This window comes from Paenibacillus endophyticus, from assembly GCF_014192395.1.
Lineage (GTDB): Bacteria > Bacillota > Bacilli > Paenibacillales > Paenibacillaceae > Pristimantibacillus > Pristimantibacillus endophyticus.
Genome location: NZ_JACHXW010000023.1, coordinates 57,672 through 115,342 on the forward strand (window position 1 = coordinate 57,672; position 57,671 = coordinate 115,342).

The following is a 57,671-nucleotide window of genomic DNA, read 5'->3' on the forward strand; positions in this document are numbered from 1 at the left end:
TATGCTAAGCTCCATTCACCGCCATCCGCTTCATAAACGCCAAGCTATCCGCCAGCTCCGTATCTCCCTCCTTCAACGTACATTCGGCTGAAATCATGCCGGTATAGTTCATCTCCCGCAGCAGCTGGGAAAATCGTTCGTAGGGATAGGAGCCCGTTCCCGGAGCCAACCTTCCCGTATCCGCAACATGAATGTGGGCAATCCATTCCTTGTGAGCAAGCAGCGTATCAAGCGGTTCATCCTCTTCATCCATATGGTAGAAATCGGCGAGTACACGTATATTCGCATGATTCAGCTGCCTAACAAGCTGTACGGCTTCCTCGACACGGTTAATTAGGTTCGATTCCTTTCGGTTCAGCGGTTCAAGTGCGAGTACGGCACCGTTGCCTGTCCATTCCTCCGAAATCCACTGAAGCAGCTCGAGCAGCTGCTCCTCCGCCTGCTGCTTCGACCAGCCTTCGGGAATCATCCGCTGCCGGCCGCTCCCAAGCACGACAATCTGGGCTCCGATTGCGCTTATCGTCTCACCGGCTTTGCTCACATATCGGCGGAGTCGTTCCCGGTCAACTTCGGGTCCAACCGCAAGCATGCTTTGCGGAAGAAACAGGTTCATGGCTCCCACCTGAAGCGGGGAGTCCAGAAACAGCGGCAGCCGCTTTGCCAAAGCGAGCTCATCCTCAAGGGGAAGCGAGGTTAAAGGGCATTCGATATAATCGAAGCCTTTGCTTGCCAGAAGAGCGGCTTGCTCAATGCCCATGCACCAGCCTATTCGGTTCATTTCTCAGCACTCCTATACGGGATATTTAAACATTGATTTCATTGTACAAAGGGGAGTAATCACATAAAATGGTTACAAGTACGGTTTGATGGCTGTGAGTATTTCAGGATAAGGAATGATGGCCGGTGCTGGATAGAAACAGGATGAACGCCTTAATCGAGGACGTCGAGCTGAGATTCAACAACAGCGGATATGCTGCACATGAGATCGGCTGGTCGGAGAAGAAGAAGCATCCGGACTACGACTTGTGGTATGTGACAAGCGGCGAGATCACGATTGAATGCCATGGAGGCAGAGCTATCGCCCGAGAAGGCGATATTGTGTTTTTTAATCCAGGCATGCCTTATTCCGCGGACTGCCATGCTGCGGCTTGTACCCATATGTTTATCCATTTCGATTTCCCCATAGGCAGGCGAATCAACTTTCTGGACGAGTTCGGGCTGATGGGATTAATTCCGCAGCGTTATTTTCATGAGGAAGGACCGCAGTTTCGAGCGAGCTTTGACGCTTACAAAAACAAGGAGCCGATGTCAGCGCTTGTGCTGAAGGGCTATTTCCTTGTCCTTCTTGCCAAGCTTCTTGCTGCGGCTGCGCGTAACCCCTTAGACAAGATGCCCTCTGCCCCTCAAAGAGGGAACTATGACAAGCTGAAGCCAGTGCTTCAATATATCGACGACCATATCGAAAAACAAATTTCAGCCGAACATTTAGCCGATATGATCAACATGTCCCCTAAATACTTTTATGCTTTTTTCAAAGCGAATATAGGGCTGACACCACAGCATTACATTACCAAAATGAAAATGAACCGCGCTCGGGAGCTGCTCATGGGCCGCAAGCTGACGGTCAAGCAGATCGCTTATCAGCTTGGCTTCTCCGATCCCTACACGTTTTCCAAAATATTTAAACGCTTTCATCAGCTGCCTCCTTCCCGATTCACCGATTATACGTAAAGTCCCTCATATACATCACAATTCGAGCAGGAAAGATCATGGCTAAGCCGGGGCAGCGTCATTAGACTGTTAGTAAAGATTAGAAACTGGATGCATACCTTTCCGTCAGGCTTGCTATTCTGCTCAAATTGGAGGCTCACATTCATGAACAAAATATTGGTTGTAGACGACGAGCCGCGTGTGAGCATGGGCATTAAAAATTTTTTGCTCAGCTCGGATTTGAATATTACCTATGTAGAGACGGCACTGAACGGCTTCGAAGCGATCGATTATTTGAGAATGGATACATTCGACTTGGTGCTTACCGATATCCAGATGGGCAGAATGAGCGGTATCGAGCTGATGGAGACGATTTATATGGAGCAGCCGAATCTGCCGATCATTGTTATTTCTGCGCATGAGAAATTCGATTTTGCTAAAAAGTCGATGCGTCTCGGAGCGCGCGATTACCTCGTTAAGCCGGTGGAGCAGGAGGACCTGCTGCGCGTCGTGCGCAAGGTATTGAATGAGAAGGAAGAGATAGGGAAGAAGTCGCTGGAACTATCGAAGTGGAAGCGGGAAAAGGAAAAAACGGAAGCGCTAAGCCGCAATGAGCTGCTGATGGAGCTCGTAACGGAGCGCAACCTGACGAAGCGAGACTATAAAGAGCTGATCGCCGAGCTTGGCGAGCAGATTAAAGGACATTATCTGGGGGTTGTATCCATTCGGCTGGGCTTGAATCACGGCGGCTTCAGCAACCGGGAAATTACGCTTCAGGACCGCAAGCTGCTTAAATACGCGTCCATTAATATAATGGAGGAAAGCCTGTCCGAATGGCATGGCCTAACCTTCAACGGGTTCGGCAATGAATTGATCGGCATCATTCAACTAAACGAGCAAGAGATGTCTGGCCAGCGCTTTCATGTCAAATCGCAGATGCATTTGATTGGACAGATGATCCATATGAACTTAAAGCAATATTTGAATGTGGAGACAACGATAGGGATGAGCACGCTTCATTCGGACATTTTCATGCTGCCGAAGCTTATGGAAGAAGCCAATACGGCGGCCGAGTGGAAAACCCTCCACCCAAGCAACCATGTATTTTATTATGAGGACGTTCTAGCGCAGGAAAACCTCAGTGTCGTGGAATGGATGGCAAAGGTTGACGAGTACGTGCAGGGACTGAAATCGGGCCTCGACAAACCGCTGCCAGTCGATACGGAAACGATGATTAAGCCGCTGAGGGAGCTTGGCCAATCGGCCGAGCTGTTTAACAGCTATTTCGGCATGCTGGTCTACCGCTTATATGGCTTGATGTTGGAATACGGGACGACGAATGGCATCTCGCTGCAGCGGTTCGACCCGGACGTTTATTTCAGGCAAATGGTTGGAGAGGCCAGAATTGAACGTCTGCGAGAATATATTCAGGAGACCGCCAAGCTGGTCCGGCTGCTCGTCAAGGAACGGGATCAATCCATACTCGCGAGAATAACGGGTTATATTCGTCTGAACTTCCGGAATCCCGCGCTCAAAATTCAGGATATTGCGAATGAGGTCCATTTCAGCACGGCGTATTTGAGCTATCTGTTTAAGCAGGAAATGAAAAAGAACCTTTGGGATTACGTAACCGAGCTGCGTATTGAAGAGGCTAAGCATTTGCTTGCTACAACGGACAAAAAACGATACGAGGTCGCTTATGAGGTGGGCTACGAGTCTCCAGAGCATTTCGGCCGCATGTTCAAGCGTTATGCGGGCGTCAGTCCCGCTGAATATAGAAAAGAAGGCCAGGGGGGATTAGGCTGAAGCTCAAATATAAGGTTACGCTTGCGTTTGCCTTGTTTATCGTGGGCCCATGCCTAGTCGTCGCCTGGTTTTCCGCTTATAAAGCCTCTGATTCGATGCGGGATGAGGTGGGCAGGACGACGCTGCAGCTGGTGAAACAGAACCATGTTACCATCGAGAAGACGCTGTCGGCGGTTAACGACCGAACGGTGACGCTGCTCGACAACTATTTTTTTAGCGACTCGAAGCAGTACGGCTTCTGGACGAACATCGAAACGTTGGGACAAATTAGGGAAGCGGACGCTATTCTGGAGCGATGGTCGTCGGACGGGACCGAATATACGCTGTATATGATGAACACGGCAGGGAAAAGCACGCCTTTCGATCTCTCTTACAAGACCAAAGGGTTCAAATACTTTAATAAAGAAATCGCGGAGCAGCCTGAATGGGCGGAGCGCTCGCTGCGGGAAGGCGGCGGCGGAACGCTGCATTTATTGCAAGCGGAAGGCGGAGCGGCTACGGTCAGCTTTATGCGGAGCATCTTGAATCCGGAGAAGTATGACGAATCGATTGGCTTTCTCGTTGTATCGAAGCTGGAGGTGCTGCTGAATCGGGATATCGTTTCTGTGCAGCTGCCGGACCGTGCGGGCATTTATTTGTTCAACGATCAGGATGAGCTGCTTATGAAGGCGGGACCGCAGAATCTGCAACTGGCTTCCATGCCTAAAGAGGCGCAAAGCCAGGTGGACGGCTATTATTTTGCCAGCGAGGGGGGCAAGAAATGGCTTTATGCGTATTCCAAGCGATCTGCGTTCAATACGCGCCTCATTTATAAAATACCGTTCGAATCCATTACCGGAAACCAAACGGTATTCCAGTGGATGATTATGGGCATATCGGCTATTTACTTGGCATTCGTCCTCGTATTTGTCCTCTATTTGCTGCGGATTATCGTGAAGCCGCTAGTACGGCTAGTGTCCATTACGAAAATTTACGAGCCGGGGAAAAAGCTGGATATGGATGGGAAGCTGCTGCGGTCGGACGAATTCGGCATTTTGTATGGCGCGTTTCTCAAAATGACCACCCGATTGGACAACTCGATTGATGAAAACTATGTCATGAAGATTAAGCAGAAGGAGAATGAGCTGGCAACGCTCCATTCTCAGATAACCCCGCATCTGCTGTACAATACGCTCGACTCGATTTACTGGTATGCGCTGGACAGCGGGAATACCGGCGTCGGGGACATGGTCAAGGACTTGTCGAAGCTGCTCCGAATCGGGCTTAGCAAAGGGAAATCAATCATTACGATCGCCGAGGAAATGGAGCATGTTCAGGCGTACAGCCGGCTTCAAATGAAGCGCTACCCGGATACATTCGAGGTCTATTGGGATATTGACGATTCTTTGAAGGCATACATGACGCCTAAGGTTATCTTGCAGCCATTGGTGGAGAATGCAATCTTCCATAGCGTCAGCAGCATGGACGGGGAAGGCGAAATTTGGATAAGGGTTCACCGCGCGGACAATGAAATTCGCATGACGGTCGAGGATAACGGCTTCCTGCCGGTTGATATGGACCGCTTGGAGCAGATTGTAAACGGCATTGCGACCGATAAGGGCTATGGCATCCGTAATGTCAACCAACGGATCCAGCTGCATTTCGGCGAAGCGTACAGCTTGCGGTACGAGCGGCGGGAAGGCGGAGGCATCAGGGCTATCATCAACCTTCCGCTTCAGGAACAAAGCGTGTAGCTAAGGAGCTCCGGCACATTGCCGGGGCTCTTTCTACTTGGATCGATGCGCGCTCTTTGCTCCGGATCAGCAAGCTAAGTTTACATCACATTCTAATAGGAATACATCATCGTCATTAGGGGGCGGCCATTCTATACTAAAGTCAACAGAAGGGAGGTTGACATATTGAGAGCGAAATCAGAAGTCCAGAGCGCGGGCTTGAAGAGCCATTCGAAGACGGGTATGGCCTTGTTTTTCCACTTGCTATGGAAGTACCGATATTTAACGATGATGATGCTGCCTACTCTCATCGTGCTTATTCTGAATAACTATCTGCCTATGTTCGGGGTGTTCATTGCATTCAAAAATATCAATTACATCGATGGCATATGGAAAAGCCCATGGGTAGGCTTCGATAATTTCACATTCTTGTTCTCGTCCGGATCATTATGGCGCATTGCGAGAAACACCGTGCTGTACAGCCTGGTATTCATGGTGATCAACCTAGGTTTGTCGGTAGCCATTGCCGTTGCCATTAACGAGCTTCGAGGCAAGCTGCTGGCGAAGGGCTATCAAACCTTCCTCATCATGCCTTACTTCCTATCGATGGTCGTCATTAGCTATTTGGCCTATGCATTCTTGAATCCGGATAAGGGCTTCTTAAATACCTCCATTCTTGAATGGTTCGGCAAAGACCCCGTATTCTGGTATTCGGAGCAAGCCTTCTGGCCGTATATTCTGACCTTGGTTAATGCTTGGAAGGGCGTTGGCATCGGAGCCGTTATCTACATTGCAGCCATTGCCGGAATCGATCCGGAATATTATGAAGCGGCGGTCATAGACGGAGCCTCGAAATGGCGTCAAATCTTTCATATTACGCTGCCGTCCATTCAGCCTATTATCATTATTATGACGATCTTGTCTATGGGGCATGTTTTCAACTCGGACTTCGGCTTGTTCTTCCAAGTGCCGATGGATTCGGGGGCGCTGTACCCGGTTACCGATACCGTCGACACGTATGTGTATCGTGTATTAATGGAGCTTAACGACATTGGGATGTCATCGGCTGCGGCGTTGGTGCAATCCGTTCTAGGATTCATTATGGTCATATTGACTAACTCAGCGGTACGCAAAATCAATAAAGATCAGGCCCTTTTCTAAGGCAGAAGCAGAGGTGATAACGATGAGCTCGCAAACAAGCCGCAGGGAAAATAAAATTTCGCCGCTGACCAATATCGTATTGAACATCGGCTTCATTCTCTTATCCTTGGCGTGCGTACTACCCGTCATACTGGTCATTATCGTATCCGTTACCCACAATGATTCCTTGCTGAATAGAGGCTACAGCTTCTTGCCGGAGAAATTATCATGGATCGCATACGAAAGCTTGTTTAAGGATTACTCCACGATTTTTGGCGCATATGGCGTCAGCATTGGCGTTACGGTGGTGGGGACGATTCTTAGCGTCATATTCATGGCTCTTTACGCTTATCCGATCTCCAGAGCGGACTATCCGTTTCGCGGGATATTCACCTTCTTTCTTTTCTTCACGATGCTGTTCAACGGGGGCATAGTAAGCAAATACATCGTATTCACGCAAACGATCGGACTGCTGGATTCCTATGCCGCCTTAATATTGCCGCTGCTCATTATTCCGTTCAACGTCATCATTATGCGGACTTTCTTCCAGACGACAATCCATCCTGCGTTGATCGAGTCGGCCAGAATTGACGGCGGCGGAGAACTTCTAATTTTTATACGCATCGTTCTTCCGCTCTCTCTTCCGGTTATGGCTACGATGGCTCTGCTCAGCACGATCGTGTATTGGAATGATTGGTTTAATGCTCTCTTGTTTATCCGGACGGAAGAGAAATACCCGCTGCAATATTTGATGATGCGCGTACTCAACGATGTCCAGTTTATGCGTTCCAACGTCCAGCTGGCAGCGCAAAATCCGCAGCTCATGAAGGATTTGCCCAATGAGTCGCTGCAGATGGCAATGGCTGTCGTCGGCATGGGCCCGATCCTGCTCGTTTATCCGTTCTTTCAGAAGTATTTCGTTAAAGGCTTGACAGTAGGCGCCGTTAAAGGCTAAAGCACTCGGTAGTAACGGCCTGAGGTTATCACGCCAAGGGCCAACTATTATAAATTAGTTCTGGGAGGGTTAAATGAAATGAAACAGAAAAAGACATTCATCATGCTGCTTGCCTTGGCAATGGTACTATCCGTGTTTTTGCAAGCGTGTTCAAGCGGAGGGAACAGTGAAAAACCGACCAACGCGGCTGCCGAAACAAACGGGGAGAAGTCGCCAGAGCCGGATAAAGCGACGAATGCGCCGGCAGAAGAGCCAAAGCTTGAGCCCTACGAGGTATCCATTGTGTACTTCGGAACGCCGCAAGAGGATGATGCTTTGATCGAGGAGAAGCTGAATGAATTTTTCAAAGAGAAAATCAATGCAACGGTATCTCTTCAGCCTATCGCTTCAAGCGATTTTAAAAACCGTACGGAGCTTATGATGAATACGGGCGAGAAGATGGACCTCGTGTTCTCAGCTTCATGGCTCAATTTCTTCGGCAACGCCTCCAAAGGCGCTTATCTAGAGCTTGATGAGCTGCTGGAGAAGCATGGCCAAGGCATCAAGGAACGGATTAATCCACTCTACTTGGAAGCGCCGCGCCTGAAAGGCAAGCTGTATGCGGTTCCAACGAATAAGGAGATTACGCAAGGAAAGGCATTTACGTACCGGAAGGATATCGTCGACAAATATAGCATTCCAATCGACTCTATCAATAGGGTAGAAGATTTAGAGCCTTGGTATGAAAAAATAAAAAAAGAAGAGCCGGAAATGATTAACCAGTATGTAGCTGGCGGGTCTGGCAATTTCGGCGGCGGCTTCATGATGTATGAAACGAATTCGAACCTTCGTCCAATCGGACCTACTCCGGCTAAGACACCGATGTTCTTGATCGATTACAAAGCACTGGATATGAAGGTGAAGTCCGTGCTTGACCCTGAAGTTGTAGAGCTTAACAAAAACGAAATCGAGATGTTCCGTTCCTTTTATGAAAAAGGCTATATCAACTCGGATGCGGGTACGAGCACAACGGATATTGGCGAATTGAGAAAGCAAGGAAAGATTTGGATGCAATCGGCGACTTGGAAGCCAGGCGCGGATATCGAAGCGCAGATCGCTGACAACAACCAGTACGAATATGTATCCCATGTCGTGGAGGAGCCGATCGTAACGACGGACCTGGCAGCGGGCTCCATGTTCGCGATCTCCAGAACGTCCAAGGATCCGGATCGTGCAATGATGGTATTGAACTATTTGCATACTGATCCTTACGTGGTCAACTTGTTCGTTAACGGCATCGAAGGCAAGCATTATAAAAAAGTCGGCGATAACCGCATCGAACCCATTGCGGATTCGGGTTATGGCAAGACGGCTCTATTCTGGGTAGTCGGCAACCAAATGATTAACTATTTGAAGCCAGGCCAGCCGGACGACCTTTATATCAATTGGGAGAAGTTCAACAATGAAGCGACTCGCTTCCCGCTTATGGGCTTCGTATTCGATGACGCGAAAGTGAAAAACGAGATTACGCAAATTACGGCTGTCGTAACGGAATACAAATCGATCTTCACGGGAGCGGTGAAAGATCCAACCAAGCTGCTGGAGGAGAGAAATAAAAAGCTGAAAACGGCCGGACTTGAGAAGGTTCAAGCCGAGCTGCAATCGCAAATCGACGTTTGGTGGGACGAGAACAAGAAATAGAACACATGCAATGAGATGGCCAAAGAGTCTCCGGTTGGGGGCTCTTTGCTATCCCCGCTTTACCAAAAATGATAAGCATACGATTAGGGGGACGCTTCCTTGAGACCGGAGAAGTTAATTTATACGTTTGTCAGCTACGCATCGCATTATGATACCCCATGGGGGCAAGGAACAGCTGTAGAGGGCGTTGACCGAACGGCTGAGCTTGCCCACAAATACGGGATACCCGTAACGTGGATTGTGAACGGGGGCTCGGTTCCCGTGCTGAAGGGCCGTATTCAGGAGTGGCATGACCAATACGGCGATGATGTCATTCTTCAATGCCCATTCTTCATCGAGGATACCGGAATGTCCAAGGAGAAGCTGAAGAGCAAGCTTGCAAGCGACTGGCGCATCGTGGAGGAAGCCTTCCCATGGGCAAAAACGAAGGTTGCTGCTCGCGGGAAAATTTACAACGAATTAATTGAAGTGCTGGAGGAGCTTGATTTCAAAGGGATGTGGGGCTACTGCTGGGAGCAGGTTTGGTGGGACGGCATTACGCACAAGGGCATTCCTTGGGGCTCCTGGTACGTGGACAGCAGCAGATATAAGGTTCCGCATTCCGGCAAAGGAAAAATTGTCGCATGCGAATGGACGGCGCGCGATTTGAATTTAACCTATCATTCGGGAAGCCCGTGCGTATACTCGACAGATCCGAATGACGTGCTTCGCGCGGGGCTTTGCACAGGCGAGGATATTACCTATTGGAAAAACCTGTTTGACGACTATTTGGACAATACGGATCATAACGAACGAGTATATTTCCTGCAGCAGCAGGAAGCGCATGAGATGGAGTTCACCGAGCGCTTTGCCGTATTCCCTGCCTCCCATGTGGAAGCATGCGAAGGCATGCTGGATCTCTTCTTCGCTTATATTACGCAATTCCCTATTACGCTGACGACATTGCCTAAAGCGATAGAGCTCTACCATGAGCAAAACGAAATTACGGCGCCGGTATCCATGCTGACCCGGGATACGTTAATTCGTCCTGAGGTTAATGAATATACAATCACGCTTGGCGGGACGGGAGCGGGGCCTTGGCCAACGACCTTTCTCTATTACGACCATGAATGCCAATTGGCGTTTGTACAAGGTGAATGCAGACCCCATCGGCTGCGGAATTACATCGGAAAAGGAAATATGAATGAAGAATTTAATGAGCCGATTCCCCAGGTATTCGTGAATGAATATGAGAAAACAACGGATCTCATCCATATGGCCTTCGATATTGGCTATTGGAATCCGATGCCATTCGGATTGGCCTACTGGGATGACTTGTGCGGCTATGAGCTTCAATCATGCTCGGATGGGGTTCAGGTGCAGCTAATTAAAGAAAGATTGGCCTTTCTTAGGTTTCAATTGCCGGGCAAGCCTGTAAGAATCGAGCTGACGCTCGCGAAGCGGACAGAGGGAGTGTAAGGCATGCAGACAAATGCGATGACGAATGACGGCGGTTATGGGCAAGCTGTCCAGTTTGCGCTGGAACGTATTCATCATAATCTTTCAACGTTTACTGGGCTTTTTCCAGCCCCGGCCAGCGAGAGCTTAGTGTATGCCGGCATCGTGAACGAAGACTGGACCGCAAGCTTCTGGACGGGTCAGCTATGGCTGGCCTATGAGCTGACGGGGGATGAAGAATATCGCGCCGTGGCGGAGCGTCAGTTGCCGAGCTATAAGAAACGGGTCGAAGAGCGTATTGCGGTTGATACGCATGATCTTGGCTTTCTCTACAGCTTATCCGCTGTTGCGGAATACCGGATTACCGGCAATCAGGAGGCAAGGGCGGCGGCGCTGAAGGCTGCCGATCTGCTGGCGGAGCGCTATTTTGCGAAAGCAGGCATTATTCAAGCTTGGGGCGATCTGAATGATCCGGAGCAATGCGGCAGAATGATTATTGATTGCCTAATGAACCTGCCGCTGCTGTACTGGGCTTCGGAAGAGACGGGGAACGGCCAATATGCGGCAATGGCACGCTCCCATGTGAAGCAGTCTGCGGCATATCTTGTGCGGCCGGATTTCACGACTTACCATACCTATTACATGGACGTGCAGACGGGGGAGCCGAAATACGGCAATACCCATCAGGGCTATGCCGATGATTCCTGCTGGGCGAGAGGGCAGGCATGGGGCATTTATGGTTTTATGCTGAGCTATGCCTATTCAAGGGATGAGACGCTGCTTGGGCTGTCGAAGTCGCTTGCCGATTACTTTCTAACCAGGCTGCCAGAGGATGGCATTGTATATTGGGATCTGGTCTTTACCGAAGGAATAGAGCAGGAAAAGGACAGCTCGGCTGCGGCCATCGCCGTATGCGGGCTGCTGGAGCTGGTGAAGTATTTGCCAAAGGCTGATCCGGATAGGCTCCGATATGAACAGGCGGCTTTAACCATGCTGAGCTCGCTTTCTGAAAACTACACGACACAAGACGATTCGGCATCCAATGGGATATTGAAGCATGCCGTTTACAACAAGCCAAGAGGAATGGGAGTGGATGAATGCACCATCTGGGGTGATTATTTTTACGTAGAAGCGCTGGCTAGAGTAATGACGGAGTGGCGGTTATATTGGTAACCGCGTCTCGCGGCGTAGAGCTGTGGCAATTAATGACTATTTTGCAGATTTGATATTGGCCGATTTAATTAAAGAGGGATTAACTTGTGATCAGATGCTAGTAAGATTTCGTGAAAAACAAAGCGAGCTGCATACTGCTGTTAAAAACTATCAACTCAATCTATTTTCCCTTAATGAATAAGCAGTCAGGAAGCCTGCTCCGTTATGGATAAAACGGGGCAGGTTTTTTGTATTTATAAACTCCCTATATTGTTTACGATTGCCTCATGGCAGCAAGGATGCGGTGCGGGTTATGCTGAAGAAAGCTTCATTTCATGCACATGATATATGGGAGGATAACCATTATGAATAGGAAAGACAAGCAAGCCGGCAAGCTATCTTCGCGCAACCCGATTATCAACACGATATATACGGCAGATCCGTCTGCGCATGTGTGGGAGGATGGCAAGGTTTACATCTACGCCTCCCATGATATGGACCCGGCAAGAGGCTGCGATCTCATGGACAGGTATCATGTATTCTCATCGGCTGACATGGTGAATTGGCAGGATGAGGGGGAAATTTTGCGCTCAGAGGACGTATCTTGGGGCCGGCCGGAGGGCGGGTTTATGTGGGCGCCGGACTGCGCGTACAAGAATGGAACCTATTATTTCTATTATCCGCATCCAAGCGGCTCGGCATGGAATGATACATGGAAAATTGGCGTTGCAACGAGCAAGAAACCGGCAAGCGGTTTTGTTGATCAAGGCTATGTTCCTGGACTCGGCGGATTCGCTCTGATTGATCCTTGTGTACTGGTAGACGAGGATAATCGTGCGTATATGTATTATGGCGGCGGCAGCAGATGCGAGGGCGGCGAGCTGAACGACGATATGCTGTCAATTAAGGGCAACATGCTGGAAATGGAAGGGCTGGAGGATTTTCACGAAGCGGCTTGGGTGTTCAAGCGGGAGGGTCTGTACTACCTCACTTACGCGGATAACCTAGAAGGTAACAACCGGATGAGATACGCGACTAGCGATAAGCCGCTTGGTCCTTGGACGTACCGAGGTATTTTCCTTGAGCCAACCGGCTGCTCGACTACCCATGGCTCCGTAGCCGAGTTTAATGGCCAATGGTATTTGTTCTACCATAATCAAGAGATTTCGGGCGAAGGAAACTTAAGAAGCGTGTGCATTGATTATTTATATTTTAACGAGGATGGTACGATTCAGACCGTTGTTCAGACTAAGGAGGGCGTATTGCCAGCAGGCGATGAGCCAAGCCAAACGTTGGATTTTCAAATCTATGAGGCAGCAGCTTGCAGCATGGGCGGAGGTGCGAGCCTTGAAGTGGATGAACAAGAAAATCGTTTCGTCAGCGGCTTGCAGAGTGCAGGCTCATATTGCGAGTTTGAACATATTGCCGGAGAAGAGGGTGGCCGAGCAGCGCTTCTTATCCAATATGCAACGGAGGATCGCTTAGCGAAGCTGCATTTGACGGTAAACGGAAGCGATTATTCCTTGCTTAATGCGCTCTCGACCAGCAGCTTGTCCGAGTTCTGCGGCGAAGCGAGGATCACAGTTCCATTGGAACCGGGGGATCGCAATACGATCAGGCTGTCAGGCGGGAATGGTGAGGTAAGGGTGGCCCGTATGTTGGTTGGATTGCTGGACAGTTGACCGGCTAGTAAAAAAGCAAAGTAAATGAAGCAGAAAAGCAAAGTAAATGAAGCAGAAAAAGGAAGGTAAATGAAGCATAAAAAGGAAAGTAATAGACGCAAGTCGTGAACATAATTGCCGCAAAATAAAGCTGATATTCGTAAAATAGGCCTTCCAAAAAGGGGAGCCTAGAGCTGGGCGTTTCCATGACAGGTACAGAAGGACCTTTAACGCCACTATGTAAGTGGAGCTGAAGGTTCTTTTGCCATTCTATGCTATGTGGCAGGCGGGGGGTTGAATATTCAAATATGGCTTTAAGAAAGCAGCCTTTTTGTTTGTGGACGTGACGATGTCTATGTACACTATTCGGTAGTTGAGTGCACACCGAGCTGGAGCCGAAAATGGACGGATTGCAACCAATGGCGTAAAGCTGCGTTAGTATGTGAAAGAAGAATGAAAATGAAAAACATTAAATTAATGGGAAAGGTACAAACATTCATTTCTTTAGGCCTAAAGCATTCGGAAGCGACTTTTTTATCTAGGAGGAGACCGCTCATAAACAATTATGTGAAGTTAATACGCTTTAAAATGCAAAGCTCGCAATATCAATATGAGCAGGCCTGTCAGGCGCTACAAAGCTTGAACGGTAATACGGTTCATGTGGCTATCAGTGAATTTTGTGCCATGATGGAAACGATAAGCAGCAGCATATACCTGGCACAATCTTGTGCGTATAAACAAAGCGCTGTAGAGTTCAACGCTTTTATAGCGACGCTTGATCACTTGATTATGGATGAGCTGAAATACGTGGATCAATTCGTTCGTGCGAACCGAGTAAACGATTTATTCACGATTCTGGATGACTTCAACATTGAAATTAAACCGATCATAATGAAAAACAAAATGGAATATTATGAGGCTAGAAGCTTATCTCCTTATATGGAGAAGGTGAAGCTGCTCTCCGAAGCCATCGTTAAGCAATTCCTGAGCATTTATGAGGAAAGCTCGGCGTTCTATGATCAGTCGTGGAGAACCGTTGATATGCATAGATCCTCCTTCTGCTGCAAATCATGCGGGGCGTTGATAACAACGATCTTAAGCCATATCGGGAATTTAAGCAGCATCTCTTTAATAGAAAATGAAAGCTACCTCCCTCGTTTAACATACGTGTATGGCTATGAAGTAATAAGAGCGGAACTTTTTCCGGGGTGCGGGGCAGATGAGCTTATTGAGGATGAGATTATCATTCCCGTCGAAGGCTTGTATATGAATATCAAGAAGCAACTTGCACATGATTCGACTGAGTTTACTATCTACTGTATAAATGGCCATCAGATAGGAAGAGAAGTAGCGGATGGTCATGCCCCTCATATGGTTCGTTTGCCAAAGGATCGAATCCATAGGAAGGAAATAGTGGATCACACGATGTAACGAAAACCTTGAATCGCCATATCGTTCAGCCAGTAGGCTGGGCTTTTTTATTGAATCAGGCGCCACTGCAGCTCTCCTGCGCACGAAAGCTGAATAGCGCTCATAAAGATTCAGATTTGATTCAAAATTGTCCATATTGCTATTAAGTGCGGTATTATCTTACTCATTCGTTTATTCGTGAATACTTTTGTTACTCAAGCATAATAAAGTATTTAGGTAGCTGTATTGGTCCTCTAGAGATATTTAAATTATAGCAATGCTAATATAAAGATTAGTCCAGTATCTGTAATAGAAACAGAGGTATTCATGGACGATTATAGTCCTGAGTTGCTGCTGTTAGCGTATTATTTTATATGTTTTTGCAGAAGTACTTTTGCAGCCTCGGTATGTTATTCGGAATTATAAACTATGTATTTTGGTTGGTTATATATCTATATATTTTGTGTTATAATATATGTAGATGTTCAAAGGGGTGTTATTGTGAAATTGTTACTTTTAACTGAGAGATTGAAAGAAATTCATTGGGGCCCAACTACCATGAATATGATGCAGCGTGTAGCTGAGTTTAAAGGCAAACAACAGTTGTTCTTTCAGCAATCACCTGAAATTTTAACAGCGATGAAAAATGTGGCCATGATTCAGAGTACGGAATCCTCCAATCGAATTGAAAAAATTATTGTAACCAGTAAACGCCTTACTGAAATTGTGAACGAAAGGGCAGAACCGATGGACCGCTCGGAATCAGAAATTGCGGGTTATCGCGATGTACTTAAAATTATTCATGAATCCTATGAACATATGCCAATAACAACGAATGTGATCCTGCAAATGCACAGTTACCTGTTAAGATATGCAACTGGAAATGGCGGGAAATATAAGATCAGTGACAACGATATTACGGAAGAACTTCCGACAGGCGAGACAATAATTCGCTTTAAACCTGTATCGGCGTTTGGAACCAAAGATGCAATGCAAGATTTGGTAAATGGGTTTCGAAAGAGGAAGGAGGAAGGAATATATCCGGAATTGCTCCTCATAGCTATCTTTATACTAGATTTTTTATCTATTCATCCGTTCTCCGATGGCAATGGGCGGATGGCACGACTTATAACCCTTCTTCTTCTTTATCAGGCTGGCTATGAGGTAGGCCGATATGTCAGCTTGGAGAAATGTGTTGAGGATACCAAAGATCAATACTATACGACACTACAGAAATCGTCTGTAGGCTGGCATGAAGAAATGAATGATGTCAGACCTTGGGTCGAGTACTTCTTAACCATGCTGATTGAGGCCCAGGAAAGGTTTGAGCAGCGTATGGGAGACCTGGATCGTGGGAGAGGCTGGAAGTCACGCCAAGTGGAGGCAGTTATTCAGCAATTGATGGGGCATTTCAGTGTATCCGACTTGGTCGATCGATGCCCAGGGATAACGGGTCCTACAATTCGACAAGTGCTTGCTCGCATGTCCAAAAAGGGGTCAATTGTTGCTGTTTCAATGGGGCGAAATGCTCGATGGAGGAAAGTGGATATTGAAGAGGAAGATCTGGAATAAAATCCGGGTTTTTTTTATTTGGGATTTCTTCCGATAGTACTGCATAAATTCATTCTTAGTTTTTGCAGCTATCGTCATCAATTGATCCGGTGCAGGTGAAAGAACAGCAATCATATAGCTAGGATTTTCCTTGTGTACGGAAAGAACAACGGGAATTAGCCGAGGGAAATCGTCATTTGGTTCTATTTTAGACTGATTTGTCCTTCTGCTAGTATTTCCTTTGGCAGATACCTTCAGGTGGACAACGGTAGATTTCATAGAAGAATCATTAGGAATATGCTGTCTCTTAGTCAGAAAACCTTCCGCAAATACTTGCAGCTTCTTCTTCCACGCATAAGCCGTATTGGTATGAATAAGGGAGGAGTATACCGTATTTTTATTGATTCTGACGAGAACGATGGCGAAGCCAGATAAAGCGCCTCTTGTTGCTCAGACTTGGATGGGGTTCAGTATTAGTCTCAGAATTTTTACTTAGAAACAGCAGGGATTAAAAATTAGCAGGTAGGACGGCCTTTACAACTCATTAAGTGCTTTATTCGAGAGGTCATTATGGTCCGTGTTCGAAACCACAACTTTAAAGTTGTGGTTTTTGGTGCTTGTTTAAAGCTGCTGATAAAATGGTATTGACAAATAGAGTAAATTACATTAAATTGATATTGTCATATTAATAATATCAAAACAATAAACACGATGAGCCTTTCTTAAGGGGATATAAGCAATTTCTAAAGCTCTAACCTGTTAATTATTACAATCGAAAACCAACTCCAAAGGAGAAAGGAGTAGAAAATGAAAAATCATTTAGAGCTTTTACAAAAGGAGTACCGCGCTGGAAAAAGCATAAGCTTCCTATTCTTCTGGGGACATACACCGCTAGCAGACGGAATAATAGATCATAGCTGCTTAAGCCAATGGTGGCTGTGCTCTTTTCAAATCGAAGGCATTCGTTATTCCAGTACCGAACAGTATATGATGGCGGAGAAAGCCCGTTTGTTCCAAGACGAGCATATGCTTGGGAAGATCATGCAAACCAATCAGCCGAAAGCGATTAAAGCGTATGGCCGGGCTGTTGAAAACTTTGATAGCCATCTCTGGGAGCAGCGGGGCTATGACATCGTTAAACGCGGCAACGCAGCCAAATTCGAGCAGAACCCGGAGCTGTGGGACGTTCTGCGGCAGACGGGAAACCGTATCCTGGTTGAAGCCAGTCCGTATGACCGCATTTGGGGAATCGGCATGGAGAAGAGCGATTCTCATGCGAACAACCCATTGCAATGGCGCGGCACTAACCTGCTGGGCTTTGCTCTAACCGAAGTGCGCAATGAACGGCTTGAGAAAGAGGAGAAGACAGATGGATCGTAAGAAGATAGCACAAGAATCGCTTCATATCATGCAGCAGGGTTTTTATGTGCGTGAAGGAAAGCGGATTGCATTCGCGGAGCAGCAAAAAGCTTCAGAGGATAGGAGCGTACTCATTACGCCTGAACAAGGGAAAATTCTAGGTAGGGAATTTTATTCCAGGCAGGATGCGCCGCAAGCGAAAAAGACGGTAGTGAACATAGCTACGGTGCAAGCCATTTTGCAGCTAAATGCTGGGAGAAAAGACAAGATAGGCGTGCTCAATTTTGCAAGCGCCAAAAACCCCGGCGGCGGATTCTTAAATGGAGCCATGGCACAGGAGGAGAGCCTCGCGGTATCCAGCGGATTGTACGCCACACAGCTATGCCATGAGGGCTATTACTTAGCAAACCGTGCTTTCAGCTCGATGATGTACACCGATTACGCAATTTACTCGCCTGATGTGGTCTTTTTCCGCGATGAACGTTTCAACCTGCTGGAGAAGCCGGTTACCGCTTCGGTGCTTACGCTGCCCGCTGTCAATTATGGACAGGTTATTTTAAAGGGGGAGAACAGCAAGCAAGCGCAAAAAGGGATGAAGGAGCGCATGCGTCTAGCATTGACTATCCTAGCAGCCAAAGGAGATCAAACAATCGTTCTCGGGGCATACGGCTGCGGCGTATTCCGCAATGACCCCGCTAACGTTGCCCGATGGTGGAAAGAGCTGCTTATGGATGAGGGTTTTGATACGTATTTTGATGAAATCATATTTGCTGTGCTGGATACTTCTAAGACAGAAAGCTGTATAAGGGCTTTCAAGGCTGTCAACTTCATATAAGCCATAAGATATCGACCTGAGCGGGTCGGTTTTTTTATTTGGCGTATATTGCACGGCGTGATACGCAAGAGCAGCGATCAGTTAGAAGAGCGCCTTTATCGGTCGCTCTTTTTGCTATTTTTGTGTAAATGGTCTCTTTACGAATATGAAACAAAAATAGTTATTCAAAATGAATAACTTTGTATATAATAATGCTTACCATGCACATTATCCAGCTCAGAGAAAGACGATAAATGCTTACTCATGCATACAATTAAAATCGAAATGGAGGATGAAGAAAGTGAATGTGCGAAACAAAATAGTTGTATCCGTTATCATTTCCAGTTTGTTCGCCGCGCTGATCGCGGGTTTGCCGCTGGGAAGCCGGAAACAGTCAGTACGTGGAGGCAGTTTGGGGATTGCGAGCGCCGCTGAAGCGCCGCCAAAAGCTAGCTTGGCCAAGTGGTCGGAGTTTCATGAGGCGCTTGCTGCAGGTGATCAGGTCGATGCCCAGCATGTGTCCAATCTGCATGACGAGCTTGATGGGCTGGATGACTTGAATGACCAGACGCTTATTGATCCGATATGGAACAAGATGAGCTTGAAGCTTCCTGCCCATGTCGATAAAGAAAAAGTGAAAGCCGACCTTTTTAGGTTTTTCAAAGCGGTCATCGTCAGCCAATTGGATCCGCAGGCCAGCGATTTGGAAAATATCCGCAGCAATGCCGATTACCGAGCGGCGCTTCAAGCAATATCTGCCGCAGCGGGGCAGCCAAGCCTGACACTCGAGGATTTTCTAATTTTCTTATATGGCGACGGCAACAGCCGCAAAGGGCTTGAAGGGACCGTCAGAGAAGAAATCCGTAATATGGACCCGTTTTCGCTAATGGCGCTGACGCAGGAAAGAGAGAAGGTAAATGATCTTCTTTTCTCCGAACTGAAGGAGGTGCTTGGGTTATCGTCCGACTATCAGGTCAGCAGGGTTTTCCGCAATCTAGGGGTAACCGCTCTGAACGTGCAGGAGATGCTGCAAAGCTTTGGAAATAGGCTGCAGCTCGATACGGATGCTTTTGTCGGAATAGCCGTCGCCTATATGCGCTCGAATGTGAAGACCACCTACCGTATAGCCCATTACGATGGCAATGTCACGGACGGCCGTATTTATCATTATGATTTAGGTTTATTCGGAGCCTATGTTTTGCCTGATCAACTGGATTGGTCCAAGCGTTCGGGAAGCTCCGATCTGAAGGTCTTTCCTCGCGGAGGCATGGAATTAGTTTACCCTGCGGCCAGCGCAGAAGCGCTTATTCAAGTCAACCTGCTTCATCCATACGGCGGTCCGGATAAGGTCATCCTCGAGAAAGAGATGAGGCATTCGCATTCATTTGCGGGCTTCCCGGAGGAGCCTTTCTTCGCGAGAATGGGCAAGCTGTACGGTAAGCTTGAAGAGGGGCCCCCCTCTGATTTGTCAAATGTACGGAGCTTGCAGGAGGAGTGGGCGGCTCTTGACGTGAATTCAAACTTGCAGCTGATTGATCCCATTTGGAATAAGCTGGCGATTCGATTCACGGCAGCTCAAGCGGAAGGGATGAGAATGGCCCTGTTTCAGCTGCTGAAAGAAACGGCAGGCTTGTATTTCGACCCGCAGGAAGCCCGGTTGGATGCCATACGTACTAACGCTGACTACAAGCTGCTGCTTAATAACATCATCCCGGTTTACTCCAACGGCGCTGATCAGCTTCTGATCCTGCTGTTCGGTGATGACGCCGCCCGAGGCGGGGTGCAAGGCGAATGGCTGGGACTACTTGCAGGACAATCTCCGCAGGACTTAATCGCCCTGCTTCATAATGAAGAGAAGCGCAAGCAGCTGCTTCGATCGGCAATCGATACGGTCTTTAGCGAATCGGATGACGGGCAGCAAACGACATATTTTTATGCTTTGGGCAGCGCGCTTAAGCAAAGAGGGGTAACAACGGAGGATCTCCTAAGCGTCTTGAGCAGCTTTGAAGATAAGCTTGCACATAGCGAATCAGCTGCCAGTGCCATGCTGAGCGCCTACTTTCGCTCCGAAACACAGGAAACGGCGATCATTAGCGATGATGGGCTGAAGCATGCCTATGCGTTGTCTGTGCTTGGGAAGTCCATCCCTGCCGAGCTTCTGACATGGTCCAAAGTATCAGGCAGCGATGCCGTGACGGTGATGCCTGATGGCGTCGTTACGATCCCGCCATATACGCCGGAGGTGTCTGCTGTCATCCAGGCGAAGGCGATCAGCTCGGATGGACAAGCGGAGAGCATTCTTTTCCAGAAAGAAGTAACATTGAAGGCTGCCGATACGGGAAGCGGGCCCGCTATTCCAGCGCTCCTGCTGGAGCGCATGAATAGGCTGCACGAGGCTATTGCAGCAGGAGGCTCCCAGTCGGTACAGAACATACATGCCGCTCAAGAAGAAATAGCCGGGCTTGACGATAACGAGATGCAGTTTCTCATAGATCCGATCTGGAATAAAATAAGCGAAAATCTGCCAGCCTCCGTTGATGCAGTACCGCTAAAGACCAGCCTATTCCGATTGATCAAGGCTGCCGGCGCCTTACAGTATGACCCTCAGGCGTCTCAGCTTATGGCCATGCTGGCGAATCCCGAATATCAGGCTGCGCTAGCTATGCTGACGGAAGCCGGCGGCGGCCCGGATGTGACTATCGAAAATATGGCTGCTTTTCTATACGGCGATGGGAGTCAGGCAAAGGGAATCGAGGGAACCGTCCGCGATATGCTGGCTGCCAAAAAACCGAAGGAAATAACAGCGCTATTTGCAAATAAGAAAGCGGCAAGCTCGCTGATCAATCAAGCTTTAACAGAAGTATTGCAGCAAAGTGACCGGTATGCCTTAAGTGAATGGTTCCATGGATTAGGTATTACGGCTGCTGACTGGCAAGCGGTTTCCCTAGGCTTTCAGCAAGCGCTGGAGAAGGAGAAGCCGGCCATGCATGCTTGGCTAATGGCATATATTCGTTCCGAGGTTCAAGAAACGGTGACTATTAGCGATAATGGCACAAAGCATCAATACAGGCTTAGCGTATTAGGGGCAGAGCTGCCGTCCGCGTTCGTGAAGTGGATTAAGCTGTCCGGAGACCAAGCGGTTAATGTGAAGCTGAACGGGACGGTTACCCTTTCGAACAAACAAACAAGCGGAAGAGCGGTCATTCAAGCCGTATGGCTGAATGCTTCTGGAGGAAATGCAAAGGTTATTTTTCAGAAGGAAGTAGAGCTCGTCAAGGAAACGGAATAAGGACAAGCGTTAAATAGGGCTACGTCATTGACCTATTCGATTAAGCGGCGCAATCTTCAAGGAGATTGCAGCTGCTTATTTCCATTAGGAGAGTCCTCATATTTACTTCCGGCTGCCTATGCTGGATAATAAAGAAAATTTATGGATGATCATCAGCGCGGTTCTTGCATACGATTGGAGGCACATTGAATGAATGTTTTTCTTCTCAATTCTGAATTACACGGTGCGCGGCATGTCCCTGCATTTTTGAGAGACCATTACGTCGGCTTTGAATGGCCGGGTATAGGGGATTTAGAGCAGTTAAGCAAGGAGGCTGGACAGGAGAAGGCTGTTCAGGCCTGCGATCAAAAGGGGGCGGCGCTGCTGGATCGGCTGCTCGAGATCGGCTCCTTCGTTTACGATATGCAGGATGGGGATTATCTCTTTCTGGCAGATGGCGACCATGTTCATATGGGCGATTTGGGCGACTATTACTATGTAGATAGACCGTCGGAGGAAGAAGCGGGCCTCTGCCATCGCCGAGGCGTGACTTGGCTGAAGAGCTTGCTGAGGTCGGAGCTGCATCCGGAGCTGAAGTCCTTTGTAGATAGGAAGGTGACCATCTCAAAGCTCGAACGGAAGGTAACGCCGGAGCAGATTGAGCATTGGCTGGATAAGCCTTTCGGACAGGCGAGGGACACGGAACGTACATGTGCAGTCGATCAGGAGACCATTAAGTTGGCGCTGGATATATTAAGAAAAGCGATGAGAAGCGGTGATGCGGACCGAAGAGAACGTGCAGCGATAGCCGTGCTTCAATTTGCTAAGCCGTAGCGTTCCATAGGCAAGCATGAAAAAGAGCACCGAAAGGGTGCTCTTTTTGAGTATATAAGCATTTATAAGTTTTCACCTATAATTGCGCTTATCTATCTCGGCGAAACGACTGCTTTTGCCACAAAGGACGGCGAAGCCGTTTCTGCTTCATGCCATAAGATGGCCGCGACAGCTATAACTCCAGAATACCCGGACTGTCCGTCAAATATTTCTCGGTCAGTATCGACAGCAGCTGGATGCCTACCTCGTTGTGTCCGCCTTCCGGGATGATGATATCCGCATATTTTTTGGAGGGCTCAATAAACGCTTCATGCATCGGTTTCACCGTATTCAAATATTGGTCATGCACGGACTTGATTGTCCTTCCACGCTCCTCGATGTCCCGCAATACCCGGCGCAATATGCGTACATCCGGATCGGTATCGACAAAAACCTTAATGTCGAGCACTTTGCGGATACTCTCCTCAGCCAGCACATGAAGCCCTTCCAGAATGACGATCTTGTTCGGTTTAAGCTCTATTGTCTCATCCACTGAGCGTCCGTGGATGGTGAAATCGTAAACGGGCGCAAAAACCATTTGACCTGCTCTCAGTGTCATGAGGTCGTTTGCGAGCAGCTCGATGTCGAACGCGAGCGGATGATCATAATTGATAAGCTCACGCTCAGCAAAGCTGAGATGCGTTGGATTTTTATAATAATTATCTTGAGATATGAATGTTACTTTGTCTGATCCAAGACGGTCAATGACTGAACGGGCAACCGTAGTTTTGCCGGATCCGGTGCCGCCGGCGATTCCAATAATAAGCATGGCGCGCAATAAACCTCCCTATGATGTATGCCTGTGCAATTGTAGTATTGTAGCATAGCATTCACATTTTTTCACCTCGGCAGTCCTTTTCAATCAACTTCTTCCATTTTACAACTGAGCAAAAGTCAGGTTCTCATATGAAGTAATCGATAGCGCTAGGTGGCCAATAAGGAAAACCTGGAATCGGAGTTGCTCCGATCTGGTACGAAAGTATACCATGCAGCCCCTCTTACGGAGACAATTAAATCACACTGATGGCTGACGTTTCGGATTTGCGCAGGCGATATAATGGCTTTAGCGAGAAACGAAAGGAGGCCTCACATTGAAACGTAGTCGATATAAACGGATTGCTGCTTCAGTGGGGATCTCCTCTCTCCTAGCCATCGGAAGCGTATACGCGCAATCCAATGAGAGCCTGCTTGTGCAGGATTGGTACAAGGATAGATCACATCAGCTAACCGCCCAAATCTTGAATTACGTTGTCGTTGAAGGATTATTGCAAGCTTCACAGAGCGTGAGCAGCGCATCAGGCAACTTGGCAGACAATGCCGATGCTTATCTGTCGAATGCGCTGAGTGTAAGCCTTGAAGAGTCGAAGCTGACCATACAATCGTCGAGCCAAGCTTATATCGGCCAAATCGGGGAAAAAGCCTCTGAGCTTGCCCGTATGACCAAGGAACAGACGTTTGAACCTTACATAAGAACAGTGACTAACGAGAATAACGAAGCGCTTGAACAGCTTGCTGAGGCCACAATCAAAGAACTGACGCAGCAATTAGACGGCGGCGAAGCTCGGGTAGACAGCAATTAGAATGAGATAGTCTAAACCAATAAACCAAAAAAGAGGAGATTGACGACAATGAAAATGATCAAAAGCAAAGTAGTAGCAGGAGTAGTAGTAGTAGGTATGGTAGCTTCCATGGGGACGGTATTCGCAGCAACAAATGCGGGAACTCAACTGCAAGGCTGGTACACAACGGCTACTAATGTTGTAAAAACAACCATTTCCGGAGATTTCGCAAACTATTATGCGACTAGTAAAACAGCTCATGCGGATGCTGTAGGCAACCTGAAAGGCCAAGCTCAAAGAGACATCAGAGATGCTGGAAATGCTGAAATTAAAAATGTTAACAAAGCGATCAATGATCAAGTGAGTGAATATACAACACAAATCAACACGGTTCAAGATGCAATTACAGGCAGTATGCCAGCTGAATATGATGCATTTGTTGGAACAACCAATGCTTCCGCAAATGCAGCAATTGATACAATCGGCGTTTCGAACAAGAAAGAGCTGAACGCAGCTATTAAAAACCACAAAAACACTTACTTGAATAGACAAGATGAAGAAGCAGCTAAAACTAAAAGCGCAGCCGTTGATGCTTTGAATGCTGAAATCGCTGCTACAAAATCAGATCTGAATGCATTGCTGGCTGGCGAGAGCACAACAGCAACTACTGAAATTCAAACGAACTTGAATAACAAAATTGCTGCTCTTCAAGCAGAGCTTGTTATTTTGACGGATGCAGGCGTGGCAGAAGCAGAAGCAGCAATTGCGGCTAAAGGTCTAACTCTTAAAACTGATGCTCTAAATGAACTGGACGCAATCGTTCAAGCAATCCAGTAGTCTTTCAACCATGTAGAACGAAACCGCAGGAAGCCCTTGAGATGGGCTTCCCGGTTATTTTTTTGAGCATGAAAGGAAGGAGTGGTTCATATGAAAAGCAGAACGAACAGACATAAAGCTATGTGGTCAAAGAAAAAGATCGCAGCTGGAATTGTTTCTTTAACAGTCGCGATCACGGCGACAACGGGTATTGCTTATGCAGATGTAGACCTTGGGGCTACAATCGAAACCTGGTTTAACAAGAAAACCGAGATCGTTATGGAGAGCTTGGAACATTCTATCCAGTCCGAAACCGATAAGCAAAAAGCCATGTTGAAGGAAGAATTGCAGCTTCGACTAGAGGCATCATCCAAGCAGCTGGATGCATATACGGAAGAGCAGAAGCTTGTGCATGCACAGGCAATTGAACAATATGCAGCAGCGATTTTAGAAAACGTGGTCATCAATAACGAGCAAGACCGTAAGCAAATGCTAGACAAGATCCAGGTCATTGTAGACAGTGCGAAGGAAGCTATACAATCACTTGCAGGAAGTTATGCGCCACCTCAATTGACATTCGTTCCCTCGGAATCCCAATCCGTCACAGACGCTGTATACGAATAATAATTTGAAGGCGGTGACATCGAAGAATGGCAGAAGAGCTGGAAGTGTTGGACAGTAAAGCCGGCATGCCTCAAAAGAAACAGGGGGTATGGAGCTGGGTTCGGCTTCTTTTAATTGTAGGCATCCTATTTGTTGTGCTCAACAACTTGACCGGGCTAATGAAAGTTTCAGGAAATTCCATGAATCCCACGCTGCAGAGCGGCAATGTCCTGTTTATCAATAAGCTGGCTTTGTTTCTTGGCGTTCCCAAGTACGGGGATATCGTCATTATCAATGAGGATCGTCTGGGTTATAGCCTTGTGAAAAGGGTCATAGCAGTTGAAGGCGATAAGGTTGCCATAGCAGAGGGCGTGACCTACGTAAACGGATTACCGCTGCTGGAGTCTTACACCTATGGCCAGTCTGAGGATATGGAAGAGGTTGTTATTGGAGTGGATGAGCTGTTTGTTGCGGGTGACAATCGTACGCTCGGAGAAAGCCTGGACAGCAGGGATCCTGAGCTGGGTCCGATTCATTTTCGTGACATTAAAGGCTATGCAGCCTTCTCGCTATGGCCGATGCACACACTTGCTAAGCCATTAAAGCTGTAAGCAGCAGAAGCTCCGCCTTATTATAGGCGGAGCTTCCTATTGTACCAAGCCCACCTATTTGGCGAGCTCAAACTGAACGAGTCCTTTCGACAAAGCATATAAGGCGGCTTGTGTCCGGTCAGCTAAGCTCAGCTTGGCTAATATTTGGCTGACATGCTTCTTGACCGTAAATTCCGTTATGTATAGCTCGCTTGCAACCTCTTTGTTCGAGCGGCCTTTGCCTAGCGATATAAGAACCTCAAGCTCCTTAGGGGTCAGCTCTGCGAATGCGAGCTCTCCGGTCGTGGGGGCAGTATCCATTAAAGAGTCCATAAAAACCGGATCATAATATTTACGCCCTCTTGCTACGACATCAACTGCATATAATAAATCCTCCGGCAGCGCTTCCTTCAGGCACATGCCTTCGACACCGATCGATTGCGCCAATCGCAGCTCATTGCTTGTAGCGGAAGACGTCAAGATGAGATATTTGCAATGATGCCCCATACTTCTAGCATGCTGAATGAAATCCAAACCGTTGTCATTACCCAAGTTCAAATCGACAAGCACAAGATCAGGCTGCGTTTGCCCCATGATAACCAACGCTTCCTTCGCATTGGATGCCTCTCCGACTATGTTTATTTTATTTTCCATAGATACAATCATTCGTATCCCTTGGCGTACAAGTGGATGATCATCGAGGATAATCATATTAATCATGCCGGTTGCCTCCATATATAAATAAGTTATGCTATACTGATATTAGTTAATTAGTCCTACCTTTACACTAATTACCATTGTATATGAAACAAGACTTTTTGACTACTATAATTTGTTTTTTCTAGGAGTATATAATGATATTGCATAGTCGTACCAGTTTATATATCATCATTGGGTGTCGTTGGCTTTTATTGATAATAGGCCTTTTGATCTATTCGGAAGAATTGGTAAGCGGGGACGCTGGACTCGTGCTTGCTGCAGTCAGCCTTCAAACGCTCTACAGCTTGTTTTTTTTGAACAAATCTCTGAAAAGGCTTGCGTGGTTAGCGATAAGCATGGATCTGCTTTTCCAAATCTATCTTCTCTGGTCAACGGGTGGGCTTACCGGTCCGTTCCTATTCTATAGCCTATCAAGCTTAGCCATGCTGAAAGCATATACGAAATGGAAGACTTATTACGCGGTCACGTTCCTGTTCTTCTTGTTTAATCCGATTCTTCTCTCTCTACTGGAGGAGATCACTATAAACGCATATTTAAAGATGCATGGGGCATATATCCTATACGTCATCCTCTTCTATGGCATGGCGGCGACGGTACACTATTGCTCCATTCGCCTGTATGTCCATATTCGAACCTTAGTGAAGCTCTATTCTTCCAGCCGCTTGCATAATGGAATTAGCTATCAGGCTGCAATTGAATACGTGGAGGAATTTCTAAAAGAGATTTTGGAAAAGCGCAAGGCATGGTTATGCCTAAGCGGAGCGGGTTCACATCAGCTGGAGCAGACCTGGACGCATACCTATTATTCGAATGGCATGGAGCAAATAGCTGGTCTCTCTCCTAAAGGGTACATTCAGCTGCCCTCGCCTACAGGAGAGATGACTTCGTTTTATATGCGTGCAATGCAAGGCCGGAGCGGAAATAGATATGGGTGGCTGCTCGTACAGGCCAATTCGGGAGAGCTGTCTATGCTGCAAAAAGCGTATATTCAGCTCGTTTTAATGAAATTTGAAGCGTATTATGACATTAATATAAAAATAAAGGAAATAAAGGATATTGCGATTGCGATGGAGAGAGACTCCATTGCTCAAAATATTCATGACGGTATTGCGCAGGAGCTCTTTTTCTATTCGATTCAACTGTTTCAATTAAAAAATGTGCTGCAGGGAGAATCGAAGGACGAAGCGCTGTCCTTGTTGACGGAAATGGAAAAAAAGGTGAAAGAGAGCCATCGCGATATCCGTAAATTCATTACGGAGCTTAAAGGGGAGAAGCGAAGGTTTAATCTTCATGATGCCATTGAAAGGATGCTTCACCGGATTACGGACCATACTGGCGTGAGGCTTGATTACGAGAACGTAGGCTGGATTGCTCAAGAGAGAATTGAAATCGAAGAGACCATCTACCATTTCATTGAAGAGGCAGCCAATAATGTCATAAAGCATGCAAAAGCAACGATGATTCATGTGAAAGTTGAAGTAACGAGCGTTCAATGGAACATCATGATTAAAGACGATGGGGAAGGCATTATGAATGACAGCGAGTCGGTTCAGGGAGGCAAATTTGGGATTAATGGCATGACGAATCGGATAAAAGCGTTGAACGGGTCGATATCCATTCGTTCTGACGAAACGATGGGAACAACCATAATGGCGGCTATTCCGCGTGAGAGGAGCTTGGCTTATGTATAAGGTAGTGATTGCAGATGATCGGCCCTATGCAAGGCTAGGTCTCCGCATGCTGCTTAAAAGCAGCGATATTTATGGCATTGTAGGGGAAGCCTCAAATGGGAATGAAGCAGTTGAGGTTTCTGAGGAGCTGCTTCCCGATCTCCTGCTTACAGACTTGAAGATGCCAGGTGTCTCTATTATTGAGGGTGCCAAACGGTTGAAAAACAAAATACCTCATATAAAAATTGTCGTGTTAACGGCCTTTGACGATTGTGAAGACATCTACCTTGCCTTTAAGGCCGGGATTGACGGTTACTTAATGAAAGATACAGACCCTGAGCACATCTTGCACGCCATACAGCAAGTCATGAATGGGTCGAGTGTCTTCCAGTCCAAAGAGAACGTTGATTTCATGGAAATCAGGAGGGAGATCCATGAAATACAATAAACTGCTCTCCCTGCCGATCCATCATATGATTCTGATCTTGATTGGCTGCATGACGACTATGATCGCCTTGTTAGCGATCGTTGATGCTGCATTTAACAGAAGCAATATGTCTTTAGCATTTGTCATGGCCGCGATGACCATCGCCGTCCTCGCATGGGGGATGTTCGATTATCAGAAAAACTTGTTTGGGGACAGCAAATACATAAAGCTTATTGTCGTATTATTTTTATATCTGATCATGCTTGCTCTTTCTCTTTATTACCCGATGCTGTTTAGACAGATATGGGTCATTGTATTTTTTATTCCGGTCATGTGCAGCTTGCTTACGACTTATAGAGAGTACGCATACTCATGTATTTTCTTTTTCGCGTATTTCGTTGTCTATACGGTTGCCGGGACGACTGGCATGGGCGGAGAGGCGGATGCGACCGTGCTGTCTGCCTTCATGCGAATCTTGCTTGCGCTTGGGAGCGTATTGCTTGGAGGCATTGTAGTTATTGCGCGCCATCAGCAGGCAAAGCAGCTTGAAGTACGCGCTTTGCAGCAGCAGAAGCAACAAATCATTCATATGCTGCAATGCTTCGTACCCGTCGGGGAGCGCAAAACGCAAACCTCACGCAAAGAAATAAGTGAAATGAGCCTGCTGCTGAAGGGGCTTTGGAAGGAGTATGGCGGCACGCAGACGAAGGATTGGGAGATCGAGCTATTGTCGCTGCTGCACTTCGTAAGCCGGGTCAAGCTCCCCGATTATATGTTCGAAAAGGAAGGAAAGCTGTCGGAATTTGAGCTTGAAGTGGTGCAGGAGCATTGCTATATGGCGAAGGAGCTGTGCGAGGGCATTCCGGGATTTCTGGAGGTGCAGAACGTGTTCCTCTATCACCATGAGAAGGTTGACGGTACAGGCTACCCTTATTGTCTGAAGGAGGATCAGATTCCACTGCTTTCGCAAATGCTCGGCGTAGTGGAAGTATTTCTGGCCATGACAACGCCAAGATCCTATCGCCAAGCAATGTCTAAGCGGGAGGCTTACGAGGAAATTCGGAAGCTGGCAGGAACCTCCTTCCGCGCGGATATCATTCAGGCTTTTGGCAAAGTAATCGTATAGCCGCATGCAAAGCGGCCTATTTCCTATTTGCAGTTGTGGAAGGTAGAATAAAGGGGACAAGCCATAACGCAATGGGAGGAGTGTTGTTCATGAAATATAGGAGACTCGGCAGTACGGGGCTACATGTATCGGTCATCGGTCTTGGAACATGGCAGTTCGGAGGCGAATGGGGCAGGGAATATACGCAGGAGGAAGCAGATGCGATTCTGGATAAAGGCCAGGAGCTTGGCATTAATCTCATCGATACTGCGGAATGTTACGGCGATCATCTCTCCGAATCCCTCATTGGCGACTATATTAGCCGCCGCAAACGTGAAGATTGGATCATTGCAACGAAGTTTGGCCATCACTTCCATGAGCGCTTCACACGCACCGATTCCTTTGATGCAGCGGGTGTCGTGGCGCAGCTTGATGCTTCGCTTAAGGCGCTTAGGACAGATTACATTGACCTCTACCAGTTTCATTCCGGGCCGGACCAAGCCTTCGATAATGATGAGCTGTGGACAACGCTGGATAAACAAATAGAAGCCGGCAAAATCCGCTTTCTGGGCACTTCCATTGGCAGCAATGACAACTTGCATCAGACGGAAGCATCCTCAAGAGTGAACGCCCGCGCCATTCAGGTCGTATACAACAGGCTGGACCGTGCGCCTGAGGAGCGAGTATTCCCTTCCTGCCAGCAGCAGGATCTAGGCGTGCTTGCGCGTGTGCCGCTAGCGAGCGGCTACCTTAGCGGCAAGTATAAGCCAGGCGCAGTCTTCGGCGATACCGATGTACGCCATAGGCATGATAAGGAGAGCACAAGGCTTAAGCTGCTCGAAGTGGAGCATATTCAGCGGGAGGAAGTTCCTCAGGGCATTGCTATGGCGAGCTGGGCGCTTGCATGGTGCTTGAAGCATCCGGCTGTTACGGCGGTCATCCCCGGCTGCAAGGATCCCGAGCAGGTTGAAGCGAACGCGAAAGCGGTAGATCTGATTGCCGAGCCGCATCCTCAGGATGTGGGCTAATCGGATAGACGCTTGTACTTTACAGGCTGAGAAGAGTGAACAAAGAGCTGCTTCCACTTAGATGGAAAGCAGCTCTTATTTTAGTTAACGGTAAGGGTCAAAAATGAAGCTTATCTTATAGCACAGTGACATGCTGGCGATGCTTCTCGAAGTCGGATACGCGGCATTCCAGCTTCATTCTTGTGCCCTCTGCCTCATATTCCGTCGCTTCCACATGAGCATGCTCGTTGAAATAGGCGACAAGTCGGCCCTGGCTAAACGGAATGAGGAGCTCGCATTTCATATAATCGTCGAAGATATGATCGCGGATCACCTGAATCAGCTCATCCAAGCCGCTTCTGTCTCTTGCAGATAGAAAGACATTGCTGTCGTTGACGGCGGGATAAGGATGGTCGGTTAAATCACATTTGTTATAGGCGTATATCGTCGGGATATCGTAGGCTCGCAGATCCTTAAGCGTCTCATTCGTTACGGCGATATTTTGCTCATATTCCTCATGGGCGTAATCGACGACATGCACGAGCAGATCCGCTTCGGTCACTTCCTCCAAAGTCGAGCGGAACGCTTTGACAAGATGATGGGGCAGCTGGCTTACGAACCCTACGGTGTCCGTGAGCAGGAAAGACTTGTTATCCGGCATGTCGATGCTTCTTACAGATGTCTCTAGCGTTGCAAACAGCATATCTTTCGCAAACACCTGCTTCGTTGTCTCAGGATTGAATTTCTCAAGCAAGGCGTTCATTAAGCTGGATTTGCCTGTATTGGTATATCCGACAAGACAGACGACGGGCATTTCATTCTTCTGCCGCTGCTTCCGCTGAATCTGGCGCCTAGCCACGAGCTTATCCAGCTCAGCCTGCAACGCGGTGATTCTCTCCTCGATCCGGCGGCGATCCAGCTCAAGCTTCGTCTCCCCGGCTCCTCTATTCTTGAGGCCGGCACCGCCGCCCTGGCGGCCAAGCGACGCGCGGAGTCCAACGAGCCGCGGGAGCATATATTGCAGCCTAGCAACTTCAACCTGAAGCTGGGCCTCCCTTGTTTTGGCGCGTTCCGCGAAGATATCGAGGATTAGAATCGTCCGGTCGATAACCGTTCGCTCCAAGGCAGCCTCGAGATTGCGAATTTGAGAGTGAGAGAGCTCATCGTTGAAAATGACGACGTGAGCATCATGCGCTTCGAGCAGCGCGAGCAGCTCTTGGATCTTGCCGGTCCCGATATAATGGGTAGGGTTGATGCGTGCCGCCTTCTGGCTGATCTCGTCAACGACCTCGATGCTGTTGGCTGCTGCGAGGTTTCGCAGCTCTTCCATCGAATAGGCAAAGTCGGTTTGATTCTGAAGCTCAACGCCGACGATGACCGCTTTTTGATTCGGTTGTTCCATTATTCATCATCCTCTAAAGGTTATTTGGAATGCAAAAAAACACAGGCAGCGCTGCCTGTGTCAGAGAAGAGGAGATCAGGATGATCCGCAAGAAAGGAAAGGAATTCCTTGCGCTAATGGATCGGTGGTCCTCCTTGGGCATAGAACGCGAGGCTATCATGAAGGAAAGGGGAAAGCTTGCCCCTTCCGTACAATAACCGTTGTCGTTTCATTCTATACACGTATGAAGCTTCCGTTCTAAAGGCAAATACGCAAGTAGGGTTCATGCTGATCCCGTCGGCGTACTTGTTCCATCTATGGGTTACCTTCAAAATGGCAGACCTATCCTGAGTCCTCTGCACACAGGCAGAGCTTTGGCGCTATTCAATTAGCAGCTGCGCAAAGACCTAACTCGGATAAAGTCTATCACATGTAACCCTCCGTTCATCTAAAGTAGCACCAGTGTAGCACAACATGGAAGCCACGGCAAGCTACAAGCCAGCCGGCTTCTACGTTTGGCTCCAATCCTGTCGCAATGTAAAGAGCTCTTTGAGCGCTTCCGTAGAAAGTTCTGTTATCCATCCCTCAGAGCTTGAGATTACGTTCTCGCTAAGCTGCTGCTTGTTCTCCAGCATCTCATCGATCCTCTCCTCCAGCGTTCCAAGCGATATGAACTTATGAACCTGCACGTCTCGGGTTTGCCCCATCCGATAAGCGCGGTCAGTTGCTTGGTTCTCAACGGCGGGATTCCACCATCGGTCGAAATGGAATACATGGTTGGCCGCTGTCAGATTCAAGCCGACTCCCCCCGCTTTGATGGACAGAATGAACACGCTTGGCTGCTCGACCGGCGGGAGCGATGTCGATTGAAATGTATCGATCATTCGGTCGCGAGCGAGCTTCGAGGTGCTTCCGTTCAAATATAGGACAGGCTCTTGCAGCTCCTGCTGCAGCACCGATTGAAGCAGCTGGCCCATACCGATATATTGCGTGAAAATCAGGCAGCGCTCGCCTTCATCGCGCAACTCTCTCACCATTGCGAGCAATCTTTCCAGCTTAGCAGAGCGGCTTACCAGTCCTTCTGTGTCCAATTCTTCGTCCCCAGCATCAGCAAGGCCCGGAACGGGCTCCTTCGTCAACAGCACCGGATGATCGCATATTTGCTTGAGCTGCATGATCGCGGATAAAATTGCTCCTTTGCGTTCAATGCCTTCAAGCTTCTGCATGCGGTCCATCAGCTGATTGACAGCTTGGTTATACAGCGCCCCTTGCTCAGCTGTCAGATGGATGTAGGTTTTCATTTCGTTCTTGTCCGGCAAATCAAGCTGGATGGACGGGTCCTTCTTCTTGCGGCGCAGCATGAACGGCTTCACGAGCTTCTGAAGGTCAGCCGTGCGCTCCTTATTATGCTCCTTTTCAATGGGATTGCCGAACCGCTGCTGAAAGCCGTGCGCGGTCCCTAAAAATCCGGGATTCATGAAATCATAAATCGACCAGAGCTCTGACAATCTGTTCTCGATCGGCGTTCCGGTCAACGCAATGCGATGCTTCGACGTAAAGCTGCGAACGGCAGCTGACTGTTTGGTTTGCGCATTTTTAATATTTTGGGCTTCATCCAAACAGATCGCTGACCAGGTAGAGCGCTGCAGCAGCTCTTGGTCAAGGGTTGCTGTCGCGAATGAGGTCAAGATGACATCGGCTTGCTGGCTCTCCGCAAGGAAGGCTTCATCTGCAAGACGCTTGCTGCCATAGTGAAGCATGACTTTAAGCGTTGGGGCGAAGCGGCTGATCTCCTTCTGCCAATTGCCAAGGACAGATGTCGGGCAAATAATGAGTGCAGGGGTGCCTGTCTCGGTGCTCGTGCTGCTCTCCTTCAGGCTCAGCAGATAGGCGATAAGCTGGACGGTCTTGCCGAGGCCCATATCATCGGCTAGACATGCGCCAAGACCGAACCGCCGCAAGAAGGACAACCAAGCAAAGCCTTCCTGCTGATAGGTCCGGAGCTCAGCCTTCAGGCCTGCGGGTACGGGAAGCAGAGGCCATTCCGAACGCTGGCTGAGCTGGCTGACAAGCTTCATCAGATGCTCGTTCAGCTCGACCTCAAGCTGGATGCGCTGTTCCTGCGCTGCTTCCTGCTCTAGTTGTTCCTCCTCCGCACGGTCGCTTTCTCCTAGCAGATGGAGCTGCAGCACGTCTTGGAACGATAATCCCTGTGAGCGGTCGATGCCTGACATCGCTTTGCGGATTTGCGAGAGCAGGCTTGGGTCCAGTGCAATCCATTGTCCACGGAACCGCACCAGCCGCTCATTGCGGTCTACCAGCTCATTGAACTCGGATTCGGTCAGGCTAGTTTCGCCGATAGCGATGCGCCAGTCAAAGTCAATCAACGAATCGAGTCCGAACAATGACTCGCCGTTGCTCTCCGCGGGCGTGCTGACCTTGGCTCGCAGCTTTGGCTTCCTGCGGCTGGCCGTCTCCCACCATGCGGGGAGCAGCACCTGCCAGCCGGCAGCCAGCAGCCGCGGGCTGTCTAGGGCAAGAAATTGCCATGCTGCATCGTTCCCTAGATCCGAATGCAGCACATCCTCGCGCGGTCCGGCAAACCGCGCGGCGGATAAGCATGCGCGCAGCCTGTCAAGCCAGCCGGCGGAACGTTCACGGACAGCGGCAGTCCAAGCCGATGGCCAAGCACCGGAGGCTTCGCCGGTATCCGAGAGTCGGACAGGCACAAGCACGGCTGGATCCAGCTTGTCCTGCAGCACAAGCTTAAGCTGCCACGGATCTTCGATATGCTGCGGCTCAGCAAGCTGAAGCAGCGGGCGGAAGAGGGCTTGATCGGCTTTCCAGCCGGCTGCGACGAGCCAAGTTTGCGCGTCTAGTCCGGCAACGGCTGCATGATCCTTGGCAAAGAGCAGCGGGAATTCTCTCCGCAAATCGGCTGATTCGGTTTCGGTGCCGTACCAGGTTTCGAATACAGCTGCAGAGAAGGCGGCCTGCAAGCCGTCCAGAAAACCGGTTGCATCGTCATCATCAAAAGAGGCAAGCTCAGCCTGTATTTGCCGCTGCAGCACAAGGTTATCCCATGTCCATTGCAGCTTGCCTGCGCGGTAGGCGGAGAAGCTCGGCATATAGCGGCGAGCTTTGATGTCTTCGGCAAGGTAGGGGGCGAGCTTGACCAGCGCTTCAGCAAGCTCTCCCCAATTCCATGCGATATGGGCAAGTATATGGTTGTCGGAAAAAAAGGGGATAACCTGCTCTGCAGGAAGGAGCACGAGCTCCAGATCCTGTACCTGCTGGATTTCAAGCTCCGTTCCATAGAATGAGGCGCTGTGCCACGCGAACAGGCGATGCTTCAGGCTAACGCCGCTCAAGTACTCTCCCGTTTCATCGACTCCATAGAGAAGGGCATCGCCGTGGCTTGTTATATTAACCTGTACCGACAAGTATTTGAAATAGGTGCTCATGTAATCAGTTTCCCTTTCCGAAGCTCCTCTTGCAGGGCGCGAAGCCTGCTGTGCCGAGAAGCGAAGGCATCGATAAAGGCATCCCATCGCTGCTCTTCTTTCAATTTTTTGTACAGCTTAGCCAGTCGCTTCAGCAGCTTGACGGCAGCTTTGTAGCCGCCTCTGTTTTTAAGCAGCACATTGCTTTCTACCGCTTGATGATAGAAGGGCAGCAGCAGCTCTGGCTCATTTTTCTCGATAGGTGCGAAGACGCTCACCCGATAGTCGAACGGGTCGGTTCCCAGGCTGATCTGGTAATCAATCCATAGCTTCCACTTGCCATGAACGAGCAGCTTTTTCTCGTAAAGGGATGGCGAAAGCTGGAAAAGCGGTTCCCACATAAACTGCTCGGCGCTCGAATGCTGAGGGATGAGTTGATCCCAATAATGATAGAAAATGTCCAAGCTATTCATCCGCTTACCCGTCATTAACGGTGTAGTTCCCAGAAGCCATTCCAAAAGACGCGGCCATTCCAGCGCTTCGGATATCGCATCCAGCACATGGAACAAATCATCTGGTCGCAGCTTCAGGCTGTTGTTTATTTCGGTGAACAGCTCCAGCGCTTCCTGGTCGCGATCCAGAAAACTGAGCATCCACGCTTGTGCTGTCAGCCAAGGATAGCGGGATAGGTCGAAGCCAAGATCGTCCTTGGCGGTTTGCAGCAGTTGAAGCTCCTGTGCATACAACGCTGCGCCGTGTTGACCCGGCTGCGTCCAGTTACGCCATACGCCGAAGTAAATATCGGAGAAATATGCTTTTTCCCCTGCTTCTTGCAGCATGAGCCCGCGTATGATGGTAACGGACTCCGCGAACAGCTGCGGACAATACGCCTCCACGTAGGCTGCTCGCTGCTGCCTCAAGCTGCTTGCGATCTGCTCTTGAACTTCGGAGATGGCGGTATGGGTATGAAACCCGATGAATGCCCCATGTCTCGGCGCTTGATCGGGAGTGGCATTAACGAGCAGCATCAGAATATGAAGATGAGCATGCAGGTCGAATACAAGCTCTTCTTGTGGCGTCAGTTCAGGCTTAACCTGCCCAATCGCCGATAGGGCGGTTTTTACGAAATCTAGGTTTTTGATATGTTCGGAAAAAACGGCGGTGCAGGAGCGGAATACGGTATGCCACTCCGATATCTTCATCGTATGGATAGCTTTCATAAGGATGGTCTCCTGTAACAATCTTTTCTTTTATCTTTTCTTTTTGAGAATCAGCTTATTATATCATTTATTGGGGACTGCTCAGCAGTTTTCTTCGTTCTTTATAAGGGCTGGTTTTCTATTATTTCATGTCTCTTGCGTTCCTTTTTATGTTATATTATGGAGAAAGATAGTACGAAGGAAAGAGCATTGCTGATCGAGATGAGCGATTCGGTGGAGGCCAGTAGGATGGGTTATTTAAAGGATCTTTTGTTGAATATTTTCATCATTTGCTCTCCGCTTGTGTTCTACCCGTATATTCATAAAGTCAAAAATAACACGAAGCTGTTTCGGCTGTTGTTGTATGTTCTCTTTGCAATTGCCATCATAACGACGATGTCGTTCCCCATTAATCTGAATGGCTTACTGTACGATTTCCGTTCCATTCCTTTGGCAATCGGTTCGTTGTTCGGAGGCATTCAGGTTTCTATTCTTTTGTACGCAACGCTGCTCTTGTACCGTTATTTTATCGGGAGCCCGAACGACTGGATATATGTCTTCTCACTCGTACCAAGCTTTATGGTGTTCCTCTATATTTATAAGCGGTACAGCGCCTTGACGCTAACCCGTAAAATTTCCGTTGCCATTATATATTGTACCCTCATCAAGCTAATGACCTTCACCATCTACCTTTCTATAGTGGGCCAACTGGGGCTGCTGCTTAACAATCCGTGGGAAACGCTGCAAACGTATGTCATACAGGGAATTATTGCTGGCATATGCGTCTATGCCATTGAATTGCTGCATACATTTTTTCAGATGCAAGAGGAGATTATAAGAAGCGAGAAGATGAAGATCGTTGGAGATATGGCGGCTTCGGTCGCGCATGAAATTAGAAATCCGCTCACTACAATTAAAGGGTTTATTCAGCTGTTCGCAACGGCAGACCTAGATAAGGAAAAGAAGATGCTCTATCAGAAAATCTGCTTTGAGGAATTGGAGCGTGCAGAAGTCATCATTGCGGATTATCTATCGCTCGCCAAGCCAGATCCCGAGGTCATAGAAGCGATTGATATTCATTATGAAATGCATCATTTGTCTAATGTGCTGATGACTTATGCGAACTATAACAATATTCAAATTCAAGTGGCGACCGAGGAGGAGCAAGCTTTTCACATCCAGGGTGATCGCTATAAGCTAAGGCAGGCGTTAATCAATCTCGGCAAAAATGCGATTGAAGCCATGCCAGGCGGCGGCCTGCTGGAGTTGAGGACGGTGATTCGCGATCAGCATGCATGGGTCACACTAAGCGATAATGGCAGCGGTATGTCATCGGAGCAGGTGAAGCGCCTCGGTACTCCTTATTATTCGACAAAGGAAAAAGGAACCGGGCTCGGGATCATGGTTTCCTTCGGCATTATCAAAAAAATGAACGGGAAAATTTCGATTAAAAGCGAACCGGGCGAAGGAACTGAATTTCATCTTATTTTCCCAAAGGCAAACTAGTATTTGCTATTATTCGATTACCTTTCCACAAATTTTGTATCAAGGTAAGATTATGCGGCTGTTCGTGTTATAATTAGGAGGTGCAGTCAATAAAGATCATTGACTATGATAAAGGAGTCGGAAATATGCAGGTAGTATTTGAAGACTGGGATCAAAAGGTGAAGAAAACGTTTAATGCAACGAGCAAGCAGGAGGTATTAACGGTTACCGAGGCCGGCGATCTACTAGGCATGACGAAAGACCAAATGAAGGTTTACGTGCTAAAGCATAACCTGACCAAGGTTGCAATTAACCGCAGCGTCCACAGATATCTATTACTGAAAAGCGAAATAGATGAGATCTTAGGCAAAGCTTAACCTTTACGATGAACCACAGTCTCCTCACGGGACTGTGGTTTTTTGTTGTTTATTTTCGCTCTTTTTGTCACGCTGCCTGTTCTTGCCCCTTTCCTTTACATAATTTCAGATAGATATGCGGAAAATAGATCAGGTAAATAAATGAATGTAGAAAAGGAGCTGTTCAAAATGACGACGGCAGGCGTTTTAACAGCTTTACTTTTTGCATCGTTATTGATTGCTCTCTTGGATATGAGTGTATACAAAGAAAGCTTTGGTGCAGCACTAGGCAAACAGAGCCTCAATTATAATGGATTTAAAACCTACCTCTTGCTTGCGGCAGCAATTGGTTTATCCTTATTCCGTGATTGGAGAAGCACTAGACGCGCAAGAAAGAATAAACGGCAGCGCTCCGCAGGGAAAGATGCGGGCGGAAACCGGATGAAGCCATGACGAACAAAATGAGCATGTTCCAAATGTATAGCGTGATGCTGGTTCTGCTGCTCGGCACTTCCATTATTTTCGGTACGCCGAAGCTGGTAATGGATATGTGGCTGGTCCCCCTCTTTACCATTCTTCCGGCGATCCTGTTGTTTCTATGCTATACCGCTTTGGTCTCCTCTGAATCCCGAAAAGGCCTTTATGCGGTATTGGTCAAAGCATGGGGAAATGTGCTCGGCAAAGCGCTTTGCTCGGCTACGCCGTTTATTTTCTTTATATAGCGGCTCGCAACGTACGGGATATGCTGGAGCTGATAATGACGACGCTATTGCGCATAACGCCGATAGAGATCGTTGTCGTATTGTTTGTGCTTGTCGTTGCTTATGCAGCCCATGGCGGTGCAAGGACGTTAGGCAAATTATCGGAGGCTATCATCGGACTTGTTGTCTTGTTTTTTATTTGCATAGCCTTCCTGCTGCTGCTGAGCGGTTCGCTCGAGCCGCAAAGGATGCTTCCTTTTTTGTCCAAGGGCATTATGCCTCTTATAAAGACGAGTTTCTCAAGCTCCTTGTGGGTTCCTTATGGAGAATTAATCGTTTTTTTAGTGATGTTTCCGCAGATGGGGAAGAAGGCTGCGTTCCGCAAAGCAGGGATGGCCGCGATTCTATCGGCTGGCGTTATTTTGGCTTTCTCCGATCTTCTACAGATTTGGTCAATGGGCATGGAATACGAGAAGTATTCTACCTTTCCCTTACTGGATGCGGCGAGGCTCATCAACATTTCGGATTTTATCAATCGAATGGATGCGCTTGTTGCATTGATCATCATTTTTGGCGTTTTTCTCAAATGCGCTATTTTCTTATATGCGGGAGCGAAAGGGATTTCGGTCATTTTCGGCAAGCCGAGTAAAACCTACATCTATCCCTTTGCTTTGATGATTGGAGCGCTGTCCCTGCTGGTCTCGCACAATTTTGCCGAACACACGGAAGAGGGACTTCACCTTGTTATTCAGTACCTGCATATACCGTTTCAACTGGTCATCCCCCTTTTGACCGCTATTTGGATATGGATACTTTCCAAGCGAAGGAGAGGCAGCAGCGAATGAATGAAATCGATCACGCATTGCCTAATGATTCATACAGCTCGACTATACAGTCGCTGGGGCATCTTCGCGCCCATTTGAAGCTCGTGTTCGGAAATACGGATGATCTTGCGGTCACGGCGGTTCGCGTTGGCGAGCAAAAAGGATTGCTCTGCTATTTGGAAACGATGACGAATGTGCCTTTTATGATGGATAACATCGTTAAGCCGCTTTCTCATTTCAGTGTGAATGACCCAAACGGCAGCGCCGACGCGTTGCTGGAGGAAATGAACGAGAAATATTATGGCGGATTATCCGGTACATATATCCGTGATTTAAAAGAGTTCACGCAAAAGCTGGCTGTTGGCCAAGCAGGACTTGCGGTAGAAGGAGCATCCTTTACGCTTATGCTCGATGTGAAGCAGCTGGATGTCAGATCGGTTGCGGAACCGACTACGCAAACGGTTGTTAGAGGCCCGAAGGATGGTTTTACGGAGTCAGCGGATACGAATATGAGCTTAATTAGGCGGCGTCTGGTCAATGAAAAGCTGCGCTTTGAGAAATACACGGTAGGCAATCAATCACAAACCTCTGTTTATCTTGCCTATATCGATGGGGCGCTTGATGTGGAGCTGCTTCGAAGGATCAGAGCCAGATTGCAAACGAGCCTTACGTCCAGCGTACTTGATTCCGGCAATATAGAGGAGCTGCTTAGGCCGAGAGAACTCTCCTTGTTTCCTACCGTGTACAACAGCGAGCGGCCGGATGCGGTATGTGCTGCTATTATGGAGGCAAAGGTGGCCATTATCGTGAATGGAAGCCCATTTGTGCTTGTCGTTCCCGCTGTTATGAACGATTTTTTCAAATCGCCTGAAGATCACTACCAATGGTTTGCATTTGGCACCTTGACCCGTGTGCTGCGCTACCTTGCTTTCTTCTTTTCTCTTTTTGTCCCCAGTCTCTACGTTGCTGTAACGACTTTCCACGCGGAATTGGTGCCCACGGTTTTGCTTATAAGCATTTTGGCGCAACGGGAAGGGATCCCTTTTCCAGCGGTGATTGAAATTCTTTTAATGGAGATTACATTTGAAATTTTACGCGAGGCGGGCACCCGTATGCCGCGTGTCGTAGGACCCGCGATATCCATTGTAGGCGCTCTCGTACTCGGGGAAGCAGCCGTGCAAGCGGGTATTGTCTCTAATATTAATGTGATTGTTGTGGCGTTAACGGCTATTTCTGGATTTGTGGCTCCCATATTCACCTTTGGGGCAAATGTTCGTCTGCTGCGATTCGGTTTTATATTTCTGGCAGCTGTTCTTGGCTTTTATGGCATCATCCTGGGCTCGGCCTTTCTGTTGATTCATCTGGTCAGGCTGCATTCTTATGGGGTTTCCTATCTTTCTCCGTTTATACCCTTTCGTATACGAGCACAGAAGGATGGCATTCTCATTTTCCAGACGCCTTTGCCGAATGATGAAGGGGGAGGGAACGGCAGCCATGAATAAAAGGAACAAGCTCTTTCTTGGCATATGGATTGCAGCACTTCCATTTCTCTTATCCGGTTGTTGGGACAACGTGGAGTTGAACAAAACATCTCTTATTACAGGAGCAGCATTCGAGCCGGGCAGCAATGGCAAGATTCGTCTTACCATCGAGACGATGATTGCCGACCAATTGGAAGGAAATAAGGATACGGTGCCCTCCGTTCTTCAATCGGCTGAGGGAAACACTTTATCAGAAATACTTATACGTTTTAATGAAAGCATGGATCGAACCTTACTGATCTCGCACGTTGGGGTAATTATCATTGATGAACGGCTTGCGAAGCAGGGCCTGTTGCATCTATTAGACCCGATGCAGCGTACAAGGTTCATTCGGGAGGATATTCTTATCTTGATTTCCAAAGATGTTCCTGCTTCACACCTGTTGAAGGTGCTCTATCCGCGCGGAACGCTAACCTCGTCTAAAATCACTTCACAAGTGAAAAGCTACCGCATTTCATATGGAGGAATTCCGGAGTCGCGTTTGTTCGACATCTCGGAAGCCCTGCTTAGCGAAGGCAGGGAGCTGGCACTTGGAGCAATCTCGCTCAAGGGTTCCTTCAAGGACGCGAATACGCTGCAGAGCATCAAGTCGGTTACGCCAAAGGCTTCGATCGTCATTGCCGGAACAGGCGTTTTTTCGGAGGATAGGCTGCTCGGATTTCTCTCCTTGGAGGATAGCAGAATGTTGTCGTTAGCTAGGAATCAGGTGAAGGGTACTACGATATCGATTCCAAACCACGATAATACTGCGATTCGTCTCTATCATCTTCATGCATCGCTTCATGCGGAAATGGAGAAAGGAGAGCTGGTCATGCGCATGAACCTGGAAGGAGACGGTACGGTTGGGAGCGTAGACGAATCGATCCGGTTGACATCGATTGGGGGATACGAGCAGTTGGAGAGGCTTGGAGCTGAGTACTTGGAGAAGCAAATGAGTGCAACGATTAAAGGCGTGCAGAGAAGGTTTGGGGTAGATATATTCGGGTTTGGCGAGCAAATGTACCGAAAACAGAATGCACAGTTTATGTCGATCTCGGGCAATTGGAATGAACGGTTCGCGAGAACGCCTGTAAAGGTCAAGGCCAAGATAAAACTGTATCGTTCTGAGCTGAAAACGAATCATATTCGGAATGAGGGAATCGGCCCTTAACAGGGTCGAATAGGAACGGCCATAGGGTGATCAGGCCGTTATATGGAGGATATGGGCGTAAGTTTCCGAACGGGCAGTGGTGGCTTTCGCTCAGTCCGCCTTAGACGAAAATACCGGAAATAGCACGGCCTGCCGCTGTTTTCCAATGGGTGTAGCATTCGTTATACTTGAATAGACCGATTGGAAAACATAAGCTGGAGGGTGAATTTCATTGACTTATATGGACATGTTAGGACGTCGGAGCATTATTTTGAAACGTAATATCGGTAACTTAATCGTCAAGGACAACAAGCAGGGGCTAAGCCCGCAGGAGAGCAATTTTTATCAGAGCATGGTGAAAGAATGGCATCAGAATGAGAACGAATTGAATGCTGCGAGGAAACATCCCTAATGAATAGTGGAGAATGTCTCATAAGCAGGCGTTCAGAACAGTCGCAGAACAGACTGTTCTGAACGCCTGTTTTAACGTTTGAAACAAAAGAAGCTGTCCAAGCATGAAGCGTGGTTGTTAGGCGCATGATTCGTTGTTTCTGATTCGATAACGGGGCGGCTAATCATCTCTCGTAGAAGCGCGGATGCCTTCGGCGGTTGCGCAAGCTCGATGAGAAAGCCCGACAACATAAAGATGGCCACCGAAATCCATAGCTTCAGCCAGCTATGGCACTTTTGCCGCATAATCAAACAAAACTTTTGTTATCGGGTATAATAGAGGAATGATCAATGTGGTGAGCAATAAATTAACGGAGGTTCTTTGTTATGCTGGCGGTGGATAGAGCGGCGTACCTTACGATTGACGAAGGTCCAGCCGAGGAGTTTATGCAGAAGGTTGATTATTTGAATGCCAGAGGCGTACATGCCATTTGGTTTTGTTTGGGTGAGGCGCTGGAACGCTTCTCAGATGCAGCAGTGCATGCGATTCGGTCAGGTCATATTATTGGGAACCGAAGCTATGATCACGTGGATTTCTCCTCTATTTCCTGGGATGACGCTAGAGGCCAGGTGGAACGGACGGATCAGGTGATCAATGGGCTTTATGTCAAAGCGGAGGCCGTGAGGCCCGCAAAAGTTTTTCGGTTTCCTTATTCCGAGGACGAATCGAGGCATGAGCATTTCGCCGGCATCCAGCGGATGCTTGGGCAGCTGGGGTACGAGCAGCCTTCCTTTGACCATATACAATACGAGGAGCAGGACGAAGCGAGCATGAAGCGGGGATTACATGTGTCCTGTACGCTCGATACGTTCGATTTGGGGGCGGAATCCCATTCGCAGGTTGAAGGAAGAGTCGGCAACGAGATCATCCGTATCCATGATTGGATTGCATTCGAGCCATTCAAGTCCCTGCTTGACCGCCTTTTGACGCAGGGCATGACCTTCACGGTACCAAAAGAATGGAGCCAAACCAGCACGGTGGTTTAAACTAATAGTAATTTCAATCCAATCAGGCACAGCCAATCGCAATGGTGTATCATACCATGGCAATCGGCTGTGCCTGTTGCAAGCTATCTTCCCAAGCGATGTGGTGACCGCTACCCAGTCTTCGCCAATAATATGGTTACGTTAAGCGCATATGAAACCGGACTGAGCGTTTAGTGAATATGTGCCAGCGGAGGAGAACGGGCCGCGCGGGTGCGGATAGCGAGGTTGTTTTTGCTTGGCAAATGATTGTACAATGGGTGGTAGAAGTTATATCCAAAACGCCTCATAACTTTGCGTATACGAAGGGAATAGTGCCCATGAATGATCGATTGCAGCGGCTGGAGAGCAGACTAGCCAACCAACACCACAAAGATTTGTTTCTTCAAAGCGTGCATACGCTCAAAGCGATTGACGATCTAGCTGATCATCATCGGAAATTCCAATCGATACAGGCGATTAGTGGAGTCAAGATCGTTGGCGCGGAAGAGGCGCTATTCTATGACACGCTGGCGCAGGTGAAGGAAGAAATCGTAACGACACTGGAGAAAACGCTCAATGACCTTGAGCACAAAGGCGATAAAAACTATGATAAAAACTTTAAAGACGGCGTAGAGTAGGCTTGTACTGACTTGTGGCCGTGTAGGAAAAGAGCTGAACGGAAGTCAACCTTCCGTTCAGCTTTTTTTGATCATATAAGGCTTTATATGTTTCACGCGATAACGTATTATTCTATTTCTGCGAGAAAAGGATACCCTCCTCTTGCAGAGGACGGCGACAGCCGTTTCACCTTGTGGCAGAGAATTTCAGCTTATATATTTCATAAACACGGAGTGATATAATCACAAAGGAAAATAGGAAAATCATCTGTCCGTATTGAAATAAGGAAAACGCTATACGGTTGTTTCATATAGATAGTGAGAAGGAATTGGCGGAATTGGAATAGCTGGCAAGCAGCTGACGAAACAAAGTAAGCGCTTTATCCGTTTATATAAACAAAACATGTATCGGAGAGGGGTTAATTCGAATGCGCTGGATTCCTGCGGTAAGAAGCGCCGGGTGGTGGCTGCTGGCTGGTGCGTCCTCGCTGTTGTTTAGTATTTTGTTATGGGTTATTCGTTTTCTTGTATTAGGCCAGCCATTCACGGGTATGCACGCATTTCGTTTTATGGTGCTTGCTGTCGTATTATCCTTTTTATTTAGCTTCACGGGCTGGCTGGGCGCAAAAAAATTATGGCTATTTTCTAATCTAGGCACATTGTCCGGGCTCGTATTAATGGCTTTTTATTCGCGCAACACGACAGGCTGGGAGGATTTGGTCAGCTTTCTCGTCTTTTTGGAAGCGGTGGCTGCAGGCTTTATTCTTGGATTAATTGTGGAAGGTATCTTTCTTGCGATAAGGCTTTCGAAGAAATAAAGGTAATGTAACAACAAAGGAGATCTATGATGACAAGGGTCATACAAGGGCAGTTTGAAGTTTTTGAATTGAAGGATAAGATGACTTATTTCGAGGAAGCCGTTCACATGTTCTGGGAGCAGTGGGGAAGCGAGACGAATTACCGCTTTTATTACGATTGCATGCTGCACGCATGCGGCCCGGGTAGCGATCTGCCTCGGTTTTACTTGCTCATGCAGCATGACGTTATTATTGGAACGTATGCGTTATTGCGTAATGATTTAATAAGCCGTCAGGACATTTTTCCGTGGCTGGCTTGCTTATACGTGGCTCCTGAGCATAGAGGGAACCGAATCGGCTCGGCATTAATGGAGCATGCACTCCGTGAGAGCGGGAAAAAAGGCTATGAAAGGCTTTATCTGTGCACCGAGTTAGATGGTTATTATGAGAAAAACGGCTGGTCCCTCGAAGCGAACGGTTACTTGTTCAACGGGGAAGAAACGAAAATCTATGGACGATCAACCGGTCGAATAGCATCTGTTTAATTGGCTTACACGCTCCGCTTGTGTAAACAAAATCTTCGTTCTGCTGGCCGAGCCTGAATCAAATTTGGCTAATGGTGGTAAGGTAACAGTAAAAAGTTGCCGCAGGAGGAGATTATGGAATCTAAAGTGGAGCGTCTAGGGCTATTGGCTTTAATCAAGAAAGGTAACAAGTCTTCTGCGATCGCAATGATAGGGAATGCGATCATAGCTGCGATTAAAGCTTTTGCAGCAGCATTTAGCGGCAGCGGGGCCATGTTCGCCTCCGCCATGCATTCCTTAGCGGATGCCATTAATCAGGGCTTCGTTTTTGTCGGAAGCATTCTGTCCGAGAAGCGGCCGACGCCGCGATTTCCGACGGGCTTTGGCCGCGTTATCAATTTGTTTTGCATGGTTGCCGTCATTGTCGTTACCATTATGGCGTATGAAACGATCCATGAGGGCTGGCATTTATTCAACCATCCAGCCGAGAGCGAAGGCATTTGGCTTAATATCGGTGTTTTAATTATTAATTTGATTGTAGATGGGTTCATACTTATCAAAGCGATGAAAGAAATTTTGCATGAAGCGAAGGTCGAGGCACACGGCTTCAAGATTGCTCCGGCTGCTTTCAAAAATGTAGGCCGCTCGGCACCGGCAACGAGATTGGTCTTCTATGAGGATATTGTTGCCGTTACCGGCGCGCTGCTGGCGATGATTGCCGTTATCGTTGTCTATTTTACAACTTTCGACCGGATGGACGGCCTAGTTACGATACTCATTGGATTGCTCATGTTTGGCGTTGCTTTCCGCGTAGGTTATGACAATATGATTGGTCTGATCGGCGTGTCGGCACCCAAAGAGGTCGCGGACAAAGTATCGCAGATCATTTTCTCGGAGCCGTTGGTCACCGATATTTATCAAATGCGCATCCTCCAGGAGGGCCGGTACTATCATGTGGAAGCATTGATGGAGCTGAAGGCGGGGTTATCGCTTGCAGATGCTGATGATATCAAGTTCAAGGTTCGCGACAAGCTTCTCTTGGATACCGATATTACGGACGCAACGCTTGGCATTATTGAGGATGACGGCGTGAAAAGCTGGCTGCCAATTGATAAACGTTAGTGCGTCAAGAAGAGAATGCAAAGGCTGTCTCGAAGGGAGTAGCTCCCGGAGTGGCAGCTTTTCTATTGGTAATGAGGGGGAACGCGTCATGCTGCCCCGTGTGGTTATAAGAAACGGATTCACTTTTTACGGGTAGAAGTTAACGTTGACGTTAACTGTCATAAGGCGTATGCTAATGGCATAGGATTAACGGAGGTGCGGAGCAGTGCAGTTATTGAAAATCGAAGAGGTGGCAAAACGTACCGGCTTAACGAAGCGAGCGATCAGGTACTATGAGGATTTTGGCTTAATTTCACCCCCGGAAAGAACGCAGGGCGGCATCCGTCTATACTCCGAGGATGATATTGAGAAAATTAACAAAATTATGTTGGCCAAAGAGGTGCTGGGTTTTTCCCTTGCCGAACTTCAGCAATACATGACGTTTCAAGCGATTATTGAGCAGCAGAAAACCGAATACCGTACGACAGAGGATATGGAGGCGCGTCGAAGCAAGCTCATGGAGATAGCGGGCATTTTGCAAAAGGAAAAGGACATGATTGACACCAAAATAGCCCGAATGGAGCAGTTTAAAGAAGAGTTGATCGGATACGAGAGCCGGGTAACGAAGGCGCTCAATCAATTAAACGATTAGTTAGGAGCATGAACGTGGATACTTCACAGAAAGCAGCAACGTCATTTTGGACCGTAATGATCGCCGTGTTTTTCGGCAACTTTATGGCCTCTTTGAGTACAACTACGATAAATGTGGCATTGCCTATATTCATGGACGATTTTCAAGCAAGCCTTAACACGGTGCAATGGATGTTGTCAGGCTTTATGATGGCGACGGGCATTATTGCGCCGATTATCGGTTTCATGGGAGACAAATGGAGTTACAAAAGGCTGTATGTGTTTGCGCTCGCAGGCTTTACGCTGGCTTCGGTTTTATGCACCTTTGCATGGAGTATAGAATCGCTTATCGTGTTTCGTATACTTCAAGGTTTTTTTAGCGGTATTATTATGCCCACGACGATGACAATCATTTATCAAACGATTGAAAAGTCGAAGCAGGCCGTCGCCGTCAGCTTCTGGAGCGTGTCGGCTATGCTGGCGCCAGCACTGGGACCGACAGTAGGAGGGTGGCTGGCAGAGAGCTATGGGTGGAAATCGTTATTTCTGCTGAATGTACCGATCGGCATAATCGCGGTCATCGTAGCCGCCAAATATATCCCTCATTATCGATTAAGCAGCGGAATTAAGCTCGATTGGATCGGCTTCGGAGCGGTGCTGATCGGCACAAGCGCGCTGCTCGTTGCCTTCAGCGAGGCACATAGCTGGGGCTGGGCAGGCTGGCAGACGCTCGGGATGATTGCCGCAGGCATCGTCGTGCTCACCTATTTCGTAAAAAGGACGCTGCGTGTCGAGAACCCGTTGCTCAATTTGCGCGTTTTGAAAATCCCCCGTTTCACGTATGGCCTTATCGTGAATTGCTGCATCACGATTTCCTTATATGCGGGAACTTTATTGGTACCGATTTTCATGCAAAATATAAAAGGGGAATCCAGCTTTGCAACGGGCCTGGTGATGCTGCCGGGTACGCTCGCGATGGTTCTGGTTTCGCTGGCCGTTGGCAGGCTGTACGGGAAAATCGGACCCTCCAGGCTAATCTTTATCGGTCTGCTGCTCATGGGCATCGCGACATGGGAGCTTAGTCATGCCGGCATTGCCACAAGCGCCTTATTCATAACGGTATGGGTGGCGATTCGTTATATGGGCATAGGCTTCAGCAATATGCCGGTCACGAATGCCGCTATGTCGGCAGTGCCAAGCGTAAACTCAGGCCATGCGTCTGCAGTCATGAACTGGATTAGGCAGGGAACCTCGGCGCTGTCCATCAGTTTGTTCAGCTCTATTCTGTCGGCGCAGACGATCGTGCATCTGGCAGGCGGGAATGTATCCACTAAGGCAGCGCTCTCGTTCAGCGTGCAGGATGTGTTCCACGTGGGGACCATCATCATTATCGTCTCCTTGCCGCTCACGTTGCTGCTGCGCAAGCCAAAGAAGCTAACTGCTGTACAATAAGAAAGAGCGCCTGCAAAGGGCGCTCTTTCTGTGTACGGCACGTATTAGAATACATGGGCGCCTTCAAGCGCGACCTTGATCTTCCCATCCAGCTCCAGCACCTTTACCTTTACTTTGCGTCCGGGCTGATACTGTGGAATATTGACCATATAAATAACCGTTTTAATGATGGTGCGATGCGGCTCGGCATGCTCTCTCGGAATCGTTAAACCGATAAATACCTCGGGATGACCGTTAATCTCCGTGTTGGTTTGCCGTATGGAGCTTACAGTCGCATCAAAAGCCATACCATTTTTCAAGATATGTTTGATTTCCCGATTTGCTTGGAACGATTGCCGAATGACCATGAAGGCGAGCAAGATAAGCGGTAATGAAATAAGAATGACGACAACGATGATGATGCTCTCGCCTGTACTCATGATTCACCAACTTTCATGGAACATAATGGGAAGAAAGGAATGCTATGCGTTTACATCTTGTTCATTCTATGGAAAGCATAGCACAACCGCATCATTATGAAAATATTTCCAAGGTCTTAGTCGGGAATAGGTACTTTAGCTACTGTTTAAGTCAGATTAAAGGAAAGGCGTTCTTTTTACGAGGCTTTGAGCCAAATGGTCCGCATGCAAATCCTTGTCGTTTTTCCTGTAGTTTTCGAGCACGTCGATAAGATAGTCGTCATTTGGGTCATTGGATCGGAATATAAACTGCTCATGGTTTTCAATATGTACGTCATGGCCGCACTGTTTTAAACAAGCCTCGTAATCCTGCGCGGTTGGCTGCGTATTTTCCTCCAGATAGATGAGGCCGGTCAGCAATTTGGCTTCCTTTCCGTGCATCACTTTAAAATAGACAGTATGTTCTTTTTTCATATCCGTACCCTCCTACGCTTCCTAGTAAAGTCTCTTTATTCTTATAATATGCTCCAAAAGTCATGCGGAAACATCCATATTGTGAAAGGTTCATGAAAGTCCGTCTTTTTGCCCCGCTGAACGGCCCTTTGACACCATTATTCATCAAAATTCTTACTCAAGCAAAGAAGCGATAGGAGGGTATACCAGGTTATTGCACCTTTAACACAATTCTTCCGCGTCCGTGCCTCGATTCGCTCTTCTCATGAGCCTGAGCAGCCTCGCTTAACGGATAAATAGAATCAATTTGCGCGGTTATCATGCCGTCGGCAAGAAATTGCGCGATGGTTTGCAGATCTTCAGTGGTTGGAAACTTAGTATTGAACATAGCTTTAATGCCGTATTGCTCGGCCTGCTGGGCTGAAGGAGCCTGCGTTAAGGCGACAAGCTTCCCGCCTTGCTTTATGACGGGCCACGACCGTTCCTCCGTATCCCCTCCGACCGAATCCACGACTAAATCTACGTTCTTGGCGACGTTCTCGAATGGGGTTGCGGTGTAATCGATCACCTCGTCCGCACCCAAAGCTTTAACAAAATCCAAATTGCGGGATGAGGCGGTTGCAATAACGGCAGCACCTTTCCATTTGGCTAGCTGGACGGCGAATTGTCCTACGCCGCCGGCGGCTGCATGAATAAGCACCGTTTGGCCGGCTTCCAATTCACCTTCCGAAAATAAAGCTTTCCAAGCGGATTCGGCTCCCCCTTTAATGGTCGCGGCGTCCTCAAAGGATAAATGCGAAGGCATGAGCACCAAATCATGTGCAGGGGCGATTCCATATTCCGCATAGCCGCCATTGACGTTGCCAAAAACGCGGTCGCCTGGCTGAAAACCAGCGACGCCTTCGCCTGCCGCCTCCACAATGCCGGACACCGAAGTGCCAGGCGTGTAAGGCATCGTTTTGACGAAAACGCGCTGCAGCCAGCCTTTGCGGATTTTCCAATCCAGCGGAATGGCTGCAGCATAAGCGATCCGCACAAGAACCTCACCCGCAAGCGGACGTGGACGGCTGATCTCTTCGAGCTTCAGCACTTCCGGACCGCCATATTCCCGAACTTGAATAGCTTTCATCATTGGTGTTGTTATATATTCATCTCTCCCCATGCTTATTGATGTGCGCATCTATCGAAAATGCTATTTTTTGCGATAAGGCCTGGAGCATTGCCTTTTCTTCCCCGTTGAGGTTTTCTGTGGTGATCTGCTCCAGTTTGTCCCAAGCTCCTGATACATACGGCTGTAATTTCCAACCGGCCTCAGTTAAGTGCACCAGGGCCACTCGGCCATCCTCAGCGGAGCGGCTGCGGGTAATGAGCCCGGCATCGGCTAGTCTGCGGATAGATTTGGCGATCGTGGAATGGTCTAAGCGCAATGTTCGGCTCAGGCTGTTCTGCGATTGGCCATCCTGCTGGAACAGCTGCATAAGGATAATTTCCTGACCTGGGAAAAGCCCAGCCTCACGAATCAGTTGGGAGCCCAAACCGCGATGCGAGCGGGCAAGGGCGAAGATAGCGAAGCTGATGGGATATTCGCTTACGGCTGCAGTTGCTTCATCCGTTAATTCCGCGCTTAGAGCCTTTTTATTTGAATGCAAGTCAATCCTCTACTCTCTCTAGGATATTGGTCGGAAAGCGGCAAGCAATATGGACATTGATATTAAATGTTGCCGGCAACATAAATATAGCATTCATATATGTGGTCGGCAACATTTATTTGCGCATAATGGCGGATGGCTGATTTGCGCGAGGAGCATCTAATCATCAAGTAACGGTCCGCGTGCATGCCAAACTCGACATATTCCCAGCTATTGGCTTAAAAGAAGATGTTAAGTATAATGACAAATGAAAAGGAGGCGCTGTATCTAAATGGAATCTATAGAAACAGGACTAAGACTATTTGTGTTTATAATAGTTATTTCACTTTTCTTTGCTTTGATAGGGTTCATAGTCAGAAAATATCTAAGTGGCTTCTTTGAAGGTTTTGTTAAAAAAATAGCAACAATTTTTAGGAAAACGGACTGACCATATTGTCGAGCACAGCTGAGTTGCTGCCTTCTTTTTCCCACTTATCTGCACTAACTCATGAGCAGGACTATTTGTTGGAAAGATAATCTCTTCTTTTTGCTCAATGTTCCCAGATGGTGATCGCTTAAGACTTGCGAATTCATCAGCCTTATTAGTTGACACAAAGCCAGTCAAACCATTGATTGTTTGATCACCAAGGTTTGGTGGCAAATCAATAAGAATGTAATCGTACCGGTCTTTTACCATGTCAAGACTTGGTAGGTAAACAACTCTGCGCTGCCGATGCAGGAGCCTGATCAAGCCAAAAAAAGCCGCAGCGTCGTTAAACGCTGCGGCTTGTATCTTTTCGCGTGATTTCAAATGAGCTTTAGAAATGCACGGCGCATGATTAGGAGTCATGTGCGGCGGGTACTAAACCTGCGTAACCTTGATCAGGTTGGTTGCGCCAGCTTGGCCGATCGGCACCCCTGCAGACAGGACGATGATATCGCCTGTGTCGATAAGACCCGTTAGCTTCGCATTGCGCGTTGCGGATTCGAACATTTCGTCCGTCGTCGTAACGGGATCGCCCTTCACAGGAATAACACCGGAGAGCAGGCAAATTTTCGGCAGCACATGGTCATGCTGCGTAATGGCGATGATCGGGGCGCTCGGGCGATATTTGGACACCATACGCGCGGTAAAGCCGCTTTCCGTCGAGGTGAGAATAGCTCTTGCATTCAGCTCAAGCGAGGAACTGACGACGCCTTGGCTAATAACCTCTGTAATGTTAGTGCTCTGCTGTGCTCTTCTTTTGTCAAATTGCTCTTTGTAATCGATCATGGATTCCGCTTTTTTCGCGATGGAAGCCATTGTCCGAACGGAAGGAATCGGATATTTCCCGGCTGCCGTCTCGCCCGAAAGCATGACGACGTCCGCGCCTTGAATGACCGCGTTCGCTACGTCGCTGACCTCGGCTCTTGTCGGGCGAGGGTTTACCTGCATGGACTCGAGCATATGGGTAGCAACGATTACGGGCTTGCCGACCAGGTTGCATTTGTTGATCATTTCGCGCTGCATCATCGGCACGTCCTCGATCGGCACTTCAACGCCAAGGTCGCCGCGGGCAACCATAATGCCGTCGGACGCTTCGATGATGGCATCTAGGTTAAGCATGCCCTCTTCGTTCTCGATTTTGGAGATGATTTGGACATGGCTTGCGTTGGCTTCTTCGAGAATATTGCGGATTTCCAGAATGTCCTCTGCTTTGCGGACGAAGGATGCGGCAATGATCTCGACATTATGCTTAATGCCGAAATGGATATGCACGACATCGCGCTCCGTTACGCCTGGCAAAGTCGTTTTGATGCCGGGCAGGTTAACGCCTTTGCGCGGCTTCAGCGTGCCGCCGCTAACGATGCGGCAGCGAATTTCAGTGCCTTCTACGGAAAGCACGGTGAGATCGACAAGTCCGTCGTCAATTAGGATGCGGTCTCCTGCTTTCACGACCAATGGCAGCTCACTATAGTTAACAGGCAGGCGCGTCGCGTCGCCAAGCACATCCTCTGTCGTTAGGGCCAGCTCTTCGCCGATTACAAGCTCGCAGGAAGCTTCCTTCAGCTTGCCGATGCGCACTTCAGGTCCTTTAATATCCATCATAATCGGCACGAAAGTGTTTAGCTCGCGCGCTGCTTGCCGTATATTGTTCATTCGCATGACGTGGTCTTCCAATTCGCCGTGAGCCATATTCAGTCTACCAACGGTCATCCCTGCTTGGATCATTTCTTTAATCGTGGAAACGGAGTCGCAAGCGGGACCCATTGTACAAATAATTTTTGTTTTTAGCATGTTGTAGGCCTCCTCGTTTTTCTCATTGTAACGCGGGAGCTCGTAACCTTATAAGAACTATAGTACAATGAATGTACAATAGTACTGGAATAAGGGGCGGTAAGGATGCTGGCTATTTCGGATGTCCATCAGGACAACGGCGCGGATTGGTACGAGGAGGGGGAGGGGCGCAAGCTATCCTTTCACCTGCTGCTGGTCACCTATGGCAAATGTGTATATTGGGTGAACGAGGAGAAAGCCATTCTGGAGAAGGGCGACCTGCTGCTGATTCCCGGTCATATTGCCTACTATGGCAAAAGCATTCCAACGCTCGTGCACACCAAGTACGTGATCAACTTTCGCAAAACCGCATCGGAATGCGCCTTGCCGATTCTTCAGCTTCGGGAGCCGCTGCGGGTACGGCTGGGCTGCTTTGAGGTTGTGCAGGAACGGCTTCGCGCTATATTGACGCAATACAAGGAGAGGCCGTCCTATTTCGAATTAATGGCGCAGTCCCTTCTGGTGGAAGCTCTGATCTATATTAACCAGGAGCGGGACCGGGGAACCATCCCATCGGAGAAGCATCGCCGTGTAGACAGCATGAAGCAATACATATCTACCCACTATCGCGAGCGGGTGACGAAGGAAGAGCTGGGCGATGTGATTAACACAACGCCTAATTACGCCGCCACTTTATTCAAAACGGTAACGGGCCAGACGATTAGCGAATATGTTCATAATCAGCGGATGAAAACCGCGATTTATATGCTGACGGAATCACAGCTGATGATCAGCGAGATCGCCGATTATTTGGGCTACAACGACGTGTCCTATTTCTATCGTATATTCAAGCGCAGCACGGGCCGTTCGCCCTCCGATTTCTTGCATGAGCGCTCTTCAACCGAGTAAAGCGGAGATTCGGCATGGTTGACATCTTCAGAAGTTAGGATTACAATTTAGCCAGAAATAGGCTATGACCAAAGACATGATTACCTTTACGGGCTGTCCAGAGAAAGAGGCGATTGCTGAGAGCCTCTACAGCTGACGATTGTGTAGTTACCCCTTTGCAGCCGTGTTATGGAACCCGTCGCTTGTTCGGGCGGTTGTAAATAACACCGTGTCATCCCCGTTAACGGATGCTCAATAAGGATCTTGCTTTTGCTGATGAATGGCGCAGCCATGAATATAGCGGCAGATCGAATGAGGGTGGAACCACGAGCTGAACGCACTCGTCCCTTTCTGGGAGAGATGTGTTTTTTTTGCGTTCCACTCATTCGATCGGAGGCTGCATGATGAATATTGAAATTACATTACCGGATGGAACAGTCAAGGAGTACCAGAGCGGCACGACACTTGCCCAAATCGCAGAATCGATCAGCATGGGGCTCGCCAAAAACGCTGTCGCAGGCAAAGTAGACGGCAAGCTGGTCGATTTGAAACGAGGGGTCATTGAGAACAGCCAAGTGGAAATCGTGACGCTGGACAGTCCGGAAGGGCTGGAAGTGTACCGCCACAGCACGGCTCATGTCATGGCGCAGGCACTCAAACGAATCTACGGGGAGCAGGCTGTAAAGCTGGGCATTGGTCCGGTGATCGAAGACGGCTTCTATTACGACATTGACATTGAGAAGCCGTTATCGAGCGATGATCTCTCGGCGATTGAAGCCGAAATGGGCCGGATTATACAGGAGAATTTGCCAATCCAGCGCAGCGAGGTAAGCCGTGAGGATGCGGCGGCGTTATTTGCCCGGCAGGAAGAGCCGCTCAAGCTGGAGCTGATCCGCGATTTGCCGGAGGATGCGGTCATAACCCTGTATGAGCAAGGCGAGTTTGTTGATTTGTGCCGCGGCCCGCATTTGCCGTCAACAGGGCGAATCAAGGCGTTCAAGCTGCAAAATGTTGCCGGTGCCTACTGGCGCGGCAATTCGGACAACAAGATGCTGCAGCGGATATACGGCACATCGTTTCCGAAGAAGGCGCAGCTCGAAGAGCATTTGGAGCTGCTGGAGGAAGCGAAGAAGCGCGATCACCGCAAGCTCGGCAAGGAGCTGGAGCTGTTTATGTTCTCCGAGGAAGCGCCGGGCATGCCGTTTTATTTGCCGAATGGCATGACTATCCGTACGGAGCTTGAGAACTTGATTCGCGGCCTGCAGCGGCAGCGCGATTATGAGGAAGTGCGTACGCCATTCATGATGAATAGGCGGATGTGGGAGCAGTCCGGCCACTGGGACCACTACAAGGACAACATGTATTTCACGGATGTAGACGATACGCCGTATGCGCTTAAGCCGATGAACTGTCCGGGGCATATGCTTATATTCAAAAACAGCCTGCACTCCTACAGGGAGCTGCCGATCCGGATGGCGGAATTCGGCCAGGTGCATCGGCACGAGTATTCGGGAGCCTTGAACGGCATGATGCGCGTCCGCACGTTTTGCCAGGATGATGCGCATATCTTCGTCCGGCCTGACCAAATCGAAGAAGAGATTAACAAGGCGATCGCGCTGATCGACCATGTGTACCATGTGTTTGGTTTTGAATTCAAAATCGAGCTGTCAACAAGACCAGAGGATTCCATGGGCTCCGAGGAGCTGTGGGATCAGGCCGAGCATTCGCTGCGGAGTGTGCTGGACAACCGTAATATAACGTATCGCGTGAATGAAGGCGACGGTGCGTTCTATGGTCCCAAAATCGATTTCCATATTCTCGACGCGCTCAAGCGCAGCTGGCAGTGCGGCACGATTCAGCTCGACTTCCAGATGCCGGAGAAATTCGATCTCTCCTACATTGGCGAGGACAGCCAGAAGCACCGACCGGTCGTTATCCACCGCGCGGTGTACGGCTCCATTGACCGTTTTATCGGCATATTGACAGAGCATTTCTCAGGTGCGTTCCCGCTTTGGCTGGTTCCCGTTCAAGTGAAGCTGCTCCCGGTATCGGAGAAATATATCGACTATGCGCTGCAAGTAAAACAAGTATTGGCGGAAGCCGGCATACGGACGCAGGTGGATTCGCGCAACGAAAAGCTTGGCTATAAGATCCGCGAGGCGGGGCTCGAGAAGGTTCCGTATATGCTGGTTTTGGGGGAAAATGAGAAAAACGCAGGGACAGCTGCTGTAAGGAAACGGGGCAAGGGTGACGCGGGCATGCTGCCTGTTGACGCTTTTGTGAAGCAAATCGTGCAAGAAATAGCCGCAAAGTCTTGAGGAACGGATTTAAGGGAATATCGTGGCAAGCCTTAGAGTGAGGGGAATCCCCGTACAGTTTTGACATCATGCAATTGTTTAATGTGTGATTGGATTAATAAGAAAATT

General features: G+C 48.4%; 50 protein-coding genes and 1 pseudogene. 39 read left to right on the forward strand and 12 right to left on the reverse strand.

Features of this window, described 5'->3' with window-relative positions:
• Window positions 1–4: 4 nt before the first annotated feature.
• Entirely contained in the window at window positions 5–778 is a 774-nt protein-coding gene (locus FHS16_RS26355) for a sugar phosphate isomerase/epimerase family protein (protein WP_183569830.1), read from the reverse strand.
• Between the two features lie 143 nt (window positions 779–921).
• Between FHS16_RS26355 and FHS16_RS26360 the strand changes: the two genes are divergently transcribed.
• From FHS16_RS26360 to FHS16_RS26430, 15 genes are all read left to right on the forward strand, one after another.
• Window positions 922–1,731, forward strand: a complete 810-nt coding sequence (locus tag FHS16_RS26360; RefSeq protein ID WP_183569832.1) for a helix-turn-helix domain-containing protein — start codon at window positions 922–924, stop codon at window positions 1,729–1,731.
• Between the two features lie 144 nt (window positions 1,732–1,875).
• Window positions 1,876–3,516 carry a response regulator transcription factor gene (locus tag FHS16_RS32325; protein WP_183569834.1) on the forward strand — a complete coding sequence of 547 codons (1,641 nt, stop codon included), beginning with the start codon at window positions 1,876–1,878 and terminating at the stop codon, window positions 3,514–3,516.
• A gap of 107 nt (window positions 3,517–3,623) precedes the next feature.
• Window positions 3,624–5,249 (forward strand): sensor histidine kinase, encoded by a 1,626-nt coding sequence (locus FHS16_RS32520; RefSeq protein WP_183569836.1) that lies wholly within the window; start codon window positions 3,624–3,626, stop codon window positions 5,247–5,249.
• 165 nt (window positions 5,250–5,414) lie between these two features.
• On the forward strand, window positions 5,415–6,389 hold the full coding sequence (locus tag FHS16_RS26375; RefSeq protein WP_246431978.1) for an ABC transporter permease: 975 nt from the start codon (window positions 5,415–5,417) through the stop codon (window positions 6,387–6,389).
• 22 nt (window positions 6,390–6,411) lie between these two features.
• Entirely contained in the window at window positions 6,412–7,323 is a 912-nt protein-coding gene (locus FHS16_RS26380; protein WP_183569838.1) for a carbohydrate ABC transporter permease, read from the forward strand.
• Between the two features lie 78 nt (window positions 7,324–7,401).
• Complete coding sequence (locus FHS16_RS26385) at window positions 7,402–9,003, forward strand: ABC transporter substrate-binding protein (RefSeq protein WP_183569839.1); 1,602 nt, start codon at window positions 7,402–7,404, stop codon at window positions 9,001–9,003.
• Between the two features lie 99 nt (window positions 9,004–9,102).
• Complete coding sequence (locus tag FHS16_RS26390; RefSeq protein ID WP_183569841.1) at window positions 9,103–10,461, forward strand: hypothetical protein; 1,359 nt, start codon at window positions 9,103–9,105, stop codon at window positions 10,459–10,461.
• 3 nt (window positions 10,462–10,464) lie between these two features.
• The gene (locus tag FHS16_RS26395; RefSeq protein WP_183569843.1) at window positions 10,465–11,613 is read left to right on the forward strand and encodes a glycoside hydrolase family 88 protein; all 1,149 of its coding nucleotides are present in this window, start codon (window positions 10,465–10,467) and stop codon (window positions 11,611–11,613) included.
• 344 nt (window positions 11,614–11,957) lie between these two features.
• The gene (locus tag FHS16_RS26400; protein WP_221226477.1) at window positions 11,958–13,274 is read left to right on the forward strand and encodes a family 43 glycosylhydrolase; all 1,317 of its coding nucleotides are present in this window, start codon (window positions 11,958–11,960) and stop codon (window positions 13,272–13,274) included.
• Window positions 13,275–13,892: 618 nt separating this feature from the next.
• Window positions 13,893–14,684 carry a hypothetical protein gene (locus tag FHS16_RS26405; protein WP_183569847.1) on the forward strand — a complete coding sequence of 264 codons (792 nt, stop codon included), beginning with the start codon at window positions 13,893–13,895 and terminating at the stop codon, window positions 14,682–14,684.
• A gap of 480 nt (window positions 14,685–15,164) precedes the next feature.
• Entirely contained in the window at window positions 15,165–16,235 is a 1,071-nt protein-coding gene (locus FHS16_RS26410; RefSeq protein WP_183569849.1) for a Fic family protein, read from the forward strand.
• 786 nt (window positions 16,236–17,021) lie between these two features.
• Entirely contained in the window at window positions 17,022–17,594 is a 573-nt protein-coding gene (gene ybiA, locus FHS16_RS26415) for a riboflavin biosynthesis intermediates N-glycosidase (RefSeq protein ID WP_183569851.1), read from the forward strand.
• Window positions 17,584–18,408 (forward strand): TIGR02452 family protein, encoded by an 825-nt coding sequence (locus FHS16_RS26420; protein ID WP_183569853.1) that lies wholly within the window; start codon window positions 17,584–17,586, stop codon window positions 18,406–18,408. The genes ybiA and FHS16_RS26420 overlap by 11 nt, the downstream gene beginning before the upstream one ends.
• Window positions 18,409–18,688: 280 nt before the next feature.
• The gene (locus FHS16_RS26425; protein ID WP_183569855.1) at window positions 18,689–21,676 is read left to right on the forward strand and encodes a hypothetical protein; all 2,988 of its coding nucleotides are present in this window, start codon (window positions 18,689–18,691) and stop codon (window positions 21,674–21,676) included.
• 189 nt (window positions 21,677–21,865) lie between these two features.
• Window positions 21,866–22,489, forward strand: coding sequence for a DUF8426 domain-containing protein (locus FHS16_RS26430; RefSeq protein WP_183569857.1), 624 nt, complete (start codon window positions 21,866–21,868; stop codon window positions 22,487–22,489).
• A gap of 172 nt (window positions 22,490–22,661) precedes the next feature.
• On the opposite strand, the gene udk is transcribed toward FHS16_RS26430, so the two are convergent.
• Window positions 22,662–23,297: a uridine kinase gene (gene udk, locus FHS16_RS26435; RefSeq protein ID WP_183569859.1), complete on the reverse strand. Its 636-nt coding sequence runs from the start codon at window positions 23,295–23,297 to the stop codon at window positions 22,662–22,664.
• Between the two features lie 322 nt (window positions 23,298–23,619).
• On the opposite strand from udk, the gene FHS16_RS26440 reads away from it, so the two are divergent.
• The 4 genes from FHS16_RS26440 to lepB all read left to right on the forward strand — a co-directional run bounded on the left by FHS16_RS26440 (window position 23,620) and on the right by lepB (window position 26,117).
• The gene (locus FHS16_RS26440) at window positions 23,620–24,108 is read left to right on the forward strand and encodes a hypothetical protein (RefSeq protein ID WP_183569860.1); all 489 of its coding nucleotides are present in this window, start codon (window positions 23,620–23,622) and stop codon (window positions 24,106–24,108) included.
• Window positions 24,109–24,156: 48 nt separating this feature from the next.
• Complete coding sequence (locus tag FHS16_RS26445) at window positions 24,157–24,924, forward strand: hypothetical protein (protein WP_183569862.1); 768 nt, start codon at window positions 24,157–24,159, stop codon at window positions 24,922–24,924.
• Between the two features lie 90 nt (window positions 24,925–25,014).
• Entirely contained in the window at window positions 25,015–25,527 is a 513-nt protein-coding gene (locus tag FHS16_RS26450; RefSeq protein ID WP_183569864.1) for a hypothetical protein, read from the forward strand.
• Window positions 25,528–25,553: 26 nt separating this feature from the next.
• Complete coding sequence (gene lepB / locus FHS16_RS26455; protein WP_183569866.1) at window positions 25,554–26,117, forward strand: signal peptidase I; 564 nt, start codon at window positions 25,554–25,556, stop codon at window positions 26,115–26,117.
• A 54-nt stretch (window positions 26,118–26,171) separates the two neighbouring features.
• Here lepB and FHS16_RS26460 read toward each other — a convergent pair whose 3' ends face one another.
• Window positions 26,172–26,816, reverse strand: coding sequence for a response regulator (locus FHS16_RS26460; protein WP_221226478.1), 645 nt, complete (start codon window positions 26,814–26,816; stop codon window positions 26,172–26,174).
• A 191-nt stretch (window positions 26,817–27,007) separates the two neighbouring features.
• Here FHS16_RS26460 and FHS16_RS26465 point away from each other — a divergent pair, with 191 nt between their 5' ends.
• The 4 genes from FHS16_RS26465 (at window position 27,008) to FHS16_RS26480 (ending at window position 31,046) form a co-directional block, all read left to right on the forward strand.
• Entirely contained in the window at window positions 27,008–28,507 is a 1,500-nt protein-coding gene (locus FHS16_RS26465) for a sensor histidine kinase (protein WP_183569868.1), read from the forward strand.
• Window positions 28,500–28,934, forward strand: coding sequence for a response regulator (locus tag FHS16_RS26470; protein WP_183569870.1), 435 nt, complete (start codon window positions 28,500–28,502; stop codon window positions 28,932–28,934). Before FHS16_RS26465 ends, FHS16_RS26470 begins: the two co-directional genes overlap by 8 nt.
• The gene (locus tag FHS16_RS26475; protein WP_183569872.1) at window positions 28,921–30,039 is read left to right on the forward strand and encodes an HD-GYP domain-containing protein; all 1,119 of its coding nucleotides are present in this window, start codon (window positions 28,921–28,923) and stop codon (window positions 30,037–30,039) included. Before FHS16_RS26470 ends, FHS16_RS26475 begins: the two co-directional genes overlap by 14 nt.
• A gap of 89 nt (window positions 30,040–30,128) precedes the next feature.
• On the forward strand, window positions 30,129–31,046 hold the full coding sequence (locus FHS16_RS26480) for an aldo/keto reductase (protein ID WP_183569874.1): 918 nt from the start codon (window positions 30,129–30,131) through the stop codon (window positions 31,044–31,046).
• A 115-nt stretch (window positions 31,047–31,161) separates the two neighbouring features.
• On the opposite strand, the gene hflX is transcribed toward FHS16_RS26480, so the two are convergent.
• From hflX to FHS16_RS26495, 3 genes are all read right to left on the reverse strand, one after another.
• Window positions 31,162–32,427: a GTPase HflX gene (gene hflX / locus FHS16_RS26485; protein WP_183569876.1), complete on the reverse strand. Its 1,266-nt coding sequence runs from the start codon at window positions 32,425–32,427 to the stop codon at window positions 31,162–31,164.
• Window positions 32,428–32,915: 488 nt separating this feature from the next.
• Complete coding sequence (locus tag FHS16_RS26490) at window positions 32,916–35,870, reverse strand: DEAD/DEAH box helicase (RefSeq protein ID WP_183569878.1); 2,955 nt, start codon at window positions 35,868–35,870, stop codon at window positions 32,916–32,918.
• Window positions 35,867–37,069 (reverse strand): hypothetical protein, encoded by a 1,203-nt coding sequence (locus tag FHS16_RS26495; RefSeq protein WP_183569880.1) that lies wholly within the window; start codon window positions 37,067–37,069, stop codon window positions 35,867–35,869. The genes FHS16_RS26490 and FHS16_RS26495 overlap by 4 nt, the downstream gene beginning before the upstream one ends.
• Window positions 37,070–37,297: 228 nt before the next feature.
• On the opposite strand from FHS16_RS26495, the gene FHS16_RS26500 reads away from it, so the two are divergent.
• The 14 genes and pseudogenes from FHS16_RS26500 to FHS16_RS26565 all read left to right on the forward strand — a co-directional run bounded on the left by FHS16_RS26500 (window position 37,298) and on the right by FHS16_RS26565 (window position 49,621).
• Entirely contained in the window at window positions 37,298–38,554 is a 1,257-nt protein-coding gene (locus tag FHS16_RS26500) for an ATP-binding protein (protein ID WP_183569882.1), read from the forward strand.
• Between the two features lie 125 nt (window positions 38,555–38,679).
• Window positions 38,680–38,910: a DNA-binding protein gene (locus tag FHS16_RS26505; protein WP_138755052.1), complete on the forward strand. Its 231-nt coding sequence runs from the start codon at window positions 38,680–38,682 to the stop codon at window positions 38,908–38,910.
• 141 nt (window positions 38,911–39,051) lie between these two features.
• A complete protein-coding gene (locus tag FHS16_RS26510) occupies window positions 39,052–39,342 on the forward strand; it encodes a hypothetical protein (RefSeq protein WP_183569884.1) in 291 nt (96 codons plus the stop codon).
• Window positions 39,343–39,377: 35 nt separating this feature from the next.
• A pseudogene (locus tag FHS16_RS26515) lies at window positions 39,378–40,435 on the forward strand (GerAB/ArcD/ProY family transporter).
• Complete coding sequence (locus FHS16_RS26520; RefSeq protein ID WP_183569886.1) at window positions 40,432–41,916, forward strand: spore germination protein; 1,485 nt, start codon at window positions 40,432–40,434, stop codon at window positions 41,914–41,916. The pseudogene FHS16_RS26515 and the gene FHS16_RS26520 overlap by 4 nt, the downstream one beginning before the upstream one ends.
• Window positions 41,909–43,105, forward strand: a complete 1,197-nt coding sequence (locus FHS16_RS26525) for a Ger(x)C family spore germination protein (protein ID WP_183569888.1) — start codon at window positions 41,909–41,911, stop codon at window positions 43,103–43,105. Before FHS16_RS26520 ends, FHS16_RS26525 begins: the two co-directional genes overlap by 8 nt.
• Before the next feature lie 250 nt (window positions 43,106–43,355).
• Window positions 43,356–43,496, forward strand: a complete 141-nt coding sequence (locus FHS16_RS26530) for a hypothetical protein (RefSeq protein WP_246431979.1) — start codon at window positions 43,356–43,358, stop codon at window positions 43,494–43,496.
• A gap of 365 nt (window positions 43,497–43,861) precedes the next feature.
• Complete coding sequence (locus FHS16_RS26535) at window positions 43,862–44,521, forward strand: polysaccharide deacetylase family protein (protein WP_183569892.1); 660 nt, start codon at window positions 43,862–43,864, stop codon at window positions 44,519–44,521.
• Window positions 44,522–44,838: 317 nt separating this feature from the next.
• Window positions 44,839–45,138 carry a hypothetical protein gene (locus tag FHS16_RS26540; protein ID WP_183569894.1) on the forward strand — a complete coding sequence of 100 codons (300 nt, stop codon included), beginning with the start codon at window positions 44,839–44,841 and terminating at the stop codon, window positions 45,136–45,138.
• Between the two features lie 407 nt (window positions 45,139–45,545).
• Window positions 45,546–45,935, forward strand: a complete 390-nt coding sequence (locus FHS16_RS26545; RefSeq protein ID WP_183569896.1) for a hypothetical protein — start codon at window positions 45,546–45,548, stop codon at window positions 45,933–45,935.
• 29 nt (window positions 45,936–45,964) lie between these two features.
• Window positions 45,965–46,459, forward strand: a complete 495-nt coding sequence (locus FHS16_RS26550; RefSeq protein WP_183569898.1) for a GNAT family N-acetyltransferase — start codon at window positions 45,965–45,967, stop codon at window positions 46,457–46,459.
• A gap of 114 nt (window positions 46,460–46,573) precedes the next feature.
• Window positions 46,574–47,560 (forward strand): cation diffusion facilitator family transporter, encoded by a 987-nt coding sequence (locus FHS16_RS26555; protein WP_183569900.1) that lies wholly within the window; start codon window positions 46,574–46,576, stop codon window positions 47,558–47,560.
• A gap of 205 nt (window positions 47,561–47,765) precedes the next feature.
• The gene (locus FHS16_RS26560) at window positions 47,766–48,191 is read left to right on the forward strand and encodes a helix-turn-helix domain-containing protein (RefSeq protein ID WP_183569902.1); all 426 of its coding nucleotides are present in this window, start codon (window positions 47,766–47,768) and stop codon (window positions 48,189–48,191) included.
• 8 nt (window positions 48,192–48,199) lie between these two features.
• Window positions 48,200–49,621 carry an MDR family MFS transporter gene (locus FHS16_RS26565; protein ID WP_221226479.1) on the forward strand — a complete coding sequence of 474 codons (1,422 nt, stop codon included), beginning with the start codon at window positions 48,200–48,202 and terminating at the stop codon, window positions 49,619–49,621.
• 44 nt (window positions 49,622–49,665) lie between these two features.
• Here the strand turns inward: FHS16_RS26565 and FHS16_RS26570 are convergent, their stop codons facing one another.
• From FHS16_RS26570 to pyk, 6 genes are all read right to left on the reverse strand, one after another.
• Window positions 49,666–50,040, reverse strand: a complete 375-nt coding sequence (locus FHS16_RS26570) for a hypothetical protein (RefSeq protein ID WP_183569906.1) — start codon at window positions 50,038–50,040, stop codon at window positions 49,666–49,668.
• 156 nt (window positions 50,041–50,196) lie between these two features.
• The gene (locus FHS16_RS26575) at window positions 50,197–50,493 is read right to left on the reverse strand and encodes a hypothetical protein (RefSeq protein WP_183569908.1); all 297 of its coding nucleotides are present in this window, start codon (window positions 50,491–50,493) and stop codon (window positions 50,197–50,199) included.
• Window positions 50,494–50,683: 190 nt separating this feature from the next.
• Window positions 50,684–51,652 carry an NADP-dependent oxidoreductase gene (locus tag FHS16_RS26580; protein WP_246431980.1) on the reverse strand — a complete coding sequence of 323 codons (969 nt, stop codon included), beginning with the start codon at window positions 51,650–51,652 and terminating at the stop codon, window positions 50,684–50,686.
• Window positions 51,621–52,121 (reverse strand): MarR family winged helix-turn-helix transcriptional regulator, encoded by a 501-nt coding sequence (locus FHS16_RS26585; RefSeq protein WP_221226480.1) that lies wholly within the window; start codon window positions 52,119–52,121, stop codon window positions 51,621–51,623. The genes FHS16_RS26580 and FHS16_RS26585 overlap by 32 nt, the downstream gene beginning before the upstream one ends.
• 364 nt (window positions 52,122–52,485) lie before the next feature.
• Entirely contained in the window at window positions 52,486–52,950 is a 465-nt protein-coding gene (locus tag FHS16_RS26590) for an AAA family ATPase (RefSeq protein WP_183569910.1), read from the reverse strand.
• Window positions 52,951–52,962: 12 nt separating this feature from the next.
• Window positions 52,963–54,378: a pyruvate kinase gene (pyk, locus tag FHS16_RS26595; protein WP_183569912.1), complete on the reverse strand. Its 1,416-nt coding sequence runs from the start codon at window positions 54,376–54,378 to the stop codon at window positions 52,963–52,965.
• Between the two features lie 105 nt (window positions 54,379–54,483).
• On the opposite strand from pyk, the gene FHS16_RS26600 reads away from it, so the two are divergent.
• Both FHS16_RS26600 and thrS read left to right on the forward strand, forming a co-directional pair.
• Window positions 54,484–55,266, forward strand: coding sequence for a helix-turn-helix domain-containing protein (locus FHS16_RS26600; RefSeq protein WP_183569914.1), 783 nt, complete (start codon window positions 54,484–54,486; stop codon window positions 55,264–55,266).
• Between the two features lie 383 nt (window positions 55,267–55,649).
• Window positions 55,650–57,563, forward strand: a complete 1,914-nt coding sequence (gene thrS, locus FHS16_RS26605; protein ID WP_183569951.1) for a threonine--tRNA ligase — start codon at window positions 55,650–55,652, stop codon at window positions 57,561–57,563.
• Window positions 57,564–57,671: the final 108 nt, after the last annotated feature.

What these genes read in the sequence shown, in the direction of transcription:
- FHS16_RS26355 (WP_183569830.1), bottom strand. Translation starts at nt 778, where the DNA reads ATGAACCGAATAGGCTGGTGCATGGGCATTGAGCAAGCCGCTCTTCTG.
- FHS16_RS26360 (WP_183569832.1), top strand. Translation starts at nt 922, where the DNA reads ATGAACGCCTTAATCGAGGACGTCGAGCTGAGATTCAACAACAGCGGA.
- FHS16_RS32325 (WP_183569834.1), top strand. Translation starts at nt 1,876, where the DNA reads ATGAACAAAATATTGGTTGTAGACGACGAGCCGCGTGTGAGCATGGGC.
- FHS16_RS26380 (WP_183569838.1), top strand. Translation starts at nt 6,412, where the DNA reads ATGAGCTCGCAAACAAGCCGCAGGGAAAATAAAATTTCGCCGCTGACC.
- FHS16_RS26385 (WP_183569839.1), top strand. Translation starts at nt 7,402, where the DNA reads ATGAAACAGAAAAAGACATTCATCATGCTGCTTGCCTTGGCAATGGTA.
- FHS16_RS26395 (WP_183569843.1), top strand. Translation starts at nt 10,465, where the DNA reads ATGCAGACAAATGCGATGACGAATGACGGCGGTTATGGGCAAGCTGTC.
- FHS16_RS26400 (WP_221226477.1), top strand. Translation starts at nt 11,958, where the DNA reads ATGAATAGGAAAGACAAGCAAGCCGGCAAGCTATCTTCGCGCAACCCG.
- ybiA (WP_183569851.1), top strand. Translation starts at nt 17,022, where the DNA reads ATGAAAAATCATTTAGAGCTTTTACAAAAGGAGTACCGCGCTGGAAAA.
- FHS16_RS26420 (WP_183569853.1), top strand. Translation starts at nt 17,584, where the DNA reads ATGGATCGTAAGAAGATAGCACAAGAATCGCTTCATATCATGCAGCAG.
- FHS16_RS26430 (WP_183569857.1), top strand. Translation starts at nt 21,866, where the DNA reads ATGAATGTTTTTCTTCTCAATTCTGAATTACACGGTGCGCGGCATGTC.
- udk (WP_183569859.1), bottom strand. Translation starts at nt 23,297, where the DNA reads ATGCTTATTATTGGAATCGCCGGCGGCACCGGATCCGGCAAAACTACG.
- FHS16_RS26445 (WP_183569862.1), top strand. Translation starts at nt 24,157, where the DNA reads ATGAAAATGATCAAAAGCAAAGTAGTAGCAGGAGTAGTAGTAGTAGGT.
- FHS16_RS26450 (WP_183569864.1), top strand. Translation starts at nt 25,015, where the DNA reads ATGAAAAGCAGAACGAACAGACATAAAGCTATGTGGTCAAAGAAAAAG.
- lepB (WP_183569866.1), top strand. Translation starts at nt 25,554, where the DNA reads ATGGCAGAAGAGCTGGAAGTGTTGGACAGTAAAGCCGGCATGCCTCAA.
- FHS16_RS26460 (WP_221226478.1), bottom strand. Translation starts at nt 26,816, where the DNA reads ATGATTAATATGATTATCCTCGATGATCATCCACTTGTACGCCAAGGG.
- FHS16_RS26470 (WP_183569870.1), top strand. Translation starts at nt 28,500, where the DNA reads ATGTATAAGGTAGTGATTGCAGATGATCGGCCCTATGCAAGGCTAGGT.
- FHS16_RS26475 (WP_183569872.1), top strand. Translation starts at nt 28,921, where the DNA reads ATGAAATACAATAAACTGCTCTCCCTGCCGATCCATCATATGATTCTG.
- FHS16_RS26480 (WP_183569874.1), top strand. Translation starts at nt 30,129, where the DNA reads ATGAAATATAGGAGACTCGGCAGTACGGGGCTACATGTATCGGTCATC.
- hflX (WP_183569876.1), bottom strand. Translation starts at nt 32,427, where the DNA reads ATGGAACAACCGAATCAAAAAGCGGTCATCGTCGGCGTTGAGCTTCAG.
- FHS16_RS26490 (WP_183569878.1), bottom strand. Translation starts at nt 35,870, where the DNA reads ATGAGCACCTATTTCAAATACTTGTCGGTACAGGTTAATATAACAAGC.
- FHS16_RS26495 (WP_183569880.1), bottom strand. Translation starts at nt 37,069, where the DNA reads ATGAAAGCTATCCATACGATGAAGATATCGGAGTGGCATACCGTATTC.
- FHS16_RS26500 (WP_183569882.1), top strand. Translation starts at nt 37,298, where the DNA reads ATGGGTTATTTAAAGGATCTTTTGTTGAATATTTTCATCATTTGCTCT.
- FHS16_RS26505 (WP_138755052.1), top strand. Translation starts at nt 38,680, where the DNA reads ATGCAGGTAGTATTTGAAGACTGGGATCAAAAGGTGAAGAAAACGTTT.
- FHS16_RS26510 (WP_183569884.1), top strand. Translation starts at nt 39,052, where the DNA reads ATGAATGTAGAAAAGGAGCTGTTCAAAATGACGACGGCAGGCGTTTTA.
- FHS16_RS26520 (WP_183569886.1), top strand. Translation starts at nt 40,432, where the DNA reads ATGAATGAAATCGATCACGCATTGCCTAATGATTCATACAGCTCGACT.
- FHS16_RS26525 (WP_183569888.1), top strand. Translation starts at nt 41,909, where the DNA reads ATGAATAAAAGGAACAAGCTCTTTCTTGGCATATGGATTGCAGCACTT.
- FHS16_RS26535 (WP_183569892.1), top strand. Translation starts at nt 43,862, where the DNA reads ATGCTGGCGGTGGATAGAGCGGCGTACCTTACGATTGACGAAGGTCCA.
- FHS16_RS26540 (WP_183569894.1), top strand. Translation starts at nt 44,839, where the DNA reads ATGAATGATCGATTGCAGCGGCTGGAGAGCAGACTAGCCAACCAACAC.
- FHS16_RS26545 (WP_183569896.1), top strand. Translation starts at nt 45,546, where the DNA reads ATGCGCTGGATTCCTGCGGTAAGAAGCGCCGGGTGGTGGCTGCTGGCT.
- FHS16_RS26550 (WP_183569898.1), top strand. Translation starts at nt 45,965, where the DNA reads ATGACAAGGGTCATACAAGGGCAGTTTGAAGTTTTTGAATTGAAGGAT.
- FHS16_RS26555 (WP_183569900.1), top strand. Translation starts at nt 46,574, where the DNA reads ATGGAATCTAAAGTGGAGCGTCTAGGGCTATTGGCTTTAATCAAGAAA.
- FHS16_RS26565 (WP_221226479.1), top strand. Translation starts at nt 48,200, where the DNA reads ATGAACGTGGATACTTCACAGAAAGCAGCAACGTCATTTTGGACCGTA.
- FHS16_RS26570 (WP_183569906.1), bottom strand. Translation starts at nt 50,040, where the DNA reads ATGAGTACAGGCGAGAGCATCATCATCGTTGTCGTCATTCTTATTTCA.
- FHS16_RS26575 (WP_183569908.1), bottom strand. Translation starts at nt 50,493, where the DNA reads ATGAAAAAAGAACATACTGTCTATTTTAAAGTGATGCACGGAAAGGAA.
- FHS16_RS26580 (WP_246431980.1), bottom strand. Translation starts at nt 51,652, where the DNA reads ATGCGCACATCAATAAGCATGGGGAGAGATGAATATATAACAACACCA.
- FHS16_RS26590 (WP_183569910.1), bottom strand. Translation starts at nt 52,950, where the DNA reads ATGACTCCTAATCATGCGCCGTGCATTTCTAAAGCTCATTTGAAATCA.
- pyk (WP_183569912.1), bottom strand. Translation starts at nt 54,378, where the DNA reads ATGCTAAAAACAAAAATTATTTGTACAATGGGTCCCGCTTGCGACTCC.
- FHS16_RS26600 (WP_183569914.1), top strand. Translation starts at nt 54,484, where the DNA reads ATGCTGGCTATTTCGGATGTCCATCAGGACAACGGCGCGGATTGGTAC.
- thrS (WP_183569951.1), top strand. Translation starts at nt 55,650, where the DNA reads ATGAATATTGAAATTACATTACCGGATGGAACAGTCAAGGAGTACCAG.